The organism is Streptomyces sp. WAC05374, from assembly GCF_004353505.1.
Taxonomy (GTDB): Bacteria; Actinomycetota; Actinomycetes; order Streptomycetales; family Streptomycetaceae; genus Streptomyces.
The window spans coordinates 229,034-284,725 of sequence record NZ_SMNQ01000003.1 but is presented as its reverse complement, the minus strand read 5'-3'; the positions used below and the strand labels follow the sequence as shown (position 1 = coordinate 284,725).

Genomic DNA, 55,692 nt, shown 5'->3' with positions numbered 1-55,692 from the left:
CCTGCGTCGCGATCGCCATCGACAGGGCGAGGAAGGCGACGGTCGACCAGCGGGCGGCGAGCAGCCCGGCCCGGTGCGACCAGCCGCGCGCCGCCTTGCTCATGGCCGGGGCGATGTCCCGGGTGAAGACCGCCGCGATGGCGTTGGCGTCGGAGGAGCACATGGCCATGGTGTGGGAGAAGAACCCGACGATGACCAGGCCCAGCAGGCCGTGCGGCAGGAGCTGTTCGGTCATCAGGGCGTAGGCGTCGGAGGCGTCCGGCTTCTCGGGCTTCACCAGCAGCGGCGCGCACCACATCGGGAAGAAGAGGACGAGCGGCCAGACGAACCACAGGGCCGCCGACAGCCGCCCGGAGCGGGTGGCCTCGCGGGCGGTGGGCGTGGCCATGTAGCGCTGGGCCTGGTTCCACATGCCGCCGCTGTACTCGAAGGTCTTGATGAAGAGGTACGCGAGCAGGAAGGTCAGGGTGTACGGGCCGGCGGTCGGCGCGGTGTGCCCCTGCATCTCGGGGCGGTCCCACACGGTCCACAGCGCGCTCACGCCGCCCAGCTCCGCGAGGACGGCGACGAGCATGGCGATGCCGGCGAAGAACTGGATGACGAACTGGCCGAGTTCGGTCAGGGCGTCGGCCCACAGCCCGCCGACCGTGCAGTAGATGCCGGTGACGACGCCGGTGATGAGGATGCCCTGGTTGAGCGAGATGCCGGTGAAGACGGACAGCAGGGTGGCGATGGCGGCCCACTTGGCGCCCACGTCCACGATCTTCAGCAGCACGCCGGACCAGGCGAGCGCCTGCTGGGTGGGCAGGTTGTAACGGTTCTTCAGGTACTCCAGCGGTGAGGCCACGTGGAGGCGCGACCGCAGCCGGTTGAGCCGGGGCGCGAAGAGGTGGGCGCCGATCGCGATGCCGATGGCGATGGGGAAGGACCAGGTGACGTACGAGGTGACGCCGTAGGTGTAGGCGATGCCCGCGTACCCGGTGAACATCACCGCGCTGTAGCCCGACATGTGGTGCGAGATGCCCGACAGCCACCACGGCATCCGGCCGCCCGCCGTGAAGAAGTCGCCGACGTCGTCGACGCGTTTGTGCGACCAGACGCCGATCGCCACCATCACACCGAAGTAGCCGATGAGCACGGCCCAGTCGAGACTGTTCATGTCCCCCTCCAGGGGTCCGCCTTGTGAACGTCGAAGCACTTCGTCAGTACGTCCGGTCAGCGGTGCCCCCGTGCGGGAGCGGGGACTTCGGGGATTGAACCGTCGGCGCGCGCGGCCGGTCAAGGGTTTCAGTGGTCACAGATATGAACACAGGTCAGAAAGAGGAACTCCTTTGCCTTTTCTTGACCTACCTGGCCGTTGTCAGGCCCGCGACGGCGGCCGGACGATGATCGGGCGCTTCGTCAGGTCCGTACACATGGCGGAACGACCGCACGGGATGCGGGTCCCGTGCGGTCCGTGACACCCAGGAGGCCGCCTACCGCATCAGCTCGCCCGCGTTGACCAGCAGCGACTGGCCCGTGATCGCCCGTGCGCGGTCGGAGGCGAGGAAGACCACGGCCTGGGCCACGTCCGCGTCCGTCGCCAGTTCCGGCAGCGCCATCCGCTCGGCCAGCCGGCCCAGCACCTCGCTCTCGGGCACGCCCTCGGCGCCGGCCGTGAACCGGACGTACGCCTGCACGGGCGGCCCCCACATCCAGCCGGGCAGCACGGTGTTGACCCGGATGCGGTACGCCCCCAGCTCGCGCGCCAGCGAGTACATCGCCGACGTCAGCGCGCCCTTGGACGCCGCGTACGCCGCCTGCCGCACCTGGGACGGGGCGGCCACCGCCGACTGCGTACCGATGAGGACCACCGATCCCCCGCGCTTCTTCAGCGCCGGCAGGCAGGCCCGCGTCATCCGCAGCGTACCCAGAAGATTCACGTCCAGGACGTCACGCCAGGCCCCGAAGTCCGCGTCCTCCAGGCCGCCGAAGTGGCTGTCGTACGCCGCGACGTGCACCACCGCGTCGATCCCGCCGAACCGCGCGACGGCGAGCGCCGCCAGCGCCCCGCACCGGCCCTCGTCCGTGATGTCCGTGGCGAGCCACGCGCTGCGCCGCCCCTCCGGGTCGATCCGCCCGGCGCACGAGGTGAGGTGCGCCTCCGTGCGCGCCCCCAGCACCACATTGCCCCCGTCCCGCACGACGGCGGCGGCGACCTGGTGCCCCAGCCCGGGGCCCACGCCGGAAACGATCACGGTCCTGTCGCGCAGCGGCATCCGGTGCCTCCCCGGCTCTGGACGAGCAATCTGACGGACCGTCAGAGTAGGGCGCATGAGCGACGACGACAATGACACGCGGAGCGAGGAGTACGCGCGGCTCGCGGCCGTGGGCCCCTACGGGGTGCGCCCCGGACACGCGCTGATCACCATGGTCGAGCCGCACCCGGGCCACGAGTACGCGTACAACCGCTGGTACGAGGACGACCACTACTACGCGGGCGCCATGGCCATGCCCTGGATCTACGCCGGCCGCCGCTGGGTGGCCACCCGCGACCTGCAACTGCTGCGCCACCCCGAGAAGTCCGCCGTGGCCGCACCCGTCACGGCCGGCTGCTACCTGTCCACGTACTGGATCACCGAGGGCCGCTACGACGACCACATGAAGTGGACCGTGGCCATCAACAAGCGCCTCAACCGCGACGGCCGCGTCCACCAGGCCCGTACGCACGTCTTCACCGCGTTCCAGGACCACGCCGCGACCGTCTACCGGGACGGCGCCGCCGGCCCCCGCGACCACCACGCGCTGGACCACCCGTACGCCGGCCTGATCCTCCAGGTGATCGACACCGAGGGCCCCCGGGAACGTGCCGAGCTGCTGGAGCGCCTGCGCACCCACCACCTGCCCCGCCGCCTGGCCGGCTCACCGGCCGCGATGGTCACCCTCTTCCGGCCGACGCCCCTGCCGGGCGACCGGATGACCTACGTCAAGCAGGTCGAGGCCGTCGACACCCGCCTCACCCTGCTCTGGTTCCTCGAACAGGACCCCCGCACCTGCTGGGCCGACCACTTCGCCACCCTCGACGCCCCCGCACCCGGCCGGGTCGAACTCGTCGCCCCCTTCATCCCCACGGTGCCGGGGACGGACCGGTACGTCGATCAATTGCGATAGCGCATGACCGAGCCCCCTCGGCCGGGACGGCGGACCAGTCGAGAGGGCTCATCGGTGACGCGCCGAAAGGCTCAGAGAGCTCCCGTGCTCACTTCACGCACGAACGCGTTCCACGACTCGGGGACGAACGTGATCGACGGACCGGCGGGGACCTTGGAGTCCCGTACCGCGATCGACGCCACGACGGGTGACTTGACCTCGACGCACGCGCCGTTCCCGCCGGAATACGAGGACTTGGTCCAGGTGTCCGTGGCGCCCTGAATGATTGCCATCTTCTCCGCTCCGGTTCTCGACAGTGACAGCAGTGACTCGCACCGGCCTGACCTGCAGGCTGGCGTGATCGACGCTACTCGTCGAGATCTGTGCGCGGGGCGGGCGTTCACTCGACCGGATGGCATATTCCATGCGGGTCTTCCGCTGGAAGCCGGTCGCGGTGTACCGTACCGGCTTCTTCCCCGGCGGGCCGGGTGAATCCCCGGCAATCAGGCCGGACTTGGCAAATCGGACGTCCGGCGTGGGAGCGTACGAACTCAGCCCATCGCTTGCGTGTAGTCCTTGATGACCTCACCGATGAAGTGGCGCGTCTGCTCCACGTTCAGCGCCTGGGCCCGCAGGTGCTCGTACATCACGCTGTAGCGCTGCACGTCGTTCGCCTTCTCCAGATACAGGTCACTGGTGACGCCCTCGATGTAGACGACCGAGGAGTCGGACGCGTCCGGGAACTCCAGGATCGCGTAATGACCGGTGATCCCCGGATGCGCGCCCATCTCGAACGGCAGCACCTGCACGGTGACGTGGGGCAGGTGCGACTGGTCGAGCAGGTGCTCGAGCTGCTCGATCATGAGCTGCTTGTCCCCGACCACCCGGCGCAGCGCCGCCTCGTCGATCACCGCCCACAGGCGCAGCGGCGTCTCCGCCTCCCTGACCCGCTCCTGGCGGCGCGCCCGGACGTTGACCCGTTTCTCGATGTCGGCCGCCGACGACTCCGGCAGCGCCCCGGTGATCAGCGCCTCCGCGTACTGCCGGGTCTGCAGCAGCCCGGGCACCACCTGCGGCTCGTACACCCGCAGCGAGGCCGCGTCCGTCTCCAGTCCGATGTAGACGCTGTACGGGATGTCGCCGAATGCGTGCCACCAGCCCTGCTGGCGTGAGTCCTTCGCCATCTGCATCAGCGAATCGACGATGCGGTGGTCCTCGACCTCGTACACCCCGCACAGGTCACGCACATCGCGCTGACTGATGGAGCGGCGGCCGTTCTCGAGGCGGCTGATCTTCGACTGCGAGACGAGCAGGCGCTCCGCCACCTCCTCCGCCGTCATGCCCTTGAGCTCACGCAGCCGGCGCAACTCCTGGCCCAATCTGCGTCGCCTGACGGTGGGGTTGACGTTGGACGCCACGGGAAACTGCACCTCCGGCTGCTTGGCTGCGGTAGCTGGCGTAGCTCTGCGTATCTACTGCTCAGCAGACTGCCACCAATGGGCTGTGCGCGCTGGAAAATGGCCACACGAGCCCCTGTGCGTACGTACGTGCGGGGACACGTGAGTGCGCGGGGCGGCCGTTGACGGCTGCCCCGCGCGCTCCTGCGGCTCCCGGACCGGGCCCTGGGGGTGTGCGCCTGGTGCGTGGTACGTGGTGCGGCGTCGAGCGTCGGTGCTCAGTGCGCCACGGCGCGGGCCATCGACCCGCTGCGTGACTGCGGCTGGATCGGCAGGGCCGTGGCCGGGCGGCCACCCCCTCCCGAGCCGGGGCTGCGGCGCGGCTGCGCGCCCACGCCGTTCTGGACGTCCATCACGGCGTGCGCCACGAGACCGCCCATCGGATCGTGTCTGATCAGGTCCCGGAGCCGCGAGCGCGACGAGCGCCCCTCGTTCCCGGGGTAGAGGTGCTTGCCGAGTCCGACCGCGTGGGCCAGTGCGGCGAGCGCCGCGGTCCGCGGGTCCGGCGGTACACCGGTGCGGATCGCACTGTCCAGCCGGGCCCTGATCTCCCGGCTGATCGCCGTCTCCGTCGCCTGGTAGCGCGTCGTCGGCAGCACCCCGCACATCTGGCCCTCGACGGCATGGACCATGCCGCAGCGCTCCAGATGCGAGAGATACGTCTGGCGCAGCCCCAGCCGGGGCCCGCCGATCCAGTGGACCGCGCGCACCGGACTGCCGCGCCTGCGCAGCAGCTCGAGCGCGGAGTCCAGTGTCGGATCTCCGGTCGGCCGTGGCATCACCACGGCGATACGATCCCCGTCAGGGGCTATCCGTCCCGCCAGAGCCAGCTCCACTAGCTGTGCTCCGGCCAGGCCGAGGTCGAGCGACTGCGGCTGCGCTGTGGTACCCGTGGCCGGGTCCAGAGCGAGCAGCAGAAGCTCCTCCGGAAGTGTTCTGCGGCTCCTGCCCATCCATGCCTCCCCGCGTGGATGAATGACAGGGTGACCCCTCTCACATTCATCTGTCGAGAGCGCCTGGGTGCTTCGTACGGGAACCGGTAGGTATGTCGTTCTCGTCTTGCACCGGTGCCAAGCGCTCACACAGGACACTGGTACATGTTTCGGCAACGCGTTGATTGAAGGAGGCACGGTGGCGGGCGAGTCCCCCGACAAGTCGGAGCAGCAGAAAACGCCGGGGGAGACGGCATCGGACGATCGCGATCCGCGGCTCGCCGTTCGCGGTGACACCGAGTCGCCGGTCGACCAGCCGACGGCGGTCTTCAAGGCGGTACCCCGGGCCACCGAGCCGGACGACAACGACGCCCGCCTGCGCGACGCCGTCGCTGCCTGGGTCACGCCCCGCGCCGCCGGAACGGGCGGAAACGACCCCGCCGGGGAGGGCGAGCAGCCGGAGGCGGCCACCGGGGGCACGGAGCCGGCCGGCGGGGCGGAGGAGCCGTCGCGGGACGCGGAGACGGAGGAGGCGAGCCCGGGCGAGCCCGAGGAGGGCACCCCCGTCGCGGCCGAGGCCCCGTCCCCGGCCAAGCCGAGCGCGACCGAGGCGGAAGCCGGAGCCGAAGCCGAGGCGCCCGAGTCCGACGCGCCCGGGTCCGGAGCCGAAGCCGAGGCGCCCGAGGCCGAGGCGGAAGCCGAGCCCGACGCCGAGACCCCCGCGCCCGCGCCCGAGCCGGAGGGCGAGCCCAAGCCCAAGCCCGAGGCCAAATCCGCGCCCGGACCCGCGCCCAAGGACAAGCCGACCCCCGCCCCCGCCCCCGCCCCCGCGTCCGAGGACACGCCCCGCAAGGCCGACGGGCCGGCGGTGGACCAGCCGACCGCCGTGTTCCGGGCCGTGCAGCGCAAGCCGGTGGACCAGCCGACGACCGCCCTGAAGGCGATCACGCCCACCCCGAAGCCGGACGGGGGCGCCGCGCCGGAGTCCGCCGCCGAGCGGACGAGCAAGTTCGTTCCGCTGCGCACCGACGACGTACGCCCGGCCGCGAAGAAGCCCGAGCCGAAGGGCCCGGCGGCCGTGCCCGCCCCGGCCCCCGCGCCCACCCCGCCCAACACGCCCGCCGCCGCTCCCGCCCAGGCCGCTCCCGCCCAGAGCGGCCCGGCCGCGCGGGCGGACGAGCCCGCGCAGCCCGCCTCGCTGACCGAGCCCGAGCGCACCAGGCAGCAGCCGCTGCCGCCCCGGCCTCCGCTCGACATGCTCGCCGAGCTGACGAACACGCCGCCCCCGCCGGAGACCCCGGTGCGCACGGTGGTCCGGCGCATCAAGATCTGGACGCCGCTGGTCGTCCTCCTCGCGATCATCTTTGCGATCGTGCAGTTCGTACGGCCGCTGCCGGCGCCCACCCTGGCGATGACGGCCACGCCGTCCTTCTCCTTCAAGGGCGGTAAGCCGTCCCTGCCGTGGCCGGGCGAGGGCCAGGGCTACATGTCGGCGACGGGCCTCGGCACCGTCGACTCGTTCGGCGAGCAGAAGCCCGTGCCGATCGGGTCCGTGGCGAAGGCGATGACCGCGTACGTGATCCTCAAGGAGCACCCCCTGAAGAAGGGGGAGAAGGGCGAGATGATCGAGATCGACGCCCTGGCCGAGAAGGAGGGCGGCTACGACGCGCAGAACGAGTCGACGCTCAACACGGTGAAGGCCGGCGACAAGATCTCGGAGTTCGACGCGCTCGCCGCCATCATGATCCCGTCCGCCAACAACATCGCCCGGCTGCTCGCGCGCTGGGACGCCGGCTCCGAGGCCGCGTTCGTCAAGAAGATGAACGACACGGCCAAGGAACTGGGGATGAAGAACACCACCTACACCGACCCCTCGGGCCTGAACCACACCACGGTCAGCTCCGCCGAGGACCAGGTGAAGCTGGGCGAGAAACTGGTGGAGATCCCCGCCCTGCTGGAGATCACCAAGATGCCGCAGTGGACCGACCCGTCCGGCAAGAAGTGGCGCAACTACAACGATCTCGTCCCGTACGACGGCGCGCTCGGCATCAAGACCGGCAGCACCACCAAGGCGGGCGGCAACCTGCTGTTCGCCGCGCACAAGCAGGTCGGCGACACGGACCAGCTCATCGTCGGAGCCGTCCTGGCCCAGTACAAGACGCCGATCCTCGGCAGCGCGATCGCGGCCAGCAAGGAAGCGATGCTCGCCACGCAGGAGCTGCTGGAGAACCAGACGGTCGTCAAGAAGGGCGACGTGGTCGGCCACGTCGACGACGGTCTCGGCGGCCGGACCCCGGTGGTCGCGGCCAAGGACGTGACGGTCGTCGGCTGGTCGGGGCTGACGGTGAAGCTGGAGCTCAGCAACAACGGCCGCGCACTGCCGCACTCGGCGCCCGCCGGCACGCAGGTCGGTGTCCTCACCGTGGGCGAGGGCGCCAGCCAGGTACGGGTACCGGTGGCTCTGCGGAGCGCCCTGGTCGAACCGGGCCTCGGTGACAAGCTGACCCGTCTCGGCTGAAACCGCCCTGGGCGCCCCGGATTTCCGGGGCGCCCCCGTGTTAGCGTCCGGACACGTCCGGGCAACGTGAAGCGCCGGGACGACGTCTTCGCGGACAGCACGTGGCAAGGGTGTGGGGGACGACGCAGAGAGCAGAGAGCCACAGTGACGACCACTGAGCCGACGAGCGCCGAGCCGGCCCGCGTAGATCCGATCAGTACGGAGCCGCCCCGGGCGGACCCGGTCCGCGTCGAGCCGATCAGCAGCGAGCCGGTCCGGACGGACCCGGCCGGCGCCGAGCCGGTCCGCGCGGAAGGCGCCGCCGCTTCGCGGGCGCGAATAAGGCGACAGGTGGGGGAGCGGGACGCGCCCGACGCCCCCGGCGCGGCGGGGACCGCTCCGCGGGACCCCTCGTTCCTCCGCCACCCCGTCACCGTCGCCACCGGGCTCGCCGCGCTCACGCACGTCGTGTGGTTCTTCGTCTTCGCGAACAGCGGGGGCGACCTCGCCGCGCAGGACGCGTGGGCGGAGTTCGTGGGACGGCACCCGGACTCCGCGTACAACCTGGCGTGGTACGGCGGGATGCACCCGGTGTCGTACAGCGTCGTGTCGCCGTACCTGATGTCGCTGCTCGGCGTGCGTACGACGATGATGATCGCCGGTACGGCGTCCGCCGCGCTGACCGCGCTGATCCTGGTCAGGGTGCGGGCCGTGCGCAATCCGACGGCGTGCGCGCTCGCCGGGGTGTTCGCGTTCCTGTGCAACGCGCTGTCCGGCCGGGTGACGTTCGGGCTCGGCATGACGTTCGCGCTGGGCGCGGTGGCGGCGGTGTTCTGCTGGCCGTACCGGTGGCGGCGGAAACGGTGGGCCAAGGCGGTCGTCGCGGCGCCGCTGGCCGGGCTGGCGACGGCGGCGAGTCCGGTGGCCGGGCTGTTCCTGGGGGTCGCGGCGGCGGCGCTGTTCCTCAACAAGCGGCGCCCCGGGGCGTACGCGCTCGGTCTCGCGCCGGTCGCGGTGGTGGCCCTGTCGTCGTGGCTGTTCCCCTTCTCGGGTACGCAGCCGATGTCGTTCGCGTCGACGATGCTGCCGTTCGGCTTCGGGGTGCTCGTCTTCGTCCTCGTGCCGCGGGAGTGGCGCACGGTGCGCACCGGCGCGGCGGTGTACGCGCTCGGCACGCTGCTCACCTGGCTGATCGACTCGCAGATCGGGTCGAACGTGTCCCGGCTGCCGATGCTGTTCGCGGGCGTCGTGCTGCTGGCGGCCCTGCCGTACACCGCGCGCCGCACCCGCAGGTGGTACGCCCTGGTCGTCGCCTTCACCGTCCTCAACGGGTGGATCGGGTTCAAGAGCGCCGACGACATCGTCCGTACCGCGCCCGACGCGGCGTGGGCGCGCGAGGCGGCGCCGCTGATCAACCAGTTGCAGCAGCTCGGCGCGGAGAAGGCGCGGGTGGAGGTGGTTCCCGCGCGCAGCCACCGGGAGGCGTCGGCGCTGGCGCCGTACATCAACCTGGCGCGCGGCTGGAACCGCCAGGCGGACATGGAGCGCAACCCGGTCTTCTACGACGACACCCTCAACTCCGCCACCTACCGCGACTGGCTGCACCGCTGGGCGGTCCACTACGTGGTGCTCCCCAAGGGCGACCCGGACACCGGCGCCGAGCAGGAGGCGGAGCTCGTCAAGGACGGCCAGCCGTACCTGCGGCCGGTGTGGTCCGACGCCAACTGGCGGCTGTTCGCGGTGGAGGACCCGACCCCGCTGGCCGATCCGCCGGCGACGGTGGACCGGGCGGGCGCCGGCGAGGTGACGATCAGGGTGCGCACGGCGGGCCGGGTGCTGATCCGCGTACCGTACTCGCCCTGGCTGGCGCTCCTCGACGAGGACGGCAAGAAGGTGGAGCCGCCGCAGGAGACGCGGGAGTCGCAGGAGCGGGAGGAGGGCCCCAGGACCTATCTCAACCTGCACGGCTGCCTGCTGAAGGCGGAGGAGGACCGGGAGGGCGACGAGTGGACCGAGCTGCTCGCGCCGAAACCGGGGGTGTACCGGCTGGCCGCACCGTACAAGATCTTCCCGCGCGGCACCGCGTGCCCGGAGGAACTGCGCTGACCCTCACGGTTACCGGGAGTCGCGCTGCATAGTGGTCCGGCATGGCGAGCGTACGAACTGTGCTGGCAGCGGGCTTCGTCGTGGCCGGAGGCTGCCTGTTCGCGGCGGTGAGCCTCCTGGGCGGCGAGGCACACCCGGACCCGGGTCCGGGCCGGACCCCGGACGAGCGGCTACCGGAACGGAACCTTCCGTCCCTCATCGCCCCGACGCGCCCGTCCACGTACACCGTCTGGGCGGGCCCCGGGTGCGAGACCGACACGACATACCGGGAACAGGGCCGGGTCGAGAACGGCGACGCCGCCTGGTACACGGTGCCCTCCGGCGGCTTCCGGGGCGGCGGCTGCGACGGCCGGTTCACCGCCCTGCCCATGTCGGGCAGCCGGGACCGGGACGGTACGGGCACGGCGACGTGGACCTGGCCGGTCGGCGACGACTACGAGCGGTGCGCGCTGGCGGTCTTCGTCCCGAAGGGCCCCCGCGACATCGATGTCGCCGGAAACCCGACCGTCTACCGCGTGCTCGCCGACCCGGACGACCCCACGTCCACCTACGCCGCCTTCGGCGTCCGCCAGCCCGTCCACCGCGGCACCCTGGTCCAGGTCGGCACCTACCCGGTCAAGTCCCCCACCTTCACGGTCCACCTCACCGACCGCGGCCTCGACTGGGGCACCTCCACCCTCACCGGCGCCCACCACGCCGCGGCCCAACTCCGCCTCACCTGCCGCGCGTGACCCACACCCGACACCCCCACCGAGCCAGCCCACCCACGACGAGGGCCACGAGGATGGCGCCCCAGTCGATGACGTGCGGCAGCCCCGGAAAGAACGCGAAGAAGGCGAGCGTGCCGACCATCCCCACGACGAACGCCGCGACCCCGGCCCGCCGCCGTCGCGCCTCCTCCGGCCCTTCCGGCCCGGGTCCCTGCTGCTGCTCGGTCACGTGCGACTCGCTCCGTCATCTGGGGGCACTGGTCTCATCGTGGCACTGCCACGCGGGACCCGATGAAGAGGGGCGGAGCCTGGTCGACGGCGCCCGCGTATGTGCGCCCGGCATGGCTCGGGGCGCAAACGCCCGCTGCGGTCGAAAGCCCGCACGGGCCGGCCGCCTCCGGGGTGGCCCGGCCGGACGGTGAAGGCCCCGGACCATGATCGGTCCGGGGCCTTTTGGCTGGTGCCCCCGGCAGGATTCGAACCTGCGACACCCGCTTTAGGAGAGAGGCTGGGTGATCTGCGGGCTGAGCTGCGGCTTCGCCGGCCGAGGAAGCGGGCGGCTACTCGCCCGCGGGTCACTGGTGTTGACTGTGGCTGACCCCTGCATCTGGCACGGTTGTGGCACGAACCCCAGCCGACGACAGTCAGCCACGATGGCGGGTGCGCTGACCGACCAGGCGCGCGTATGCCCGCTGCACCCCCACCGGCCCCAGCCACGCTACTGGCTTGCTCCGTCAACCAGAGCAACCCGCGACGGCCGGCTCCGTCACGACGGAGCGTGAGCTATGAGCTTGGGAAGCCGGGGTGATCTAGGGCCCGCTTTGCGGCTGACCTGCGGCGGAGAGTCGCCGGTCCAGGTGGCCGCGGTGTGAGTGCTGGTATTCCCCATTATTTCCCGGCAGATCCGGCATGCGTCTGGTGCGGCTCGGTCGGCCCTCGGGGCAGCACAGGAGATCTCAAGTATGGTTACCCGACCTACCCTGTCATAACCTAGCGTTCCGATTGGCCCTCGCGATAGGTATCCAGCGCTGCTTTACACACGGCGGATTGTGCGTCTGTGTAAGCCAGAAGATAGACCACGCGAATGCGTGAGTTAGGGCGCAACCGGAAATATTCCACTGTCGCTGCCAGTAGGGTTTCCACTGTCTTTTGCAAATCACTATTTCCTCCTCCGGTTCCAAGCAGCGGCAAGACAACCGTTCGCAGCTCCTCGCCTGCAGCGGCGAGCCGATCTGTTTCGATAAGGACATTTCGAACGCATCGTTCCAAATCCACGACTTGGCGATAACCTGCCCCCGGTTCTCCTTCGACTGCAGCTACGTGTGCGATACGGCGAACTTGGTTGCTTTCGTTCAACTCCCCGGACCCAGTCAGAAAGACTTGCCCCGCCGAAACGTGCGTACGGCCAGCCATGCATTCGGCTAGCTCAAGAGCGATCGTGTCGTGAGTCAGCTGCCCACCAGAATCCCTACGGCCGCCGTGGTAACGGATTGTCGCAGAGATCGTGGGCTCATCGACCCGAGACATTTCCATCCGGGTGTTCTCTGGATTGACCCACACGTCGATCCCTAGAACGTTAGCCAAGTTCCCGGTGATCATCCCGATTCGATGGCGCCGCTGACCGCTTAAGGGGAGTTCATACCGGATACACTGAGTTAGAGGCCGTGGCTTGCCTTCGATAAGACTGTTGCCTGCTAGCTCGTTACGCAGAGCGTCGTTCTCTCGACTCACCCTTTGCAACTGCGCCGCCAGCTCGTCACGTTGACGCGTCCTGGAGAGCCACGTAAAGGAAGCCAGCATAAAGAATGCGGCGAACCCCGCAGCCCCTCCGAGGCCAAACCCCAATGCCTTCCCCTCGGTTAGAGAGTCGGGAAACACCGAGAACAAAAAAAGCGCCGCCGAAAGTGAGTACAGGAGAATTACCGGAAGGTGTAGGGCATGTTGGCGATCAGCCCGATCGGGAGCAGACGCCCAAATCTGTAGCAGGATCCCCGCAACAAGCAGGACAGCGGTGACAGATAGGTGCAGCGGACTCATTGGTGGCGCCCCCCTTGGCCAGCACGGCTGGCGTACTCGCGCAACGACGCTTCCGCCTGGGCTAGATCATATTGCAACCGGTTTGCCACGGAGCGGTGTTGGAGCAACCACGCCCATCACGAGGCTCGCAGGGACTGGATCAGCGCCCCATCGAACGGCCACGTCTGCGTCGTGCTTCAGCAGAGGAGGGAGGCTGCGATCAGTCTCATGGCATGCCTACGTCAAGACAGCTCAAGATCATCGGCAACAGGATGGTAGGAGAGCGTTACTTTGCGCTCCCGATACGACTACAATCCTGCCGAAGGCATAGTTTCTCCCAGGGGGGGCCGACCGTACTGTGCAGGAGTTCAGCTTTGAACGTCTGGATGACGCGGCAAGAATTATTCTCGCCGAGATCAACACGGAAACAGAGGGGCGCCCCCTCTGGTATCGAGGAATCTCGTGCGATCGATACCCGTTGTTCCCAAAGATCATGCGTGGTGCTGAGCGCCCTATGGCCGAGGTATTTGAGAGGGAAGCTCGACTGCTGGCACGCTTTAGGGAAAGAAGCCTTCCGTTTTGGGGTGCCGGGTACCCTCAAACTGACTGGGAGCACTTGTTCGCCATGCAGCATCATGGTATCTCGACCAGGCTGCTCGACTGGAGTGAAAACTTTTTCGTTTCTGCTTTCTTCGCGGCTAACTCATCTCCGTCCCAAGACCCCGGACATCTCGCATCGCATGGAGGGGAGCCCTGCAAGCCGGCCATCTGGGTACTCGATGCATATGCCTGGAACTCTGAGGTGCCGCAGCTCGCGGACACGGGAATCGGAATTCTCACCACCGTGGACGAGGAAATTTCACGGTGGCAACCGCAGACATCAAGTGGCGAACGCTTGAGGAAAAGAGCCAAGATGCCGGTTGCGATTTATGGCACTCACAATTCGGCCAGGATCGTGGCTCAGCGGGGTACTTTCACGTTGGCCGGGGAAGATTGGCGCCCCTTTGAAGCCTTCTGTTCCGATAACCCTAACCTTGAGAAGTGTCTCACCAAGTTGGTTTGCGTAGGAGACAGGGTTCGGTTCGTGGGTGACCTGTCGAAACTAGGCTATACCGAGTCGATGATTTATCCTGATCTCATTGGATTGGCGACAGAGTTGGACCGGACGGAAGGATGGCCGATCTAATGAGCGAGACCAAAGCTGTTGAAACCCTGGAAATGCAGATCGCGGATCGGCGGAGGGAGATTTCGACAGAACGCTATAGCATGTCGATCGGAGAGTTGTGCAACCTTTACACGGAAGGAGAGCTGACAGTCCACCCGGAGTTCCAGCGTTTTTTTCGTTGGGATGACTCCCAAAAGTCTCGGCTCATTGAAAGTATCCTTCTGGGGATCCCCCTGCCGCCGATCTTTGTTGCACAAACCGATCAGGGCGGGTGGGACCTTGTCGACGGCTTGCAGCGTGTCAGTACGTTGCTGCAGCTCCAGGGTCTACTGAGAGACGAAAAGGGTAGACTGCGTAAACCCTTGGTGCTGCAAGGAACGAAATATCTGCCTGCTCTTGAGGGGCGTGTCTGGGAGTCACAGGACGATGCGTTCACGCTGACGAAAGCACAGAAGTTGGATGTTCGGCGTGCACGCATCGATGTGCAAATCATCCAGCGACAGTCATCCTCCGATGCGAAGTATGATCTCTTCCAGCGGTTGAACAGTTATGGTTCTCAATTGACGCCGCAGGAACTACGTAGCTGCCTTCTGGTTGCGGTAAATCCCGCCTTCTTGGCCTGGATTGAATCCCTGGCTTCAAGCGCTCTATTTTCAGATTGCGTTGGACTCAGCGAGCGGCTAATTAGGGAACAGTACGATGTTGAGCTCGTGCTCCGTTTTCTTGTGCTGCATAACCGCGCTAAGCTGAGAATGGCTGATCTAAGGAATTTTACGCAAGTCCTTGACGACGAGTCGGTTGATTTGGCGAGAGCCTTTCCTGGCAACAAGGAAGAGCTCGAGGATGTTTTTACACGGACTTTTCGAGCCATTTTGGCGGGTGGAGGGGAAAATGTCTTTCGAAAGTTCGACACCAAGAAGAAAGTTTTTGCTGGCTCGTTCCTTAACACCTCGTTCGAGGTCTTCGGAATGGGTATCGGTTATTGTATGGCGAATGATATTCCTTTCAAGGTTGATCTACTTCGCGTAGTCGAGGAATTTTGGTCTCGTCCAGAGATGGCAGGCGGGTTCGCCACTGGGCTGAGTACCGAAACGAGAATGGCGCGTTACATCCCACTCGGGCGTGAGGTAGTAACCTCCTAAAAATGTGGGCGCGAGTCGGAATGCCTAAAGTCGTGGAGCCGACCGACCCCAGCCACGACGTACCTTTTTCTCTGGTATAACGCCACTGCTTGCCATGGGCCGCGGTCCGGGCACCGGCCGGGCTGGAGCGGGACGGAGGCAGGAGCGCAGGCCCGACCGGGGGCCGGGCCGCGCGCGGGGAGCGGAGCGAGCCGCCTTGAACCCGTAGAGAAAGTTTGAATCACGCCTACCTTCCTGATGCTCGCTAGGACTCGGGCACCCGGACCTTGCCGTCCCGTGGTGTAGAACCCTGGGTATGGGGAGTGAGCGGCGGGAGCGGATGAGGGCGCTGGGGATGCGTCTTCGGGGGCTGCGTACTGAGGCTGGTCTGACGGGTGCCGTGCTGGCACAACGGGCTGGTGTGGGGCAGCCGACCGTGTCCAAGGTGGAGACGGGGCGCATGGTTCCGAGTACTGATGTGCTCGACCGGCTCTCGCAGGCTCTCGACCTTGACGAGTCGACCGCACGCGAGGTGCGTGACCTCCTGGCCGCCGTGGAGGCTGCCGCGGACGCGGGTCCGGTATCTGGCGAGGATGCTCCCGCTGGGGCCGTCCTTGATGAAGCGGTGCGGTCTGCTCGGCTGGTGCGGTCGTTCCAGTGCGTTGTCCTGCCGGCGATGCTCCAGAGTGCGGAGTACGCCCGGCACGTCTTCGAGAGCGCGCCGAACTCGACTCCCGAGGCGGTTGGTCGGGCTGTCGCTGCTCGTGTGGAGCGGCAGAGCGTGCTGTACGAACCGGGGCGTGAGTCGGTGTTCGTGCTGACGGAGGCCGTGTTGAGGACCTGGCCGGGGACTCCGGCGCTGATGCTGGCCCAGCTTGACCGGTTGCTGGCGGTCGAGAGCCTGAGCACTGTGCGGCTCGGGGTCGTGCCGTGGCGCCGACCGGTGCCGCTTCTGCCTCGTCACGGGTTCACGTTGTGCGACCGGCGGGCGGTCGTGGTCGAGGCGTTCGCCGGTGAGCAGGTGTCGGTCGACCCCGCCGAACTGGCCGCGTACGAGGCGACGTTCAGTCGATTCGAGCGGGCTGCCGTCTTCGGCGATGAAGTGCGGGACCTGCTGTTGCGGGTGATGAAGGAGTTCCGGGACCTGGGAGACACCGTCACCCCTTAGAGGAATAATTCCTCAGTATGCCTAGTCTCTTGGTTACGTGTGGGAATACCCTGCCGCTGGGCTGTCTAGTCCCCTAGACGCGCAGAGAGGAAGTTCGTCATGCGTACCAAGTGGTGCCGCGCCTTCCCTGGCCTGGCCGAGCAAGTAACCCACGCCCGTCACTTCGTCGCAGCTTTGATCGCCGAGAGGGGGCCGGTCGACGATGCCGTCCTGATCGTCAGCGAGCTGGCGGCCAATGCCGTACGGCACACGTTGAGCGGTTCGACCGGCGGCTGGTTCTTCGTGATCGTCGGCTTCGGCGACGGCCTCGTACGTATCGAGGTGGTCGACCAGGGTGGCGAACGCGTGCCGCACCTGTGCGATGCGACCAGCCAGGAAGAGGGCGGACGCGGGCTGCTGCTGATCGCCTCCTGCGCCAAGGACTGGGGTGTGAAGAACTGGCCCGACGGACGTTCCGTATGGGCCGATCTGGCGTGGGAGGGTGCGTGATCGCGGCCCGCTCGACGGCGGACGGCGGTGGCTCTGCGGGCGGTGGCGGGTGAGTCCTCGGGGTGTGCCTCGGCGGCGGTCCCGGTTCTTCGTGGTCGGCGTGCGTACGGGACGGCGCCTGCCGCCTGTTCCGTCTAGGGCCCTAGACTCCTGGGTACTGCTAGGAGGTGTGGTCATGTCGGACGAGCTGCAGCGGATCACGGCAATCGATGATCCGTACCTGCTCCTGCGCGAGGTCACGACGAGGTTGGCCGAAGCGCAGCAGGAGGTGACCGAACTCGCCCGGCTCCGCCGCCGCGTGGTCCAGGACCTCCACGCGCAAGGGCTGTCCTACGCGCAGATCGCCGAGAAGGCCGGCCTGAGCCGCGGGCGGATCCATCAGATCCGGCACACCGGACCGGCGCCCGAGGGGGCCTTCCTCGGGAAGGGTGCCGTCACGGTCGTGACCCCGCTGCGGTGGGACGACGGGAAGAAGCGCCCGGTCGTCGCCATGGCCGACATGAACTCCGGGAAGCGGCTGGAGGAGCTGGCGAAGTCGTACGGGCTCGACGTCGGCTCCGGTCACGTCCTCGTGAACGGTGACGTCGACCTCAACCGCGACGGCTTGGTCGTCGTCTGCGGACCGGGCATGTCCCAGGCGATGCGCGACCTGTACGCCCAGGACCCGGTCCTCGGCTGGGAGCATCCGGAGGGCGAGCCGTGGGCGCTGGTGGACCGGCGCACCGGCACGACGTACAACGCCGGGGCGGACGTCGAACCGCGCCGCCCGCATGATGTCGGGTACCTCGGCAGGCTGCCCCGCCCGGACGGCAACGGCTCGGTGCTCGCCATCGCCGGAATCCACACGGCGGGCTCCCTCGGTGTCGTCCACCTGCTCGCCTCGGGCCTGAGCACGCTGTGGGGGCAGGTGGGAGAACGCCACTTCTCCACCCTGGTGAGCGTCGAGTACGACCCGGAGACCGAGGAACCGCAGTCGGCCGAACTGCTCTGCCCCATCTACCTGCACGACGAGGAGACGGCGGCGTGAACGTCGCCCTCGCCTCTCTGCCCGCCGAACCGGACCAGGAGAACGAGGACTTCGCGGCCGTCGCTCCCGGCGCGGCCGTCCTCCTCGACGGTGCCGGAGTGGCCGGGGCGGAGACCGGCTGCATCCACGGCGTCGCGTGGTTCTCCTCGACGCTGGGCGGGCTGCTGCTGGGCGGCATCACGGCGCATCCCGCCCAGCCGCTCGCCGGCTGTCTCGCCGACGCGATCCGCGGCGTCCGGTCGCTGCACGAAGACACGTGTGACCTGGCCTACCGGGCCAGTCCGACCAGTACGGTCGTCGCTGTCCGGGCCGGCGCCGACGCTCTGGAATACCTCGTACTGGGTGACTCCACCCTCCTCCTCGTGAGCGGGGAGGGGGAGGCGACCGCCGTCACCGACCGACGCTTGGACGAGGTCGGCAAGCGGCTGCGCAGACCGGTCGACGCGCTGCCCACCGGCTCACCCGAACACGCCGCCGCGCTCGCCGAGTACCGGGAGGCCCTCACCGGCCTCCGCAACCGGCCGGGCGGGTTCTGGATCGTCGGCCCCGATCCGAGGGCCGCCGAACACGCCCTTGCGGGGACAGTCCCGTTGGACTCGCTGGCGTCCGTGACGCTGCTGAGCGACGGAGCGACGCGCCTCGTCGACAAGTTCGCGCTCGCCGACTGGCGGGAGCTGCTGGCCGCCTTGGACTCCACCGGCCCGGATGGGCTGCTCCGCCGGGTGCGGGAGGTGGAGGGCAGTGACCTCGACGGTCGGCGCTGGCCTCGCGGCAAGGCGCGCGACGATGCGACGGTCCTTCACTGGGCGCTCTCTTAGGGTGCCCGCATGCCCGCTGAGGCACGTTCGTATACCCCCCTAGACAGTTGATGGAGCGTCGGGTTACGGTAGCCGTCAACCCCCCTAGACAGTTAGGGCGGCCACTCCTCTGCTGTCTAGGGGGGTATCCAAGCAGTGCGGTGCCGCAGAACGGGCGCCGCCGACCCTGTGAGGTTCAGAGAATGCGTGTCATCCCCGTGGACGCCTCGGCCGCGACGCTCCTCGTCACCAAGCTGCCCGAGGTCAAGGTGAAGGACCGGCAGACTGGTGAGGTCGCCGTGGACCCGGTGACCGGCCAGCGGCTGATGGTGTTGGAGCTGGTATTCATCGCATCCGGCGGCTCGGACATGATCAAGGTGACCGTTCCCGAGCAGGGCATCGGCGAGGGTCTGATCATGGGTGCGCCGGTCATCCTGTCCGGCCTGGTGGCCCGGCCCTGGGAGAGCGAGTTCGGCGGACGCAGCCGGCACGGCATCGCCTACCGGGCCGACGCGGTCATGGTCAACGCCCCGGCCCCGGTGCAGGGCTGACGGCCATGCCCGACATCGTCCGGGTGCTGTTACCGGCTCTGCTGGTCCTGGTCGCGCTGCTGGCGGTACGCCGCCGGTCGCCGGTCCTGTTCTGGTGGCTGGTCGGGTACCCGCTCGTCGCGCTGCGGGTGTTGGCCTCGTACCGGGCGACGATGGACGCCTGCGGCCTGACGGTTCCGGCCTCGGCCGTCCGCCCGGGCCACGGCCCGGATGGTGGGACGGGAGGCGGCTCCCGTACCGCCCCGCCGGTCGCTGCCGCGGCCGACCGGGTCCGGCCTCGTGATGCGGCTGCGCATGGCGGCCGGGCAGGCGCCCGAGGACTTCACCGCCTCGGCCGACCGGCTGCGGCATGCCTGGGGCGCCCACGCCGTACACGTCCGCCCCACCAAGCCGGGCTGGCTCGAACTGCGGTTGGTCGGCTGGGACGTGCTCGCCGAGGTGCGGCCTCCCCGGCGTCGGCTGGCGGCCGGTCCGCTCCGCCTGCCGCTGGCGCTGCCGGAGGACGGCGAGTGGCACGTACGGGACTTCCGCACCGTGCCGCACGAACTGATCCTCGGCGCCACGCAGTCCGGCAAGTCCGTCTACCTGCGCAACCTGCTGTGCGGGCTGGCCCGGCAACCGGTCGTCCTCGTCGGCATCGACTGCAAGTGGGGTGTCGAACTGGCGCCGTTCACACCCCGGCTGTCCACGCTCGCCGACACCCCGGACCGGGCGGGCGAACTGCTCGACGCCCTGCTGGAGGAAATGGAGGAGCGGTTCCGGCTGATCGGCCTTTCGAGCGGGGCCGGCCCGGACGCCGTACTCACCTCGGACGTCTGGGGGCTACCGGAAGCGGTACGGCCGGTGCCGGTCGTGCTCGTCGTCGACGAGGTCGCGGAACTCTTCCTCGCCGCGAACAAGGACGACGAGAAGCGGCGGGACGCCATGGTCACCAAGCTCATCCGCCTCGCCCAGCTCGGCCGCGCGGCCGGCATCTACCTGGAGGTGTGCGGGCAGCGCTTCGGCTCCGAACTCGGCAAGGGCGCCACCATGCTGCGCGCCCAGCTCACCGGCCGGGTCTGCCACCGCGTCAACGACGAGACGTCCGCCACGATGGCGCTCGGCGACATCGCACCGGAAGCGGTACTGGCCGCCACCTCCATCCCGGCCGAACGGCCCGGCGTCGCCGTCGTCGGCGACTCCTCCGGCGGCTGGTCCCGCGTCCGCTCGCCCCATCTCACCCTCGACGACGCGGCGGCCGTCTGCCGCGACACCTCCGCCCTGGCACCGGAGCTGCCCCGGCTCGCCCCCTTCCGGCCCGTGGTCGCCATCGAGCCCGCCGGGCCGGCCTCTCCCGCCGCTGTCCCGCACACCGGTCGCCCGGTGACCGAGTAGCCGCGCTTCCCCCTCCCTCGTCGGTGTGGCGTCGGTGAGCCAACGGTGGTCAAGGCGTACCAGCTGCTGCGGGCCCTGATGAACACAGCCGTCGACGACGAGCTGATCCGGCGCAACCCGTGCCGCGTCAAGGGCGCGGACCGCTACGACGTGCCTGAGCGGCCGGTCCTCACGGTGGCGGAGGTCTTCGCCGTCGCCGACTCCATCGCGCCGCGCTACCGGCTGCTCGTGCTCCTGGCGGCCTTCACCACCCTGCGGTTCGGGGAGCTGGCGGCCCTGCGGCGCCGGGATGTCGACCTGGAGGGGCTGACCGTCACCGTGCGCCGGGCTCAAGCCGAGCTGCAGGACGGCCGGCTCTTCGACAAGGCGCCGAAGTCCGCGGCCGGGCTGCGCTCCGTCTCCTTCCCGGCCGAGCTGCTCGACGCGGTCACGCACCACCTGGAGCACTTCGCCGCTCCCGGCCGCGACGGACACGTCTTCGTCGGGCCGCAGGGCGGGCAACTGCGCCGGAGCAACTTCCGGGACGACTGGATCAAGGCCCGGAAGGCCGCGGGCGTCACGGACGAGCTGCACTTCCACGACCTGCGGCACACGGGCAACACGCTGGCCTCGACGGCCGGGGCCAGCACACGGGAGCTGATGACGCGCATGGGCCACAGCAGCTCGCGCGCCGCGCTGATCTACCAGCACATGACCAGCGACCGGGACCGGGCCATCGCGGACCGGCTCGGGGCCATGATCCGGGACGGTGGGGGAGGGGTCCCCGGTTAGGGGATGTGGCATCCACGTGGCAGTAGTGGCACGCGTGTGGCACGGCCTCGAACACGACGAAGGGCCAGCCTGGGAGGAAACCCCTCCTGAGCTGGCCCTTCTGCCTGTGCCCCCGGCAGGATTCGAACCTGCGACACCCGCTTTAGGAGAGCGGTGCTCTATCCCCTGAGCTACGGAGGCGGGGGGTGCCGTGTAGGCACCGGCGTCAGTGTAGCGGGTGAGGGTGCGCCCGGTGGGGTCAGGCCGCTCGGTCGAGGGTGACCAGGGCGTTGAAGCGTTCGTCGTCGTCCTGGCGCATTATCACGAGGACGCGGGCGCGGCCGTGGGGGTCGTTCGGGGCGGGGTGGGCCTCTATGAGGCAGGGGGTGTCGAGTTCGACGTAGCGGTGGAAGGTGACTTCCATGGCGGCGGGGAGCACCCGGTGGGGGTGGGAGACGGCCTGGGCCGTCTGGCGGGCGGCCTCCATGAGGAGCATGCCCGGGGCGTGGTCGACCGGGTGGTCGAAGAAGAGCGGGTGGTGGACGTCGACGCGCAACTGCCAGCGGCGGGGTATGTCGGTGGGGGAGAGGACCACGTTGTGGAAGGTGTCCAGGCCGACGTCCTGGGGGGCGGCCGGTGGGGCGAGCGGGAGGGCGTCGGCCATCATGGCGCGGGCGTCGCCGCGGCCCTGGCGGAGCCGCTGGTAGACGGCCGGGGCCTGGATGGTGAAGCGGGTGTGCGCGGTGCCGAGGTGGACGCCGGCGCGGCGGACGACGATGCTCAGGGCCAGGGCGGCCGCGCGCCGGCCACGGCGTACGACGTCCTTGCAGGTGACCTTGAGGTCCACCGCCGTGGGGTGGTCCGGGTCGGCCAGCAGCGCCGGGGTGCGGGCCGAGTACCGGAAGTCCTCCCACAGCAGGTGGTGGCCGAGCGGCACCTCGAAGGCGTCGTGGCACAGCAGCGGGAAGGTCTGCCGGACGGTCTCCACCAGAAGCATGGGATCGTCGTGGCGGTCACGGACGGGGAAGAGGGAGTGGGCGCGGGACCAGTCGGCCGTGATGTCGAAGGTCCGTTCCGAGGTCTGTTCGCAGCGCGACAGGAGGACCTGGTCGGGGTCATCCTTGTGGACGCGGTTCTGCGGTACTAAGGAGAGGTCCGTATGGGAGCTTGCGGGCCTGGACATGACAGTTCCCCCTGGGTGCGCGGCCGGTAGCCCGTAATATAGAGGGCGTTCTTTTTTGTGTCGAGGAAATAGAGGGCGAACGCATGGTGCAGCTCAAGCAGGAACGGGCCGTGCAGACCCGTTTGGCGCTCATGCGGGCGGCTGCCGAGGTCTTCGACGAGTGCGGCTACGCCGGAGCCGGCATCAACAAGATCCTCAAGCGTGCGAACCTCACCGCGGGCGCCCTCTACTTCCACTTCGGCTCCAAGGAGGGGCTCGCCAAGGCCGTCATGAACGCCCAGCAGGACGCCATCGAGCCGCTGCTGGAGTCACGGGGGCTCCAGCGCCTGGTGGACATCACGCTGGTGTGGTCCCACCGGCTGCTGGCGGACCCGCTGTTGCGGGCGGGCGTGCAACTCTCCATCGATCAGGGGGGCCTCGCGGAGGGCACGCCGTTCGAGGGGTGGCGCGAGCTGATGGCCGGGTACCTGCGCGAGGCGCGGGAGATGGGCCAGTTGCGCGAGGACGCCGACCCGGAGGCGATCGCCCGGTTCGTGGTGGGGGCGTGCACCGGCGTACAGCTCTACTCGCGGCAGGTGGACGGCCGCCGCTGCCTGCCGCAGCGCGTCCAGGAGATGTGGGGCTGCCTGCTCCCCGGGATCGCCGCCCCCGGCGCCGCCCAGGACGTCGACGCGAGCGTCGAGCGCGGTGAGCGGCTCAGCCGGAAGGGCGGGGACGAGGAGTGATACGGGGGGACGGCGACACCCGCCCCGTGGTGGCCCTCACCGGCGCCACCGGGACGATCGGCCGGCTCGTCGCCCACGGGCTCGCCGCGGGAGGGGACGCGGACGGGGACGGCGCGGCCGTGGACGTACGGCTCCTCGTGCGCGATCCGGACAAGGCGCGGCGCGCGGGGCTGCCCGGGCGGGCCGTCCGCGCCGACTTCGGTCACGTGGACCGCCTCACGGCCGCGTTGGACGGGGCGGACAGCCTCTTCGTCGTCACGACCGACCCGGCGCGCCCCGACCACGACGAGAACGTCCTCGCCGCCGCCCGTACCGCCGGGGTGCGCCGCGTCGTCAAGCTCTCCGCCCTCGCCGTGCTCGACCCGGGCGCCCAGGACGTGCTCACCCGCTGGCAGCGGGACAACGAGGAGCGGTTGCGCGCCTCCGGGCTCGCGTGGACGCTGCTGCGGCCCCGGGCGTTCATGTCCAACGCCCTCGGCTGGGCCGCCTCCGTACGGGAGGAGGGCGTCGTCCGGGGCCTGTACGGCTCCGGGCGCAACGCCTGTGTCGACCCGCGTGACGTGGCCGACGCGGCGGTGCGGGCGCTCCTCGACCCGGCCGCCACCGGGCGGAGTTACGCCCTGACCGGTCCGGAGCCGCTGTCCGCGCGGGAGCAGACGGAGACGCTGGGCGCGGTGCTGGGGCGGCCGCTCACGTTCGTGGAGCTGACGGAGGAACAGGCACTGGAGCGGTGGCGTGCCCGGTGGCCCGAGCCCATGGTGCGGGCCCTGCTGGAGGGCGCCCGGCGCCAGCGGGACGGGGCCAAGGAGGCGGTGGCCGACGGCGTACGGGAGGCCACCGGGCACGCCCCGCGGGGTTTCGTGGACTGGGCGCGGGCGCACGCGGAGGTGTTCGAAGGCCCTTCTCACAGGCCCGCCAGTGGAGTTGAATGACGGGCATGATCAATGACCGGGGGATGCTGAGCGGCCGCACCATCATGATCACTGGCGCTTCCAGTGGTATCGGAGCGGCCGCGGCGCGACTGTTCGCGGAGGAGGGCGCCGCCCTCGTCCTGATGGCACGGCGGGCCGACGTGCTCGCGGACGTGGCCGCGCCGCTCACCGAGGCGGGCGCCCGCGTGGCGATCGCGGCCGGTGACGTGACCCGGCCGGCCGACGTGGAACGGGCCGTCGCCATGGCGGTCGACACCTTCGGCTCCCTGGACGGGGCCTTCAACAACGCCGGTTGGGGCACCGGCGGGACGCCGCTGCACGAGCTGGACGAGGACATGTACGACCGCGTCATGGACCTCAACGTGCGCGGCGTCTGGAACTGCCTGCGCCGGCAGATACCCGTGATGCTCAAGAGCGGCACGGGGGGTTCCATCGTCAACACCTCCAGCACCGCCGGCATCGTGGCCACCGGGGCCGTCGCGCCGTACGTCGCCGCGAAGCACGCGGTGCTCGGCCTCACCAAGGCCGCCGCCATGGAGTACGGGGAGTCCGGCATCCGGGTCAACGCCCTGGTCGTCGGCAGTACGCGCACGGAGCTGATGGACGAACTCCTGGCGGACGTACCGGAGCTGGAGGCCAGTTTCACCGCCCGTGCCATCCAGAAGCGGATGGCCTCGCCGCGGGAGGTGGCCCAGGCGGCCGCGTGGCTGTGCAGCGACCGCTCCTCCTTCCTCACCGGCGCCGCCATGCCCGTCGACGGCGGATGGAGCGCGATCTAGCGGAGGCCGCCGGGCGTACGGGGGCGGAGGGCGCGGGTCCGTCCGGTCGCTCCCGTACGCGTCAGTACGAGTGGCTCCGCGCCGTCACGCCCTCCAGCACCGCGTCCCAGAGCAGGGCGAACTCGCCCGACAGGTTCGCCGCCGGGCGCCCGCCGGTGCGGGGCGCGGTCGCCGCGCCGTGCACCAGGTGGGTCGACAGCAGCACCAGCGTCTCGGCGTGGACGGTGGGCGTCAGCAGGTCCCGCCGTTCCGCCTCGCCCAGCAGCCGCCGCACCTCGGGGACCCATGCCTCGTCCCACACGGGCGGGGTGTTGGTCAGGGACTGGGCCGCCCGCACACGGGTGTCGCGGGCCAGCAGGTCGACGAGCCCGCACGTCACCGCGACGACGGCGGCCAGCGGGTCCGGGGCGGCGTGCCGGATGCGGTCCACCTCGTGGCGGGTGACCGCGATGCCCGCCTCCTTCACCGCTCTCGCCAGGTGGACCTTCTTCGCGAAGTGGAAGGTGAGCGCGCCCATGGAGATTCCGGCGCGCCGGCAGATGTCCTGGAGTGAGCTGCCCGTGTAGCCGTCCCGGGCGAACGCGTCAGCCGCGGCCCGGACCAGGCGTTCACGGGTCAGCAGGGCCCGCTCCTGCTTGACCACGACGTCACCTTCTTTTTCCGTGCTCTTCTCGTCCCGCTACGCCTCTCGCACGCTACTGGGCCGGGGCGTGCGGGAGTGGATTCGGCGCTTCCCCCATGACGTCCTTGGCAAGTCCATGCAACATCGCCGACTGTCCGCCGGAGACCCCTTCAAAAACATAGAAAGAGTTCGTTATATTTTCGCGCATGAGTGACCGCCGGAACGCCGAAGAGCTCACGCGCCGTCTCTTCCACGCCCTCCCCCGGGCCGACCAGCGGCGCTGGGCCGGGGCGTACGTGGCGGGGCTGCTGACCACGCCCGGCAAGAAGTCCGTACGCAACATGGGGTGGTCGGTGTGCGCCTCGTACACCGCCTCGCAGTCCCTGCACCAGGTGGTCAACGAGAGCACCTGGTCGTGGACCGACGTCCGCGGGGAGCTGACCGCCTGGTGCCACGAGCGGACGGAGGTGCGGGGCTGGGCGCTGGAGCGGGTGCTGATGCCCAAGCGGGGCCACTACTCCGCGGGCGTGCACCGCCGCTTCGACGCCACCGCGGGCCGCACGGTCGGCTGTCAGCTCGGCCTCGGGCTCTTCCTGCTCACCCGCTCCGGCGCCGCCGTCCCCGTGGACTGGCGGCTGTACCTGCCCAACGAGTGGCTCGACGACGCGTCGCTGCGGCGCCGCGCGCGCATACCGGACGCGGTGCGCCCCGGATCGCCCGGCGGCCTGATGGTGGACCTGGCCGCGACGAGCGCCGGACCGGGGGCACCGGTGGTGGCCGAGGCCGAGACGGTCGCGGAGGCCACCGAGCTGATCGAGGGGTTCGGCGCCCTCGGGCTGGACTGGGTCGTCTCCCTCCCCGCGACGACCCCGGTCCACGCCGGGCTCCAGGCCGCCGCCCCGCGCCCCGCACGCTCGGTCGTGACCGCCGGCGGACTCGCCGCCCAACTGCGGGACCAGGCGCGCGGACTGGGCACCGGACCGGCCGTCGCCGGGGTCCCGCACGCGCCGCGCGTCCTGCCCGTCCAGGTGTCCGCGCCGCACACGGGACGGCCCCTGCGGCTGGTCGCGTCCTGGGCGCCGGGCAAGCGCGAGCCGGAGCGGGTCTGGCTCACCACCCTGCACGGCGAGCGCCTCGCGGAGGCGGCCGCGCTGTTCGCCCGCCGGGTCGTGCACCCGGCCGCGCTGGAGGGCCTGGACGACTGCGGGATGCGGGACTTCGAGGGGCGGTCCTACCCGGGCTGGCACCGTCATATGAGCCTCGTCTCCGCCGCGTACGCCCACCGGGCGCTGAGCGCCTGTGCCGCTCGGCCGGACGTACGGTCCGACGTACGGCCGGACACGCGCGCCGCCGAACGGTCCGGCGCACGAGCCGTCGACCATGGCGTCGACCACGGCGTCGACCATGGCGTCGGAGCCGGTGTGGCGCGGGGCGTCGGGCGGTCCGGGGCCAGGGCCGCGTGAGCCGCCGTCCGGCCCGGCCCGGGGCGGGCGGACGCCGCCACCGGACGCCCGCCCCGCGCCCGCGGACCGTGGTCCGGTGACCGATCCCTCGTGGTGGTACGCGCGCCCCGGCGGCCGGGGCGACTGGACCTGCCCGCCAGCCCCCGACGGTGTGCGGGGCTTCCACGCCTCGCTGGACGGATACGCCCCCACACCGCTGGCCGAACTGCCCCCGCTCGCCGCCGAGCTGGGCGTCGGGCGGGTGTACGTGAAGGACGAGTCGTCCCGCCTGGGGCTGCCGGCGTTCAAGGCGCTCGGCGCCTCCTGGGCGGTGCACCGGGTGCTCGCCGAGCGGCGCCGGCGGTACGGGGAGGGGGCGCCCCTCACGCTCGTCACCGCCACGGACGGCAACCACGGCAGGGCGGTGGCGCGCACGGCCCGCCTGCTCGGGCAGCGCGCCCGGGTCTTCGTGCCCCGGGGCGTGCATCCGGCCGCCGCGAGCGCCATCGCCGCGGAGGGCGCGGAGGTCACGCCGGTGGCCGGACCCTACGACGAGGCGGTGCGCCGGGCGGCCGGGGCGGCGCGGGCGCCCGGCGCGGTGCTCGTCCAGGACACCGCGTGGCCCGGGTACGAGCGGATACCGGCCTGGATCGTGGAGGGGTACTCCACCCTGTTCGCCGAGATCGACGCCCAGCTCGGCGGCCCGCCCCCTTCCCCGCCCGCCCTGGTGGCCGTGCCCGTCGGGGTCGGGTCGCTCGCGCAGGCGGCCGTCACGCACTACCGCAGCCGCCCGGCCGCCGCCGGACCCGCGCTGCTGTCCGTGGAGCCCGAGGCCGCGGCCTGTGTCCTGGCCGGCCTGGTGCGCGGCGAGCCGGTCACCGTGGCCACGGGCGAGACGGCCATGGCGGGCCTGAACTGCGGCACCCCGTCCAGCATCGCCTGGCCCCACCTCCGGCACGGCCTGGACGCCGCCGTGGCCGTCACCGACGCCGACAGCACCCGGGCGGCGCGCGACCTCGCCGCCCTCGGTGTGTCCTCCGGCCCCTGCGGCGCCGCGTCGCTGGCCGGCGTCCGGGCCGCCCTGACCGGTGCGGGCGCCCGGCGGCGCCGCACCGCGCTCGGCGTCGGCGCCTCCTCCACTCTCGTGCTGCTCAGCACCGAGGGAGCGGCGGCCAACCCGCACGGTGATTAAATAAACCGCTCGAACGGTTTGTTTACTCTCATGGGGCGGGTGATTTGGCAGCTCGAGCCCCTTCTGGGTGGTGAGAGTGGCTCATTTGCGCCCCTTTGACAAACCAAGAGGTTGGTTTCTACTGTCATGCCCAGGCGAGAGGGGTTTGGGCTGTGGCGAAGCAGGAGCGGGCCGAGAGGACCCGGGCGAATCTCGTCCGGGCTGCCGCCGCCGTGTTCGATCAGGTGGGGTACGAGCGCGCCACCCTCGCGGTGATCAGCGACCTGGCGCAGGTGACCAAGGGTGCGCTGTCGTTCCACTTCGCCGCCAAGTCGGATCTCGCCCGTGCCGTGCAGGCCGAGGCGTGCGCCGTCTCGGACGCCGCGCTGGCGGTCTGCGCCGAGCGTCAGGGGGCGTCGTTCCAGGCCGTCGTCGACATGACGTACACCCTCGTCGGACTGCTCGAGGGTGATGTCGTCACCCGGGCCGGGGTGCGGCTCACGCGCGAGCTGGAAACGCCGGAGGACTCCTCGCTGCACTGCCATGTCAACTGGCTCGGCAACCTGTTCCGGGCCCTGCGGCGGGCCGAGGCCGACGGGGCGGCCGAGGCCGGCGTGGACGCCCGGTCCGCCGTGGCGCTCGTCATGGCGGTGGTCGTGGGCGCCGAGACCATGGCCCGCACCCCGGTCGGCGCCGCCTTCGGCGAGGGGCCGTCCGCGCCGCGCGAGACGGCCCAGGAGTGGCTGGCCCGGATGTGGCACGCCGTCCGGCCGGCGCTGGAGCCGAGCGGCGACCTCCGTGTGGGCGACGTACGGGCGATGGGGGTCCGTGAGCTCCATCCTGGGTGAGGGTGCTCTGCCCGGGACCGGCGCCCAGAGTAAGTGCCCCGTACATCTACCTTGACGGCGTGCGGCCGGGGCGCATAGCGTCACCCGAGGAGCTGAGCAAGCGCTTAGGGAGAGGCGATCGTGCCGCACACCGATCCGTCCGCACGCCACCCGGCGGTCCTCACCGCGCCCGGAGCCCCGTTCGCCGTCACCCCGGACGGGCACGGGCGCGCCGTGTACGCCGGCGGGCCGCGCACCCTGCGCGAGTTCGCGGAGGTCACCTGGGCGTACGGCGAGCGGCCGTTCCTGGTCGCGGAGAGCCGGACGTACACCTACGGGGAGTTCTTCGCCGCCGCCTGCGCGCTGGCCCGCCGGTTCACCGACGTGTACGGGCTGCGGCCGGGCGACCGGGCCGTGGTGGCGATGCGGAACCACCCGGAGTGGCAGATCGCCTTCTGGGCGGCCCAGTTGGCCGGCCTCGTCGCCGTGCCCCTCAACGCGTGGTGGACCGAGGAGGAGTTCACGTACGCCCTGGACGACTGCCGGCCGCGGGTGCTGCTGGTCGACGGTGAGCGGGTGGACCGCGTACGGGCGTGGGCGCGCCGCCACGGCGTGCCGGGGCTGGTGTTCCACGGGGAGCCCGGGGCGGGGTTCGAGCGGTACGAGGACCTGCCTCCCGCGGACCCCGCCCTCGGCCCGCCGGACGTGGACGTCCGCCCCGGGGACGACGCCACCATCATCTACACGTCCGGCACCACCGGGCGGCCCAAGGGCGCGGTGGCCACCCACCTCGCGCAGGCGGGCGCCGCGATGAACCCCCGCTTCCACGCCGCCGTCGCCGCGCTGGAACGCGGCGAGGTGCCCGGCCAGGGCCCGGCGCCCGTGTCGCTGACGACGTTCCCGTTCTTCCACGTCGCCGCGTTCACCTCGTTCTACGCGGTGATGGCGGCGGGCGGCACGCTCGTGCTGATGCGCAAGTGGGACGCCGCGAAGGCCCTGGAGCTCATCCGCGAGCACCGCGTGACCCACTACGCCGGGGTGCCGACCACCGCCGTCCAGCTCCTGGACGCGGCCGGTGACGACGGGCTCGGGACGCTCGTCCACCTCAACACCGGCGGAGCCGCCGCACCGCCGGGCCTGGCGGCCCGCTGCCCGGAGGGCGTCGAGCCCCGCAACGGTTACGGGCTGACGGAGACCTGCGGGGGCGTCATGGCCAACTTCGGGGACTCCTACCGGCGCTTCCCCGGCAGCGTGGGGCGGCCCACGCCCGTCACCGAGGTGCGGATCGCCGCCCCGGACGGGCGGGCGCTGCCGGACGGCGAGGTGGGCGAGCTGTGGCTGCGCGGCCAGTCGCTGGTGCGCGGCTACTGGGAGGACCCGGAGGCGACCGCGGCCGCGTTCACACCGGACGGCTGGTTCCGCACGGGTGACCTCGCCACCGTGCGCGACGGGCGGGTCAGCGTGGTCGACCGGCTGAAGGACATGGTGATCCGGGGCGGCGAGAACGTGTACTGCGTGGAGGTCGAGGCCGCGCTGTCCGGCCACCCCGACGTGGAGGACGCGGCCGTGCTCGGGGTTCCCCACCCGGTGCTGGGCGAGGAGGTCGCAGCAGTGGTGCGGCTGCGGCGGGGCGCCACGGCCGGGGCCGAGGAGCTGCGCGCCCATGTGGCGCGGAGCCTGGCGGCCTTCAAGGTGCCCGCGCACGTCCTCGTCCAGGACGCCCCGCTGCCGCGCAACGCCACGGGCAAGGTGCTCAAGCGGGACCTGCGCCAGGACGTCGAGGCACGCGTACGCACGCGGGGCGGTGCGGCGGGTGCGGGAGGGGTCGCGCGCGGCTGACGGGGACGTGGGGCGGCGGGTGCCGGGGCGGTCACACGCGGGTGACGCGGACGCGGTAGGTGCCCGTCCCGGCGTCCTCGGACAGCACTGTGACCTGCACGCCGCTCTCGCGGTCGGTGAAGGTCTCACCGGGCCGGTACGGGGCGTCCGACAGCTCGGCGTGCACATTGGGGCGGCGCGTGCAGCCGCCGCTGTCGCGGTCGCTGTCGACGACGGTGACCGGGCCCTGCCCGGTGTCCACGTCCGACTGCACGTGGTAGATCAGCACCCCGGGCTCGCACACGGCCTCGTCGTTGCCCTCCCGGGTGCGGACCTCCACCGCGTACCCGGACTCCGGCGTCAGCGGGACGAAGGCGAGCTTCGGCCCGCCCTTGGTGGCCAGGGGCGTGAGCGTGTACTCGCGGGTGCCGGGGGTGGAGGCGCAGCGCACCTGGTCGTTGTCGAGCCAGCCGAGCTTCCACTTGTGCCAGCCCAGCAGGTCGTTGTTGGCCCCCCAGTCCTCGGACATGATGTCCCAGTGCCCGACGGCGCCGCCGCCCTCGGCGGTGTAGAGGTCGGGCAGGCCGAAGACGTGGCCGTTCTCGTGGGGCAGGACCCGGAACCCCGTCTCGTGGTACGAGCCCGAGCCGTCGTCCTGGCGGCTGTAGACGAACGAGGTGTTGGCGAGCGGCGCGCCGTCCGCGTGCGGGGCCTCGCCGTTGCCGGAGAAGGTGACGGACAGGACGGTGTCCAGGGCGGAGGGACCCGCGTTCGGCGTGACCAGGACGTTGACCAGGTCGTAGTCGCCGAAGTCGACCTTGGGGTCGGCGGCCGTCACGATGTCCTGGACGAGCTGGCGGTAGCCCGGTTCGTACGGTGAGCCGCGCTCGATCCCGTACGAGTCGAACGGCACCGGCATCCGCAGCCAGTCGCGCAGCGGTGCCTCGGGGCGGTACCGGAGCCGCCCGTAGGAGCTGACGCGGAACCAGTCGGTGGTCCGGGGGAAGAACTCGGCGAACCGGCTCATGGCCGGGCCCTCGCCGGGGGCGTCGGGGAAGTCGACCATCAGGGTCAGGGCACGGACCTCGCCCGTCGAGCGGGCGTAGCCCGGGCCCGTGGGTATGCCCTCCGAGAGCTGGACCCCCAGGGCGCTGGAGATCCGGCACGCGGCGAGCCCCGGCTCGTCGGCGGCGGAGCGGGCGGCGATGGGCCCGGCGGAGGCGCGTGAGGGGTCCGGGAGGGTCGAGCTCGCCGTGGCCAGGCCGGCCAGGGCGAGGGTGGCGGCCGCGCCGAGGGCGACCGGTCTGCGTATCCGCCGGCGGGTCTGCTCCATGCGTGCTGATCGCCTTCGGTCGGCGGCAGCCGGCCGGGTCCGGGCTGCTCTCCGTCCGATCAGCCTCCGCGCCGTGGCGGTCCGGCGCCCGCCGGGCGCGGCCGATCGTGGGTTTCTCGCCGGGAGGGGAGTGACGCAGGTCACCGGGGAAGGGGAAATTCCGGGGACGGGCTCCCCGTTTATCCCTGTGTCGCCGACAACCGGGGAAGCCGTCCCCGCTTATGGCGCCAGTGAAGGAGTGACCGTGATCAGCACCGCCGCGACCGCCGACGGCGCCGTCGACACGGCTGCCGGTGCCGCCACCGCGGCCGGGGCGGCTGCCGCCGGCCCCACGACCGGTGCCGCCGCCGAGCCCGCCATCGCCGCCGACGCGACCGGCGGCGCTGCCCACGCCGCCGCGGCCGCCGGCGCCCCGGGCGCGAACGCCACCGCCACCCCCGCCGTGCGGCGGGGGGCGCGGCCGCGGGCGGATGCCGTGCGGAACCGGGAGCGGATCGTGGCGGCGGCCCGGGAGATGTTCGTCGAGTCCGGCCCCGACGTGCCGTTCGACGAGGTCGCCCGCCGGGCCGGGGTCGGCAACGCCACGCTGTACCGGCACTTCCCGGACCGGCCCTCCCTCGTCCACGAGGTCGTCCTGTCCGTCGTGTCCCGCACCACCGAGCGGGCCCGGGAGGCGGCCGCCGAGGAGGCCGACGCCTTCCAGGCGCTGCGCCGCTTCTCCCACGCCGCCGCCGACGAGCGCATCGGCGCCCTGTGCCCGATCCTCTCCGGCGCCTTCGACCATGACCACCCCGACCTGCTCGCCGGGCGCGCCCAACTGGAAGAGGCCGTCCAGGAGCTGTTCGACCGGGCGCAGGCGGCCGGCCGGCTGCGCACCGATGTCGCGGTCGGCGACCTGATGATCGCGCTCTCCCAGCTCACCCGGCCCCTGCCGGGCTCCGCGTGCCCGCACTTCGACCGTTTCGTCCACCGCCACCTCCAGCTCTTCCTGGACGGCCTGGAGGCACCCGCCCGCTCCAAACTCCCCGGCGCCGCGGCCACCCTGGAGGACCTGCGCCGCCAGTCCTGACCCGCCCGGGCGGTCACCTGAACACCCGCCCCTTACGCCCTTTTCTCACCTTTCGAGTCCTTAGGTGGCTGCTCCCATGCCAAAAACACCCTCCGGCCCCGCTTCCACGGGCACCGTCCCCGATCCCAGCCGCTGGAAGGCGCTGGTCTTCATAGCCCTGGCCCAGCTCATGGTCGTGCTCGACGCGACGATCGTGAACATCGCGCTGCCCTCCGCCCAGCAGGACCTGGGCATCTCGAACGGCAACCGGCAGTGGGTCATCACCGCGTACGCCCTCGCCTTCGGCGGTCTGCTGCTGTTCGGCGGCCGCATCGCCGACCTGTGGGGCCGCAAGCGCACCTTCGTCGTGGGCCTGCTCGGCTTCGCCGCCGCCTCCGCGCTGGGCGGCGCGGCCACCGGTGAGGCGATGATGCTCGGCTCGCGCGCCCTCCAGGGCGCCTTCGGCGCACTGCTCGCGCCGGCCGCGCTGTCCCTGCTGGCGGTGATGTTCACCGACGGCAAGGAGCGCGCCAAGGCGTTCGGCATCTACGGTGCGATCGCCGGCGGCGGCGGTGCCGTGGGCCTGATCCTCGGCGGCGTCCTCACCGAGTACCTGAACTGGCGCTGGACGTTCTTCGTCAACATCCCCTTCGCCGTGGTCGCCGCGGCCGGCGCCTACTTCGTGATCCGCGAGCCGGCCGGCGGGCGCAACCGTGCCCCGCTGGACATCCCGGGCGTCATCCTCTCCACGCTCGGCCTGGTCTCGCTCGTGTACGGATTCACCCGCGCCGAGTCCGACGGCTGGTCCGACGCGAGCACGATCGGCCTGTTCGTCGCCTCGGCCGTGCTGCTCGCCTCGTTCGTCGCCGTCGAGGCACGGGTGAAGTCGCCGCTGCTGCCGCTGCGGGTGATGACCGAGCGCAACCGGGGCGGCGCGTACCTGGCCCTGGGGCTCGCCATCATCGCGATGTTCGGGCTGTTCCTCTTCCTCACGTACTACCTCCAGGTCGTGAAGGGGTACTCGCCCGTCAAGACCGGTTTCGCCTTCCTGCCGATGATCGCCGGCATGATCACGGGCTCCACGCAGATCGGCGCCCGGCTGATGACCCGGGTCGCGCCCCGGCTGCTGATGGGCCCCGGCTTCCTCGTGGCCGCCACCGGCATGCTGCTGCTGACGGGGCTCGAGGTGGACTCCTCGTACACCGGGCTGATCCTTCCGGCGCAGTTGCTGCTGGGCCTCGGCATGGGTACGGCGTTCATGCCGGCCATGTCGCTGTCGACGCACGGCGTCGAGGCGCGGGACGCCGGTGTGGCCTCCGCGATGGTGAACACCTCGCAGCAGGTCGGCGGCGCGATCGGTACGGCGCTGCTCAACACCATCGCCGCGTCGGCGACCACCGCGTACATCGCCGACCACGCGGCCGCCGCGACCTCGCCGCAGGCACGCGCGCTGCTGGAGCTGCAGGGCATGGTGGAGGGGTACTCCGCCGCCATCTGGTGGGCGGTCGGCATCCTGCTGGTGTCCGCCACGATCGCGTTCACCTTCATCAACACGGGCCGTCCGGGTGCCGGTTCGCAGCCGGCGGCCTCCGGCGGGGCCGACGACGAGGTGCTCGTGCCGGTCGTCGCGCACTGACGACGCGTACGCCGGAAGGGGCGTTTCTCCGCCGCGGGTGTGGCGGGGAAGCGCCCCTTCGCGCACCCCAACTTCCGCTTATGCTTTCGGCGTGTTCGACTCCCGGTACATCAAGACCTTCCACGAGGTGGTCAGGACCGGTTCCTATACGGCGGCCGCCCGTACCCTGGGCTACACGCAGCCGGCCGTCAGCCAGCAGATGAAGGCGCTCGAACGGGACGTCGGAACCCCGCTGTTCACCCGGGTGGGGCGCGGGCTCCGGCTCACCGAGGCCGGTCAGGCCCTCACCCGGCACACCGGCACCATCCTCGACAGCCTGGCCGCCGCGCAGGAGCAGATAGACGCCATAGCGCGGTTGCGTTCCGGCCGGGTGCGGGTGTGCGCCTTCCCCAGCGCGGGGGCGACGATCCTGCCCGAGGCGATGGCCCGCATGGCGGCCGGACACCCCGGCATCAGGGTCGAACTGGTGGAGAGCGAGCCGCCCGAGTCGCTGCGGATGGTCGCCCGCGGCGAGTGCGACATCACCCTGGCCTTCAGCTATCCCGGCCTGCGGGTCGACGTCCCCGAGGAACTGGACGAGTTCCGGCTGCTGGAGGACCCGCTGACGGTGCTCCTTCCCACCGGCCACCCGCTGGCCCGCCGCAGGGCCGTGCACCTGGCCGATCTGGCGCACGAGCGGTGGATCGCCGGCTGCGCGCGCTGCAACGCCAATTTCCTGCACGCCTGCGCCGAGGCGGGGTTCACCCCCGACATCGCGTGCACCACGGACGACAACCTGGTGATGCAGAGCCTGGTGGCGGCGGGCGTGGGCATCGCGATGGTCCCCGCGCTCGTCCTGTCCTTCCTCTGCCACGACAAGGTGACCGGGCGGATCGTCGAGCCGCACACGCGCCGCCAGGTGTACGCGTACGTCCTCCGCGACCACCTCAGGATTCCGGCCACCGCCCTCATGCTGGAGGAGCTGGTCACCGTCGCCGAGTCCAGAGTGGGCTGCTGACTCACCCTCACGAAAGCCGCTCGCCGGGGCCCGCCGGGGCCGGCCCTGGTCCGCGAGGGGCCGCTGACCCGTGATCATTCATAAGCGTTCCTTGGGTACCCGGCAATGAACCGTCCTTGGACGTAATGGGTCGGCCGGGCCGACGCTGCCGCCATGACGACGACCTCCATCGGCGCCGCCTCGGCGGCCGCCGGGACGACGACCGGACGCCTGCGTGGCCTCGTCGCCGAGATACGCGCGGCCGTGGACCGGGGTCTCCCGCCCGAACCGACCGCCCGTCTCGTGGGGGAGCGCCTCGCCCCGCACCTGGGCGCCCCGGACCTGCTCACGCCGGCGCAGTGCGAGGGTGACCCCGAGCACTACCGCCAGCACGTGCTGCACGCCGAACCGGACGGTGGGTTCTCCGTCGTCGCCATCGTCTGGCTGCCCGGCCAGGGCACCCCCGTCCACGACCACGTCGCCTGGTGCGTGGCCGGCGTCCACCAGGGCGAGGAGCACGAACGCCGCTACCAGCTCGTCCCGGACGGCACCTCCGCCCGGCTGCTCGCCACCCAGGACGTCGTGAACGGCCCCGGGGAGGTCGCCGCCTTCGCCCCGCCCGGTGACATCCACTCCGTACGCAACGCCGGTGACCGCACCGCCCTCTCGCTGCACGTCTACGGTGCCGACATCACCCGCCTGGGCACCAGCGTCCGGCGCCTGTACCGGCTGCCCGCGGACCGCTGATGGCGCTCGTCGGCCCACGCCTCAGACCGGTCGCGGCCGGCACCCGGGTACCGCCGGGCCCCCTGCCCGGGCTGGCGCTCGCCGCGGCCGGGGTCGGCGTCGCCCTGCTGGTGCACCTGGCCGTACCGGCGGTGCCCATGCTCACCGCCGCCGTCGTCCTGGGTGTCGCCGCCGCCCACACCCCCTGGCTGCGCGCCCGCGTCCGGGGCGGCTGCCGGCCGGGGCTGACCCTGGCGGCCAAGCGCCTGATGCGCGTCGGGGTCGTCCTGCTCGGGCTGAAGCTGAGCCTCTCGGACGTGCTGGGGCTCGGCTGGAGCACGGTCGCCATGGTGCTCGCCGTGGTGGCCGCCACCCTGGGCGGCACGTGGTGGCTGGGGCGGCGCATGGGCCTGCCGGGGGACCAGCCGGTGCTCATCGCCACGGGGTACGCGATCTGCGGCGCGTCGGCGATCGGGGCGGTCGGAGCGGTACGGGACAGCGACGAGGACGACGCCGCCACGTCGGTCGCCCTGGTGACCCTGTGCGGCACGCTCGCCATCGCCGTACTGCCCCTGCTGCACGGCCCGCTGGGGCTGAGCGACGCGCAGTTCGGGCGCTGGGTGGGCGCGGGCGTGCACGACGTGGGGCAGGTGGTCGCCGCCGCCCAGACCGCCGGGCCGGCCGCGCTGGGCGAGGCCGTGCTGGTCAAGCTGATGCGGGTGGCTCTGCTGGCGCCGCTGGTCGCGGCGCTGGTGCTGACGGCCCGGCGGCGGGGGCGCGGGGCGCCCGAGGGCGGACGGCCGCCGCTGGTGCCGCTGTTCGTGGCCGGGTTCCTCGCGATGGTGGCGCTGCGCACCACCGGGGTGCTGCCCGCGCCCGTGCTGGCCGGTGCGGGAACGGCCCAGGAACTGCTGCTGGCCGCCGCCCTGTTCGGGCTGGGCAGCGCGGTGCACCTGCCGACGCTGTCGCGGACCGGGGCGCGGGTCGCGCTGCTGGGCCTGACGGCGTGGGTGATCGTGGCGGCGGCGTCGTACGCGGGGGTCCTGCTGACGACCTGACGCGGCGGGTCCGTGTCCGTCGCCGGCGTGCCGTCCGGGGGCGTGCCGCTCCCTGGGTCGTGTCCGCAAAGTCTCGCCTGGCCCGCGGCGCCCCCGCGGACACTCCCTAGCGCAGCCAGGGCAGGTCGGCGTCCCGGCCGGACGGCTGGAGGCCCTCGGCCATGACCTTCATGATCTCGCCGAGCTGGTCGATCTGCTCCGGGCTGAGCCGGTCGAAGATCGCCTGGCGGACGGCGGTGACATGGCCGGGGGCGCTGCGCCTGAGCACCTCGTACCCCTCGTCCGTCAGGTAGGCGTTCTGGCCGCGCTTGTCGGAGGGGCAGTCCTCGCGGCGTACCCAGCCGTTCCTCTCCAGCCGTGCCACGGCGTGCGACAGCCTGGACCGGGTGATCTTGGCGTCCTTGGCCAGCTCGGTCATCCGCATCCGGCGGCGCGGGGCCTGCGAGAGCTGGACGAGCAGCCCGTAGTAGATGTGCGGCATTCCGGCGTCGCGCTGGAGCTGGCGGTCGAGGTGGTCCTCCAGGAGCGTGGTCGCGTGCAGGTACGCGCGCCACACGCGCTGCTCGTCGTCGCTGAGCCAGCGCGGCTCCCCGCTCCCGCCGTTCGTTGCCGTGTCCATGTATCCCACTGTAAGGCTTCTTGAAACTTGAACAAATGGTCGGTAAGCTCGCCATCGAGCTTGATTGAAGTTTCAAGTAAGTAGGATGGAAGAGTACGTCAGGAGTCACCGTCATGACCGCCTCCGTGGAGCCCGCGCCCGCCGGGCGGATGCCCGCCCTGTACCTCTCCCACGGCGCGCCGCCGCTCGCCGACGACCCCGTGTGGCCCGGCCAGCTCGCCGCCTGGGCCGCCGGGCTGCCCCGGCCCGCCGCGATCCTGATGGTCTCCGCCCACTGGGAGGAGGCTCCGCTGGCGCTCGGCGCCACCGAGCCCGTACCGCTGGTGTACGACTTCTGGGGCTTCCCGGAGCACTACTACCGCGTCCGGTACGCCGCCCCCGGCGCGCCCGCGCTGGCCGAATCCGTGCGCCAACTGCTGCGCGGTCCCGGAACCCCCGTGCAGGACCTGCCCGACCGGGGGCTGGACCACGGGGCGTACGTCCCGCTGGTCGAGATGTACCCGGACGCGGACGTGCCGGTCCTCCAGATGTCCCTGCCCACGCTCGACCCGGCCCGGCTCATGGACATCGGGCGTAGGCTGGCACCGCTGCGCGACGAGGGCGTGCTGATCGTGGGCAGCGGGTTCTTCACCCACAACCTGGCGGCCCTGCGGCACCAGGGCGTCCCCGGCTGGTCGGCCGAGTTCGACGACTGGGGGCGGCGGGCCCTGGAGGCCCGGGACGTGGACGCGCTGCTGGACTTCGCGCACGCCTCACCGGCCGGCGCGCTCGCCCATCCCCGTACCGAGCACTTCGCGCCCCTGTTCGTCACGCTGGGCGCCGCCGACGCCGCGGGCGACCTGGACGGCGGGCGCAGCGTCATCGACGGGTTCTGGATGGGCCTGGCGAAGCGGTCCGTGCAGTTCGGGCAGGGGCTCTAGAGGTCCTTCTCGTACCAGGCCACGTCCCAGTACCGCCCGAACTTCCGCCCCACCTCCGCGAACGTGCCGGTGTGCCGGAAGCCGAAGCGGGCGTGCAGGCGCACCGACGCCTCGTTGGGCAGCGCGATCCCGGCGTACGCCCGGTGCACGTCCTCCTTCGCCAGGGCCTCGAAGAGCCGCTCGTAGAGCAGCGTCCCGATGCCCCGCCCGCCCGCGTCCGGGGCGAGGTAGACGGTCACCTCCACCGAGGTCGCGTACGCGGCCTTCGGCCGGAAGGCGCTGGACGTGGCGTAGCCCAGGACCCCTCCGCCCCGCGCGCCGCTTCCGTCCCCTCCGCCCCGCGCGCCCCTTCCGCCGCTTCCGGGGCCGTGCGCAACCAGCAGGCGGTGGGGGCCGTCTTCAGGGTGGGAGAGCAGCCAGGGGCGGCGCTCCTCGGGGGCGAACGGGGTGGTGTCGAATGTGATCGCCGTCTCACGGACGTAGTGGTTGTAGATGTCGGTGAGCGCCCCGAGGTCACCCTCCACGCCCGGCCTGACCTGCACCTCTGCGTCGTCCTGTGGCATTCGGCCCTCCCTCCGGGGCGGGACAGGGTACTGCAAGATCGCGCAAATCGACGGGCCTCATGGGAATTCTGTCCGGATTCCAGTCGTTGTTTCCGTCGGATGCAGGGCACCCGGGAGGGTGTCGCGACCTACTCAGCAAGGGAGCTCGCATGGCAACCCGTGCCGTCGCCCGTCGTCAGTCCGCCTCCGGTGGGACCACCGACCGGGCAAGCAGCGTTCGCGCCGTGGGCGGGGAGATCGCCGACCGCGACCTGGTCGGCATGTACCTCGACGAGATCGCGCGCACGCCCCTGCTCGACGCCGCCAAGGAGGTCGAGCTGTCCCAGACCATCGAGGCGGGTGTGTACGCCCAGCAGATCCTGGACGGCGAGACCGAGCCCGAGAAGGGCGGCGCCGCCGCGGGCGCGTCCCCCGAGGAGCTGGAGCGCCTGGTCGCCGAGGGCGAGCGTGCCAAGGACGTCTTCATCCGGTCGAACCTCCGGCTGGTCGTCGCGGTGGCCCGGCGATACCCGCGCAGCGGGCTGCCCCTGCTCGACCTGATCCAGGAGGGCAACGCGGGCCTGGTACGGGCGGTGGAGAAGTTCGACTACACCAAGGGCTTCAAGTTCTCCACGTACGCGACCTGGTGGATCCGGCAGGCCATCACGCGGTCGATCGCCGACCAGTCGCGCACCATCCGCCTCCCCGTGCACCTGGTGGAGGAGCTGGGCCGCATCCGGCGCGTGCAGCGGGAGTTCAACCGCGAGCACGGCCGCGACCCGGAGCCCGCCGAGGTCGCCGCCGAGCTCGGCTCCAACGCGGACCGGGTCATCGACGTCCTGGACTGGGCGCGCGACCCGGTCTCGCTGAACATGTCGGTGGACGACGCGGGCGAGACCCAGTTCGGCGACCTCCTGGAGGACACCTCGGCCGTGTCGCCCGAGCAGTCGGTGCTGACGCTGCTGCGCAGCGAGGAACTGGACGACCTGATCGGCAAGCTGGACAACCGCACGGCGTCGATCATCCGCATGCGGTACGGCATCGAGGACGGCCGCGAGCGGACGCTGACGGAGGTCGGCAAGGAGCACGGCCTGACGCGCGAGCGCATCCGCCAGATCGAGAAGCACGCGCTGCTGGAGCTGAAGCGCATGGCCCGCGACACGGGCTTCGACGCGGCGGCCTGATCCGCGCCGGGGCCGCCCGGCCCCGGGCGGTGCACGGCGTCGGGCGGTGCACAGCCGCTTAGGTTTCCCGCCGTGCCCCGCCCCGGTTCGGGGCGCCCGGCTTCCGGGCCTCCTGCCGCGGCGGGCCATGCGCGCCCGGCCGCGCCTCACCCCTGGGCCGGCGCCGCGCGTGTCAGGCGGGCGGCCAGGGCGGACACGTACGACGCCAGTGCGTCCGGGCCATGGACGGTGAACTCGCAGTCCACCAGCGCCAGCCGCAGCGCCAGCCACTCCACCGAGTCCGCCGACCGGGCGCTCAGCCGGCAGGTGTCCGGGCCCGTGGGCGACGGCACGAGGTGCGCGGGCAGGCGGGCGGTGACGAACTCCGCCGGAGCCTCGAAGGTGACGTCCACGTCCAGTTCCGCCTGCCTCCCGGACGTGGAGTGCGACAGCAGCCGCGCCGCGCCCCCCGGCGGCAGTTCGCGCGGCGTGAAACGGGCGCCCGTGGCGAAGGGGTCGGCGACGCGGTCGACCCGGAAGGTGCGCCAGTCCTCGCGCGTGAGGTCGTACGCCACCAGGTACCAGCGGTGGCCCGTCGACACCAGGCGGTACGGCTCCACCTGCCGCTTCGTCTGCGTACCGTCCCCCGCGCGGTAGCCGAACCGCAGGCGCTCGTGGGCGGTGACCGCGGCCGCGAGGGTCGTCAGGGTCGCGGGCGTGACCGTCGCCCCGTCGCCGCGCGTGAGCGGAATGGTCGCGTTCTGGAGGGTGGCCACCCGATGCCGCAGCCGCGACGGCAGCACCTGCTCCAGCTTGGCCAGCGCCCGTACGGCCGCCTCCTCCACGCCCTCGATGGCGTGCCCCGCCCCGGCGCGCAGCCCGACGGCGATCGCGACCGCCTCCTCGTCGTCCAGCAGCAGCGGCGGCATCGCGGCGCCCGCGACCAGCCGGTACCCGCCGATCGCGCCCCGGGAGGCCTCGACCGGGTACCCCAGGTCGCGCAGCCGGTCGATGTCGCGGCGGATCGTACGGGGACTGACGCGGAGCCGTTCGGCCAGCTCGCTGCCCGGCCACTCGCGCGGCGTCTGGAGCAGCGACAGCAGATTCAACAGTCGTGCCGGAGTGTCCGTCATGCCCTCCAGGATGCTCGCCCAGTAGGACACAAGCTGGCCTATATGCCTGATGAGCTGTGCGGCATGACCTCCTCCACCCCTACTCCCACCGTGCCCACCACCGCACCAGCGGCCGACCGGCGGCGATGGCTGGCCCTCGCCATCGTCATGACGGCCGCCTTCATGGACCTCGTCGACGTCACCATCGTCAACATCGCGATCCCGAGCATCGAGCGGGACCTGTCGGCGTCGTTCGGCGCGATCCAGTGGATCACCGCCGGCTACGCGCTGGCGTTCGCGGCCGGTCTGATCACCGGCGGCCGCCTGGGCGACATCTACGGCCGCAAGCGGCTCTTCCTCGTCGGCATGGCCGGCTTCACCGTGGCCTCGGCCCTGTGCGGTTTCGCCGCGAGCCCCGAAATGCTGGTCGCCTCCCGGCTGCTGCAGGGCGCGATGGCCGCGATGATGGTGCCGCAGGTGCTGGCGATCGTCCATGTCACGTTCCCGCCGCACGAGCGCGGGAAGGTCTTCGGGATGTTCGGTGCGGTCGTGGGGCTGGGGGCCGTGTCGGGGCCGCTGCTGGGCGCGCTGCTGACCCAGTGGAACCTGTTCGGGCTGGAGTGGCGGCCGATCTTCCTGATCAACCTGCCGGTCGGCATCGCCGGGCTGATCCTGGGCCGGAAGTTCATCACCGAGTCGCGTGCCGAGAGGGCGCTGCGGCTGGACCTGGTCGGCGTCGCGCTGGTCACACTCGCGCTGCTCATGCTGATCTACCCGCTGACGCGCGGGCGTGAGCTGGGCTGGCCGCTGTGGGGCCACCTCTGCATGGCGGGAAGCCTGCTGGTGTTCGCCGCCTTCGTGGCGTACGAGAGGCACAAGGCGCGCAAGGACGGCTCCCCGCTGGTCGAGCTGTCGCTGTTCCGGGTCAAGAGCTTCGCGGCCGGCATCGCGGTCCAGCTCACCTTCGGCGTCGTCATGGGCGTCTTCTTCCTGGTCTGGACGCTGTACATGCAGATCGGGCTGGGCTGGAGCCCGCTGAAGGCCGGTCTGACCGGTGTGCCGTTCTCGCTCGCCGTGTCCGTCGCGGCCGGGGTGTCCGTGCAGAAGCTGGTGCCGCGCTTCGGGCGGAAGGTGCTCCAGGCCGGTGCGCTGACCATGGCCGCCGGGGTGCTGTTCTACATCTGGGAGGCCGGGCGGTACGGGACCGGGATCGCGCCCTGGCAGATGGCCGCGCCGCTGATCGTGATGGGCCTCGGCATGGGCCTGATCGTGGCGCCGCTGACGGACGCGGTGCTCTCGGACGTACCGCGCGAGCACGCCGGTTCGGCGTCCGGGCTGATCAACACGACGGGGCAGATGGGCACCGCGCTGGGCCTCGGCCTGGTCTCGGTCGTCTTCTTCGGGGCGATCGACGAGGAGCGCCTCGCGCCCGCCGAGGTCGGCTCCGCCTTCGCGGAGGCGTTCCAGGGAGCGCTGTGGTGGGTCGTGGCGGTGCTCGCGGTCATCTTCGCCGTGATGTTCGCGCTGCCGGGGCGCCCCAAGCAGCACCTGGAGGGTGCCGGCGCGGCCGGCGGGGCGTCGGCGGAGGCGCCGGGCGAGGCCGTGCCTGCGGGGATGCCTGCCGAGGTGTCTTCCGAGACGTCTTCCGAGACGTCTTCCGAGACGTCTTCCGAGACGTCTTCCGAGACGTCTTCCGAGACGTCCTCCGAGACGTCTTCCGAGGTGCCTTCGCAGGCGTCTTCCAAGGCGTCGGACCCGGCGCTCACGCGCTGAGGCGCCGAACGGTGCTCACGCGCTGAGGCGCGGCCTGACGGAGGGCGTGCGGCCCGGCTCCGGGATCGGTGGGCGATCCCTGGAGTCGGGCCTTCCGTTTGCCCGGATGTGTTTACTTCGCCGAAAAGCGGACGTACGCTGCTGGTGAAACCACAAAGTCGGGCATCGATCGGACGTAAATCCACATGTACGCACCGGAGCGCCACCAACTGATCCTGCGCCTCGCCCGCGAGGGCGGCCGGGTCGACGTGCTCTCCCTCGCCGAGCAGTTCCAGGTGACGGCCGAGACGATCCGGCGTGACCTCAAGGCGCTGGACCGCGCCGGGCTCGTCCGCCGGGTGCACGGCGGCGCCATCCCGGCCGGCCGGCTCGACTTCGAACCCGACCTGGCCGAGCGCGAGTCCACCGCCGCGGACGAGAAGGACCGCATCGCGCGCGCCGCCCTCGCCGAACTGCCCGAGGACGGCAGCGTCATCCTCGACGCCGGCTCCACCGTGGCCCGGGTGGCCGCCGGACTGCCCCAGGAGTGCACCCTCACGGTCGTCACCCACGCCCTGCCCGCCGCCTTCCGGCTGGCCGACCACCCCGGCATCGCCCTCCACCTGGTCGGCGGCCGCGTCCGGCACCGTACCCGCGCGGCGGTCGACGCATGGGCGCTGGAGGCGTACGGACAGGTCCGCGCCGACGTCCTCCTGCTCGGCGCGAACGGGTTCTCCGCCGCCCACGGACTCACCACCCCCGACCTCGCCGAGGCCGCCGTGAAGCGCGCCATGGTCGCCGCCGCCCGCCGGGTCGTGCTGCTCGCCGACTCGGCCAAGCACGGCGCCGATCACTTCGCCCGCTTCGGCGACCTCACCGACGTGGACCTGCTCATCACGGACACCGGGCTCGCACCCGAAGACGCGGCGGCCATCGAGGCGGCCGGAACGGACGTCGTACGCGCATGATCCTCACCGTCACCCCCAACCCGTCCCTGGACCGGACCTACGAAGTCCCCGCCCTGGAGCGCGGCGAGGTGCTGCGCGCCACCGGCGAGCGCGTGGACCCGGGCGGCAAGGGCGTCAACGTCTCCCGCGCCGTGGCCGCCGCCGGGCGCCGCACCGTCGCCGTCGTGCCGCTGGGCGGCGCGCCCGGCGCGCTCGTCGCCGAACTGCTGGCCGACGAGGGCATCGAGGTCGCGCCCGTCCCGCTGAAGGGCCACACCCGGTCCAACATCGCGGTCGCCGAACCGGACGGCACGCTCACCAAGATCAACGCCCCGGGGCCCCGGCTGACCCCCGGCGAGTCCGAGGCGATCCTCGCGGCGGTCGGCGCGTTCTCGCCCGCCGCCGACTGGGTCGCCTGCTGCGGCAGCCTGCCGCCCGGCCTCGGCCCGGAGTGGTACGCCGACCTCGTCACCCGCGCACACGGCTACGGCTCCCGCATCGCCCTGGACACCTCCGGCCCCTCGCTGCTGGCCGCGCTGCGCGCCCGCCCCGACGTGATCAAGCCCAACGCCGAGGAGCTCGCCGAAGCGGTCGGCCGCCCCCTGGCCACGGTGGGCGACGCCGCCAAGGCGGCGGAGGAGCTGCGCGAGGCGGGCGCCGGTGCCGTGCTGGCCAGCCTCGGCGCCGACGGACAACTGCTCGTCTCCGACGCCGGCGCCTTCTACGGGTACGCCGCCGTCGACGCCGTACGCAGCAACGTCGGTGCGGGCGACGCCTCCCTGGCGGGCTTCCTCGCCGCGGGCGGCGAAGGGCCGGAGGCGCTCGCGGCGGCGGTGGCGCACGGCGCGGCGGCCGTGCGGCTGCCGGGCAGCGTGATGCCGACACCGTCCGACCTGGACCCCTCGGCGGTCACGGTGACCGCCGACGTACCCCTCGACCGAGAGCTGAGCGAGCAAGGGAGCCCGCGATGAGCGACATGATCACCGCGGACCTGGTCGATCTCGACCTGGCCGCGCACACGAAGGAAGCGGCGGCCCGTTCGCTCGCCGAGCGGATGGTGCGGCTGGGCCGGGTCACCGACCTGGACGGCTTCCTCGCCGACGTCGCGGCTCGCGAGGCGCAGATGCCGACCGGCCTGGACGGCGGCATCGGCATCCCGCACTGCCGCAGCGCGCACGTCACCGAACCCACGCTCGCCTTCGGCCGCTCGGGCCCCGGCATCGACTTCGGCGCCCCGGACGGGCCGGCGGACCTGATCTTCCTGATCGCCGCACCGGCGGGCGCGGACGACGCCCACCTGACGATCCTGTCGTCCCTGGCCCGCCGCCTGATGGACCCCGACTTCACCTCGGCGCTGCGCACGACGGCCTCCGCGGCGGGGGCGGCGGCCCTCGTCCGGGGCGACGCCCCGCCCCCGGCCGCCGAGGCGGCCGCCCAGGCGGAGGCCCCGGCCGGCGCCGCGGAGGCGGACACCCCCTCCGGTGGGGAGCCGCCGGAGGCGCGGGTCACCACCGGCGGAGGCGGTGCGGGGCCGTCCATCGGGGGAGCGGGCGAAGCCACCGGCGGGGTGAACGCGCCGGCGCCGTTCCGTGTCGTGGCCGTGACGTCGTGCCCCACCGGGATCGCGCACACCTACATGGCCGCCGAGTCCCTGGAGAGCGCCGGGCGGGACGCCGGGGTCGAGGTGGCCGTCGAGACGCAGGGCTCCGCGGGGTTCACCCGGCTCGACCCGGCCGTGATCGCCGCCGCCGACGGCGTGATCCTCGCGCACGACGTCCCCGTCCGGGAGAAGGAACGCTTCGCCGGCAAGCCCACCGTCGACGTCGGCGTCAAAGCGGGCATCAACCGGGCCGCCGAACTGATCGCCGACGTCCGCGCCAAGGCCGAGCGGGGCGAGGTCACCGCCCCGGCGGCGGCGGGGACCGATCGTGCCACGCCCGTGGAGAGCGCGGGCGAGCCCGGCGAGGGGTACGGCACCAAGCTCCGCAAGTGGCTGATGTCGGGCGTCAGTTACATGGTGCCCTTCGTCGCCGCCGGCGGTCTCCTCATCGCCCTCGGCTTCGCCATCGGCGGCTACACCATCGACAAGGCCCCGTCCGTCGCCGAGCACTTCGCCTGGGGCCAGGCCGACAGTTGGGCCGCGCTGCTGTTCCAGATCGGCGGCCTGGCGTTCAGCTTCCTGATCCCGGTCCTCGCCGGATACATCGCGTACGGCATGGCCGACCGCCCCGGGCTGGTCCCCGGCTTCGTCGGCGGCGCCGTCGCGCTCACCATCGACGCCGGGTTCCTCGGAGGGCTGGCCGCCGGTCTGGTCGCGGGCGGGGTGGTGCGGGTGATCCAGCGGGTCAGGGTGCCCGGCGTGCTGCGCGGCATCATGCCCGTGGTCGTCATCCCCCTCGTCTCGTCGCTGATCGTCGGCTTCCTGATGTTCCTGGTGATCGGCAAGCCCATCGCGTCGCTCCAGAGCGCGCTGACCGACTGGCTGTCCGGCCTCTCCGGCGCCAACGCGGTCGTCCTGGGCATGATCCTCGGCCTGATGATGTGCTTCGACCTGGGCGGCCCGCTCAACAAGGTCGCCTACGCGTTCGCGATCGGCGGCCTCGCCAGCCCCAACGAGGGCTCGCTGAAGGTGATGGCCGCCGTGATGGCCGCCGGCATGGTGCCGCCGCTGGCGATGGCCCTGGCCACGGTGGTGCGCGGCAAGCTGTTCACCCGGGCCGAGCGGGAGAACGGCAAGGCCGCCTGGGTGCTCGGCGCCTCGTTCATCACCGAGGGCGCGATCCCCTTCGCCGCCGCCGACCCGCTGCGCGTCATCCCGTCGGCGATGGTGGGCGGCGCGGTCACCGGCGCCCTGTCCATGCTCTTCGAGTGCACCCTGCGCGCCCCGCACGGTGGCGTCTTCGTGGTGCCCCTGATCGGCAACCCGGCCCTCTACCTGGTCGCGATCGCCCTCGGCACCCTGGTGAGTGCCACGCTCGTCGTCCTTCTCAAGGGCCACGCCCGCAAGGCGTCCGGCCCCGCGGCGGTGGCGGACGAGCCGGGGGAGACCCACGAGAAGGTCACCGTCGCCGCCTGAGCCCCGGGAACCGGAACCCGTCAGCGCACCCGGCCCCGCACCCGCGCGCGGCGCTCCATGGCGTCGCGCGCGGTGTGCTCGTCCTCGTACACCTCGCACATGTGCCGGCCGTCCGGCGTCGCCGTGTGCTCCACCTCCCAGACGCTCATCTCACTGCCGTCCAGCAGCAGGAACGCGTGCTCGTACAGCGTGAACCCGGCGTCCTTCCCCGCCACGCTGCACTGCCGGCCGAAGACCTGCTTGATGTGGTGCGCGAACGCGCCCCTCAGCCGCGCCGCCACCGCCTCGCCCGGCCGGTCCTCGTTCTCCGCGCGGCGCAGCACCCGGCGGGCGTGGTCCGCCGAGTCGTCCGGCACGTACATCGGCGAGGCCGGGACGGGCGGCCGGGCCAGCAGCGTGCCCAGCCACTCCAGGTCCGCGTCGAGGTCCACGGCCGGGTCGTCCTCCGGCTCGGTGAAGCCGGCCGGCAGGCGGGACGCGGCGAGCCGTACGTCGGTCTCGTCCACGTACAGCTCGTGCTGCTCGTGGCCGTCCCGCCCGGTGTTGTGCACCAGCTCCCACAGCGTCAGCGAGGAGCCGTCCGCCAGCAGGTACGTATGCCGGTACGTCGTCCGGTGGAGCGCCGCGCTGTGGTGCGACGAGTGCAGCGAACTGGCGTGGGCCAGCGCCGAGTCCAGCCGCGTGACCAGCGCGTCGGGCAGGTCGAAGGAGTTGAGCGCCCGCCCCAGGAGGCGCTCGACGTGCATCTCGGTCGTCTCGTCGTCGTTCGGAACGTTCAAGAGGGGTCTCCAGGCCGTCGCCGTGTGTCACTCGATGCTTGCTTAAGGTAGTGCCTGGGTCTGACAACGCGGTCGGCTTCCACAAAACGAGGGGCGCGCAAGCCGAGTTCCCGCGCGCCCCCCTCAACTCCGGTCCCGGACGCCTCGGTCGAGGCGGTACAGATCGCGGTACGACGGGAAGTCGCCGCCCGGCCCCGACACCGAACCGGCGGCCAGCACGGCCCGCACGATCGCCCTGGTCACCACGGTGGCACCGGCCGCCAGCACCTCGTTCAGCGCCAGCGGGCCATGCGTGTCGGGCAGGGGGCGCCCGCCCGTGGCGAGGGCGAAGACCGTGTCGCCGTCGTTGAGGAGGTGCACCGGCCGCACGGCGCGCGCGATGCCGTCGTGCGCCGTCCCCGCGAGCTTCTGCGCCTGGGCCCGGGTCAGGTCCGCGTCCGTGCCGACGACGGCGAGCGTGGTGTTCAGCGGCGGCCAGTCGTTGCGCTCCAGCGCCTCGGCCAGTTGCCGCGCCGCCGCCGCGTGCGTCTCGGCCCCGGGCTGGGTCACCGGACCGTCGCCGTACGCCCCGTACAGCACCCCCGTCAGCGGATCGACCGCCGAACCGACCGCGTTGGCCACGACGAGCGCGCCGACGGTGATCCCGGACGCCAGAACCGTGGCGGCCGTGCCGACCCCACCCTTCATCCCGCCGATCACCGCCCCGGTCCCGGCTCCGACCGACCCGCACTCCACGGGGGCGCCCAGGACCGTGGCGTCCGCCGCCTCCACCGCCGCACGCCCCGTCGAGGCGTCCGGGCGCGCCTTCCAGTCGCCGCCCCGGCCCAGGTCGAACACGCACGCCGCCGGAACGACCGGCACCACCTGCGACGGGTCGGGCCCGACGCGCACGCCCCGCCCCCGCTCCTCCAGCCAGGCCATCACCCCCGCCGCCGCCTCCAGCCCGTAGGCGCTGCCGCCCGTCAGGACCACCGCCTCGATGCGCTGGACCAGGTTGCGCGGGTCCAGCGCGTCCGTCTCCCGCGTGCCGGGGCCCCCGCCCCGCACGTCCACGGCCGCGACCGCCCCGCCCTCGGGCGCCAGGACCACCGTCGTGCCGCTGAGTGCCTTGTCCCCCGGTACGCGCGCGTGGCCGACCCGCAGACCCGCCACGTCCGTCAGTGCGTCATTCATCCTCCTTGCGTACCACGCTCCATACGGGCCGTGAGGGTGACTCCGACCGCGACGGCCGCCGCCGCGACCAGCCCCGCCGCCAGGACGCCCCACCGCCCCGCGAAGGTGCACACCAGGATGGCGAGCGCCGCGCACGGCAGCACCAGTTGCTGGGCGATGCCCGACTTGAAGTACCGCGAGTGCAAGCCCCACACCACCAGCAGGAACAGTGCCGCCGGCAGGGTCACCGCGGCCGCCGCCGCCGTCGCCGACAGGTGCGCCTTGCCGACCGCCTGCTCGACCGCGACCTCGATCCCCGCGCCGATCGCCGCCGCCGACGCCTGGATCACGTAATGGCCGTATCCCCACAGGAACGCCTGCCGGTTGGACAGCAGCCGGCGGTGGACGGGGACGATGAAGTAGATCCACCACGCGGCGAAGATCAGCAGCAGCCCGCCGCCCGCGATCGGCAGCAGCTCGTCCAGCGCGTCGTTCTCCTCCACGCCCGTCTTCACGGCGACGGTCGCCGCCGCGATCGTCTCGCCGAGCACGATGATGGTGAACAGCCCGTACCGCTCGGCGATGTGCTGTGCGTGCCAGCTCGAGGAGAAGTCCCGCTCCGCGAGCGGCGGTACGGCCATCTCGGCGACCACCAGCACCAGGAACACGTACGGCAGGGCCTCCTCGGGCACGAACAGCAGCGCCGTCCAGCCCGCCTGGCACAGCGTCACGCCGGCCGCGTACCGCAGCGCCATGGTGCGCTCCGCGCCGGACGCGGCCCGTGCGGCGCGCAGCCACTGCGAGGCGAGCCCGAGCCGCATCACCAGGTAGCCGAGCCACACCAGGAGGAACTCCTGCTCCTCGAACGCCCGGGACACCCCGGCGGCCAGGACCAGGACCCCCGCGATCTGCACGAGCGTCACGACCCGGTACAGGACGTCGTCGTTGTCGTACGCCGAGGCGAACCAGGAGAAGTTCATCCAGGCCCACCAGATGGCGAAGAACACCATCGCGTACCGGGCGATGCCTTCCCCGGCGTGCCCCTCCGCGACGGCGTGCACGAGCTGGACGCCCGCCTGGGCCACCGCCACGACGAAGCACAGGTCGAAGAAGAGCTCCAGGGGCGTGGCGGCACGGTGCGCCTCGTCCCGGCTGCGAGAGACCAGGGGCCGCAGGGGCGTACGGGGAGGGGAGGTCATCCCCCCAGGACAGCAGAGGCGCCCCGGCCGGACGCCCTTCGCGGGACGCCGTCACCCCGGAAGTCCCCACAACGGGCGAATCGTCTCGCGTCCCCCTACGGTGACCGCGTGACCCAGCCCCCCGCCCCCACGGGCGACCCCGGCCCCGACGAGCCCCCGGCCCCGACCGGTGACCCGGCCCCGACCGAGCCGCCCGCCCCCACAGGTGACCCCGAGCCCACCGAGCCGCCCGCCCCCACAGGTGACCCCGAGCCCACCGAGCCGCCCGCCCCGACCGGCGACCCGGCTCCGACCGAACCCCCGGCGCCCACCGAGCCGCCCGCCCCCACGGGTGACCCCGGCCCCGACGAGCTTCCGGCCCCGACCGGCGACCCTGGTCCGACCGACCCCCCCGCCCCCCCCCCCGCCCCCCCCCCCCCCCCCCCCCCCCCCCCCCCCCCCCCACCCCCCCCCCCCCCCACCCCCCCCCCCCGCCCCCCCCCCCCCCCCCCCCCCCCCCCCCCCGCCCCCCCCGCCCCCGCCCCGCCCCCCCCCCCCCCCCCCCCCCCCCCCCCCCCCGGCCCCCCCGCCCCCGCCCGGGCCCCCGGCCCCGACCGAGCCGCCCGCCCCGACCGATGACCCCGCGCTCGCCGAACCCCCGACCGGCGCCCACCGAACCCCCGGCCGGCGCCCAATTGACGCCCCGCCCACCGAAACCGTCGGCCGCCTTCGAGCCTCCCGCCCCGCTGCCTCCCCCAGCACCCGGCACCCGGCACCCGCCCGCGGCCATCAGCCCTGCCTCCAGTGGGTCCCCACTGCCACCGCCGGGCCGTGGCGTGCGGCGTACGCTGGGGGTATGAGGACCGCCCCCACCCCCGGACCGCGCGATGCGAAGAGCCAATCGGCGCCGGAGGAAGAGAACAACCCGCAGAATCCGAGTGACACGAAGAGTCCGGACAGCGCGGACAGCCCACGGAGCGCGGCTGTCGGTCCGGCCGGTCCCAAGAAGAGGACACCGGCGCTGATCTTCGACGATCCGCTCGCACAGCAGTCGGCGGACGATACGGACCGTGGGTGGGGCGAGCGGCCTCCGGCCGGCGACAGCGCCTCGGACCTCGCGCGCTTCCTCGACGAGAAGCCGCCGCACCACCTCTGAGACGGCGGACCTATCGGGCGCCGCGCTGGGCGACGAGCGCGTCGCGGATGTCCTTGAGGACCTCCAGCTCGGTGACCTCCAGGGTCTCCTCCACGCCCTTCTTCTCCTTCTCGAGGGCCGCCCGCCGCGCCAGGTACCTGGCCATGGGCAGCACCATCAGGAAGTAGACGACGGCGGCGGTGATCAGGAAGCTGAGCGTCGCACTGAGCACCGAACCCCACAGGATCGCGACGCCCTGGACGACCTCCCCGTTGTCGTTCACCTGGCACGGGCCCTTCAGGCAGGACTGGTAGCTCTCCAGGTTCTTGGTACCAAAGGCACCGACGACCGGGCTGATCACGCCCCGCACGACCGCGTTGACGATGTTGGTGAACGCGGCGCCGATCACCACCGCGACCGCCAGGTCGATCACGTTGCCGCGCAGGAGGAAGGCCTTGAAGCCCTCCAGCAGACTCTGATTGTTGTCCTGGCTCACCACGGTGCCTTTCGTCGCATGTGCAGTTGGCGCAGCCATTACGCCCGGCACCGTGCATAACCGTCCAATCCGTACACACGGACAGGTGAACCGGCGGGGAATCCGTGCGACGTGCGGGCGCCGGGCGGGTCAGCACAGCGTCACCGCCAGCCGGGACGTCGTCCCCGCACCGGCCAGCGCCGTGGCGGTGGCGCGCGGGACGGAGAGCACCACGAGCGCGCCCCCGTCCGCGGGCTCGTCGCCCGACTGCGGCACCTTCTCCACGCGAGCGCCCCTGGCCACCACGCGGGCCTCGTCGTCACCGTCCGCCGACGGCGAGCCCGGAGACGCGATCACGTCGACGAGGTCACCGGGCCGCAGCAGCCGGACGGTCGCGCCGTCCGCGATCCGCACCGGGGCGGACACCAGCTCGGCCGCTCGCGGCTCCCGTTCCGGCGCGGCGGCGGGCCGCGGCGGTTGCGCTTCACCGGGTCCACGGGACCCGGAGGCCGAAGCGGCCAGCGCGGCCGCCGTCATGGCGAGCCCGGCCGCCATCGCGCGCCGCCTTCGCCGCACGGCCCGCCGCAGCCGGTGCCGCCCGCCGCGCACCCGCAGGGGCGCGAACTGAGGCACCCCACACGTCTCCGGCACCGCGGGCACGTGCGCGGCCGGACGCGGACCGGGAGGAACGGAGAGGTACGAAGAAGACGTCATGGCGACCACCGCCTGCCGTGAGGGACCGGGAGCGGGCATCCGCTCCGCCGGCTTTCCGCCGACGCCCCTCACGGTGACGCGTTCCGGCCGATCCCGCTCGCGCCTGTGGACAGCCTCCGCGGTGTGGACAACCCCGTCACCCGCGAGCGTGACCGCCCGCCATGATCACGGCAGTTCGATGCCCAGGTCCCAGCCGTCGTGCGCGTGGGTGCACAGGCAGGAGCGGCTGCCGTTCTCCGGCAGCGCGGCGACCGCGTCGAACAGCACCTCGCGCAGCCGGCCCACGTTCTCGCCGAACACCCGCAGCACCTCGGTGTGCGAGACGCCGTCACCGGTCTCGGCGCCCGCGTCCAGGTCGGTCACCAGTGCCATGGACGTGTAGCAGAGTCCCAGCTCCCGGGCGAGGTACGCCTCCGGGTGCCCGGTCATGCCGACGACCGACCAGCCCATCGCGGCGTGGAACCGCGATTCGGCGCGGGTCGAGAAGCGCGGGCCCTCTATGACGACCATGGTGCCGCCGTCGACCGCCTCCCAGCCGCGCCCGTGCGCGGCGGCGAGGGCCACCTTGCGCCCGTCGGGGCAGTAGGGGTCGGCGAAGGAGGTGTGCACGACGTTCGGCACCGTTCCGTCCGGCAGCGGCTCCCCGTCGAAGTACGTCTGCGTACGGGTCTTCGTCCGGTCCACGAGCTGGTCCGGCACCAGCAGCGTGCCCGGCCCGTACTCGGGGCGCAGTCCGCCCACCGCGCACGGCCCGAGGGCCTGGCGTACGCCGACCGAGCGCAGCGCCCACAGGTTGGCCCGGTAGTTGATGCGGTGCGGCGGCAGGTGGTGGCCGCGCCCGTGCCGCGGCAGGAAGGCGACCCGGCGCCCGGCCAGCTCGCCGAAGAACAGCGAGTCGCTCGGGCTGCCGTACGGCGTGGTCACCCGGACCTCCGTCACGTCCTTCAGGAACGAATAGAAGCCGGAACCGCCGATGACGCCGATCTCCGCGCGCTGGCCGCCCCCGGCTCCCGCCACGGCCCCGGCTCCCGCCACGGCCTCGGCTCCCGCCACGGCCTCGGCTCCCGCCACCGGCCCGGTCGTGACCCCGGTGTCGCCGCCGCCGTTGCCCGCCTGCGCTGCGTTCGCTGCGTTCCCCATGCGGCTCACCCTAGCCGGGCCCGGATGCGCCCAGGACCCCGCCGTGGGAGCAGCGGGGCCCGGATGCGCCCAGGACCCCGCCGTGGGAACAGCGGGGTCCTGGGGAGAACCGGATGCGCGTCAGGCGGCGGAGCTGGAGCTCTTGGCCGTGCTCGACGCGGCGGGCTTGGAGTCCGAGGAGCCGGAGGACGAGGAGCTCGACGACGACCCGGTCGAACCGGTCGAGCCGGACGACTTCGCGGCCGGGGAGCTGCTCGACGACGCGCCACGGCTGTCGTTGCGGTAGAAGCCCGAGCCCTTGAAGACAATGCCGACGGCCGAGAACACCTTCTTCAGGCGTCCCTGGCAGCTCGGGCACTCGGTCAGAGCGTCATCGGTGAACTTCTGCACCGCCTCGAGGCCCTCGCCGCACTCGGTGCACTGGTACTGGTAGGTCGGCACTTGTCTTCCTCCTGGCACTCTCACTCGATGAGTGCTAACGACAGTCCATACTGACGTATTCCGCGGGATCAGTCCACCGTCACCGGCACGCGGTGACCGACGCCACGTGCCACGGTCCGGGTCGCCGGACGGGGCAGGAGGCGGGACCGGAGCGCCAGCAGGGTGGCCAGCGCCAGGGCCGTACCGCCCAGCGGGACCAGGAAACCGGCGCTCGGGCCGTACCCGTCCGCGAGCCGTCCGGCCACCGTCACGGCGGCCGCCTGGCCCAGGGCCACGGCGCCGGTCAGCCAGGTGAAGGCCTCGGTGCGGGCGGACGCCGGCACCAGGGTCTCGACCAGCGTGTAGCCGGTGATCAGCGCGGGGGCGATGCACAGGCCCACGATCAGGCCGAGCGCGCCGAGCAGCACCACGGAGTGCGCGGACCACAGCAGCGAGGCGGCCACGGTCAGGCCGGCGTACCCGAGGATCAGGCGGCGCCGGGGGCCGGTCTTCCAGGCGATGGCGCCGACCGCGATACCGGCCAGCATGTTGCCCGCGGCGAAGAGCCCGTACAGCACGCCGTTCATGCCCGGCTGCCCGATCGACTCGGTGAACGCGGTCAGCGAGACCTGCATGCCGCCGAAGACGGAGCCGATGCCCAGGAAGGCCACGGCCAGGACCCGGACGCCCGGCACGGACAGGGCGGAGGTGTGCTCCACGCGCGCGTGGGCGGACGCCAGGCCGTGGGCGGGCTGCGTACGGCGCTGGGCGGCGAAGAGCAGGCCGCCGGCCAGGGTGAGCGCCGCCTCGGCGATCAGACCGGCGGCGGGGTGGACGCCGGTGCACAGCGCGGTGGCGAGGACGGGGCCCACGACGAAGGTGAACTCGTCCGTGACGGACTCGAAGGCCGCCGCCGTCGACATCAGCGGGGAGCCTTCCAGCTTGGCCGCCCAGCGGGAGCGCACCATGGGGCCGACCTGTGGCACGGAGGCGCCGGTCGGCA

General features: G+C 72.0%; 50 protein-coding genes, 2 tRNA genes and 3 pseudogenes (2 of these 55 only partly in view). 32 read left to right on the top strand and 23 right to left on the bottom strand.

The annotated features are described in order from the left end of the window. On the bottom strand, positions 1–1,159 hold the 5' portion of the coding sequence (locus E2B92_RS08910; protein WP_126884959.1) for a sodium:solute symporter family protein. Its footprint begins 365 nt before the window's first position; 1,159 of the gene's 1,524 nt are visible here — the first part of the coding sequence; its start codon is at positions 1,157–1,159; the stop codon falls past the left edge of the window. Positions 1,160–1,475: 316 nt separating this feature from the next. Continuing rightward, on the bottom strand, positions 1,476–2,258 hold the full coding sequence (locus tag E2B92_RS08905; protein WP_126884958.1) for an SDR family oxidoreductase: 783 nt from the start codon (positions 2,256–2,258) through the stop codon (positions 1,476–1,478). 55 nt (positions 2,259–2,313) lie between these two features. On the opposite strand from E2B92_RS08905, the gene E2B92_RS08900 reads away from it, so the two are divergent. Next, the gene (locus E2B92_RS08900; protein ID WP_126884957.1) at positions 2,314–3,150 is read left to right on the top strand and encodes a hypothetical protein; all 837 of its coding nucleotides are present in this window, start codon (positions 2,314–2,316) and stop codon (positions 3,148–3,150) included. Between the two features lie 71 nt (positions 3,151–3,221). On the opposite strand, the gene E2B92_RS08895 is transcribed toward E2B92_RS08900, so the two are convergent. The 3 genes from E2B92_RS08895 to E2B92_RS08885 form a co-directional block, all read right to left on the bottom strand. Next, positions 3,222–3,422 (bottom strand): DUF397 domain-containing protein, encoded by a 201-nt coding sequence (locus E2B92_RS08895; RefSeq protein ID WP_126884956.1) that lies wholly within the window; start codon positions 3,420–3,422, stop codon positions 3,222–3,224. A gap of 258 nt (positions 3,423–3,680) precedes the next feature. Beyond that, the gene (locus tag E2B92_RS08890) at positions 3,681–4,547 is read right to left on the bottom strand and encodes a helix-turn-helix domain-containing protein (protein ID WP_126884955.1); all 867 of its coding nucleotides are present in this window, start codon (positions 4,545–4,547) and stop codon (positions 3,681–3,683) included. Between the two features lie 257 nt (positions 4,548–4,804). Beyond that, the gene (locus E2B92_RS08885; protein ID WP_126884954.1) at positions 4,805–5,539 is read right to left on the bottom strand and encodes a GOLPH3/VPS74 family protein; all 735 of its coding nucleotides are present in this window, start codon (positions 5,537–5,539) and stop codon (positions 4,805–4,807) included. 178 nt (positions 5,540–5,717) lie between these two features. On the opposite strand from E2B92_RS08885, the gene E2B92_RS08880 reads away from it, so the two are divergent. The 3 genes from E2B92_RS08880 to E2B92_RS08870 all read left to right on the top strand — a co-directional run bounded on the left by E2B92_RS08880 (position 5,718) and on the right by E2B92_RS08870 (position 10,852). Next, positions 5,718–8,036, top strand: a complete 2,319-nt coding sequence (locus tag E2B92_RS08880; protein ID WP_133087456.1) for a D-alanyl-D-alanine carboxypeptidase — start codon at positions 5,718–5,720, stop codon at positions 8,034–8,036. 447 nt (positions 8,037–8,483) lie between these two features. Then, entirely contained in the window at positions 8,484–10,121 is a 1,638-nt protein-coding gene (locus E2B92_RS08875) for a DUF2029 domain-containing protein (protein ID WP_126887984.1), read from the top strand. A gap of 41 nt (positions 10,122–10,162) precedes the next feature. After that, complete coding sequence (locus E2B92_RS08870; protein ID WP_126887973.1) at positions 10,163–10,852, top strand: adhesin; 690 nt, start codon at positions 10,163–10,165, stop codon at positions 10,850–10,852. Here E2B92_RS08870 and E2B92_RS08865 read toward each other — a convergent pair. The 3 genes from E2B92_RS08865 to E2B92_RS08860 form a co-directional block, all read right to left on the bottom strand. Continuing rightward, positions 10,836–11,060, bottom strand: coding sequence for a hypothetical protein (locus E2B92_RS08865; protein WP_126887974.1), 225 nt, complete (start codon positions 11,058–11,060; stop codon positions 10,836–10,838). The two genes, E2B92_RS08870 and E2B92_RS08865, sit on opposite strands and share 17 nt — an antisense overlap. A gap of 229 nt (positions 11,061–11,289) precedes the next feature. Further along, positions 11,290–11,367, bottom strand: a tRNA-Arg gene (locus tag E2B92_RS32630). Positions 11,368–11,821: 454 nt separating this feature from the next. Further along, positions 11,822–12,868, bottom strand: coding sequence for a macro domain-containing protein (locus tag E2B92_RS08860; protein WP_126887975.1), 1,047 nt, complete (start codon positions 12,866–12,868; stop codon positions 11,822–11,824). A gap of 337 nt (positions 12,869–13,205) precedes the next feature. Here E2B92_RS08860 and E2B92_RS08855 point away from each other — a divergent pair, with 337 nt between their 5' ends. The 9 genes and pseudogenes from E2B92_RS08855 to E2B92_RS08815 form a co-directional block, all read left to right on the top strand. Beyond that, positions 13,206–14,033: an FRG domain-containing protein gene (locus E2B92_RS08855; protein ID WP_126887976.1), complete on the top strand. Its 828-nt coding sequence runs from the start codon at positions 13,206–13,208 to the stop codon at positions 14,031–14,033. Then, the gene (locus E2B92_RS08850; RefSeq protein WP_160159741.1) at positions 14,033–15,154 is read left to right on the top strand and encodes a DUF262 domain-containing protein; all 1,122 of its coding nucleotides are present in this window, start codon (positions 14,033–14,035) and stop codon (positions 15,152–15,154) included. The genes E2B92_RS08855 and E2B92_RS08850 overlap by 1 nt, the downstream gene beginning before the upstream one ends. 295 nt (positions 15,155–15,449) lie before the next feature. After that, entirely contained in the window at positions 15,450–16,301 is an 852-nt protein-coding gene (locus E2B92_RS08845; protein WP_126887978.1) for a helix-turn-helix domain-containing protein, read from the top strand. A gap of 99 nt (positions 16,302–16,400) precedes the next feature. Continuing rightward, positions 16,401–16,790 carry an ATP-binding protein gene (locus E2B92_RS08840; RefSeq protein WP_126887979.1) on the top strand — a complete coding sequence of 130 codons (390 nt, stop codon included), beginning with the start codon at positions 16,401–16,403 and terminating at the stop codon, positions 16,788–16,790. Between the two features lie 175 nt (positions 16,791–16,965). After that, on the top strand, positions 16,966–17,817 hold the full coding sequence (locus tag E2B92_RS08835; RefSeq protein ID WP_126887980.1) for a sigma factor-like helix-turn-helix DNA-binding protein: 852 nt from the start codon (positions 16,966–16,968) through the stop codon (positions 17,815–17,817). Beyond that, positions 17,814–18,635 carry an integrase gene (locus tag E2B92_RS08830; RefSeq protein WP_126887981.1) on the top strand — a complete coding sequence of 274 codons (822 nt, stop codon included), beginning with the start codon at positions 17,814–17,816 and terminating at the stop codon, positions 18,633–18,635. The genes E2B92_RS08835 and E2B92_RS08830 overlap by 4 nt, the downstream gene beginning before the upstream one ends. Positions 18,636–18,817: 182 nt before the next feature. Next, positions 18,818–19,165 (top strand): SCO3933 family regulatory protein, encoded by a 348-nt coding sequence (locus E2B92_RS08825; RefSeq protein ID WP_126887982.1) that lies wholly within the window; start codon positions 18,818–18,820, stop codon positions 19,163–19,165. A gap of 5 nt (positions 19,166–19,170) precedes the next feature. Then, positions 19,171–20,539, top strand: a pseudogene (locus E2B92_RS08820) (FtsK/SpoIIIE domain-containing protein). 27 nt (positions 20,540–20,566) lie between these two features. Then, a pseudogene (locus E2B92_RS08815) lies at positions 20,567–21,310 on the top strand (tyrosine-type recombinase/integrase); the annotation flags it as partial. Positions 21,311–21,417: 107 nt separating this feature from the next. Here the strand turns inward: E2B92_RS08815 and E2B92_RS08810 are convergent. Both E2B92_RS08810 and E2B92_RS08805 read right to left on the bottom strand, forming a co-directional pair. Next, positions 21,418–21,490, bottom strand: a tRNA-Arg gene (locus E2B92_RS08810). A gap of 58 nt (positions 21,491–21,548) precedes the next feature. Then, entirely contained in the window at positions 21,549–22,472 is a 924-nt protein-coding gene (locus E2B92_RS08805) for a ScbA/BarX family gamma-butyrolactone biosynthesis protein (RefSeq protein WP_133087455.1), read from the bottom strand. 83 nt (positions 22,473–22,555) lie between these two features. Between E2B92_RS08805 and E2B92_RS08800 the strand changes: the two genes are divergently transcribed. The 3 genes from E2B92_RS08800 to E2B92_RS08790 are packed head-to-tail and all read left to right on the top strand — an operon-like array spanning position 22,556 to position 24,908. Then, positions 22,556–23,197 (top strand): ScbR family autoregulator-binding transcription factor, encoded by a 642-nt coding sequence (locus E2B92_RS08800; protein ID WP_126887617.1) that lies wholly within the window; start codon positions 22,556–22,558, stop codon positions 23,195–23,197. Beyond that, positions 23,194–24,129, top strand: a complete 936-nt coding sequence (locus tag E2B92_RS08795) for an NAD(P)H-binding protein (RefSeq protein ID WP_235023740.1) — start codon at positions 23,194–23,196, stop codon at positions 24,127–24,129. The genes E2B92_RS08800 and E2B92_RS08795 overlap by 4 nt, the downstream gene beginning before the upstream one ends. A 5-nt stretch (positions 24,130–24,134) precedes the next feature. After that, on the top strand, positions 24,135–24,908 hold the full coding sequence (locus E2B92_RS08790; RefSeq protein ID WP_260604398.1) for an SDR family NAD(P)-dependent oxidoreductase: 774 nt from the start codon (positions 24,135–24,137) through the stop codon (positions 24,906–24,908). 61 nt (positions 24,909–24,969) lie between these two features. On the opposite strand, the gene E2B92_RS08785 is transcribed toward E2B92_RS08790, so the two are convergent. After that, positions 24,970–25,551 (bottom strand): TetR/AcrR family transcriptional regulator, encoded by a 582-nt coding sequence (locus E2B92_RS08785; RefSeq protein WP_126887618.1) that lies wholly within the window; start codon positions 25,549–25,551, stop codon positions 24,970–24,972. Between the two features lie 185 nt (positions 25,552–25,736). Between E2B92_RS08785 and E2B92_RS08780 the strand changes: the two are divergent. From E2B92_RS08780 to E2B92_RS08765, 4 genes and pseudogenes are all read left to right on the top strand, one after another. Continuing rightward, positions 25,737–26,903: pseudogene (locus E2B92_RS08780) on the top strand (IS701 family transposase); the annotation flags it as partial. Positions 26,904–27,069: 166 nt separating this feature from the next. After that, complete coding sequence (locus E2B92_RS08775; RefSeq protein WP_235023739.1) at positions 27,070–28,164, top strand: diaminopropionate ammonia-lyase; 1,095 nt, start codon at positions 27,070–27,072, stop codon at positions 28,162–28,164. 152 nt (positions 28,165–28,316) lie between these two features. After that, on the top strand, positions 28,317–28,991 hold the full coding sequence (locus E2B92_RS08770; protein ID WP_160159740.1) for a ScbR family autoregulator-binding transcription factor: 675 nt from the start codon (positions 28,317–28,319) through the stop codon (positions 28,989–28,991). Positions 28,992–29,111: 120 nt separating this feature from the next. After that, complete coding sequence (locus E2B92_RS08765; RefSeq protein ID WP_235023738.1) at positions 29,112–30,809, top strand: class I adenylate-forming enzyme family protein; 1,698 nt, start codon at positions 29,112–29,114, stop codon at positions 30,807–30,809. 31 nt (positions 30,810–30,840) lie between these two features. Here the strand turns inward: E2B92_RS08765 and E2B92_RS08760 are convergent, their stop codons facing one another. Beyond that, on the bottom strand, positions 30,841–32,121 hold the full coding sequence (locus E2B92_RS08760; RefSeq protein ID WP_126887623.1) for a M6 family metalloprotease domain-containing protein: 1,281 nt from the start codon (positions 32,119–32,121) through the stop codon (positions 30,841–30,843). Positions 32,122–32,563: 442 nt separating this feature from the next. Between E2B92_RS08760 and E2B92_RS08755 the strand changes: the two genes are divergently transcribed. The 5 genes from E2B92_RS08755 to E2B92_RS08735 all read left to right on the top strand — a co-directional run bounded on the left by E2B92_RS08755 (position 32,564) and on the right by E2B92_RS08735 (position 37,565). Then, the gene (locus E2B92_RS08755) at positions 32,564–33,190 is read left to right on the top strand and encodes a TetR/AcrR family transcriptional regulator (protein WP_126887631.1); all 627 of its coding nucleotides are present in this window, start codon (positions 32,564–32,566) and stop codon (positions 33,188–33,190) included. A gap of 76 nt (positions 33,191–33,266) precedes the next feature. Beyond that, positions 33,267–34,805: an MFS transporter gene (locus E2B92_RS08750; protein ID WP_126887624.1), complete on the top strand. Its 1,539-nt coding sequence runs from the start codon at positions 33,267–33,269 to the stop codon at positions 34,803–34,805. A gap of 91 nt (positions 34,806–34,896) precedes the next feature. Continuing rightward, complete coding sequence (locus E2B92_RS08745; RefSeq protein ID WP_126887625.1) at positions 34,897–35,802, top strand: LysR family transcriptional regulator; 906 nt, start codon at positions 34,897–34,899, stop codon at positions 35,800–35,802. A 153-nt stretch (positions 35,803–35,955) separates the two neighbouring features. Then, entirely contained in the window at positions 35,956–36,528 is a 573-nt protein-coding gene (locus E2B92_RS08740; protein WP_126887626.1) for a cysteine dioxygenase family protein, read from the top strand. After that, positions 36,528–37,565: a YeiH family protein gene (locus E2B92_RS08735; protein WP_126887627.1), complete on the top strand. Its 1,038-nt coding sequence runs from the start codon at positions 36,528–36,530 to the stop codon at positions 37,563–37,565. The genes E2B92_RS08740 and E2B92_RS08735 overlap by 1 nt, the downstream gene beginning before the upstream one ends. Before the next feature lie 106 nt (positions 37,566–37,671). Here the strand turns inward: E2B92_RS08735 and E2B92_RS08730 are convergent, their stop codons facing one another. Next, positions 37,672–38,184: a MarR family winged helix-turn-helix transcriptional regulator gene (locus E2B92_RS08730; protein WP_126887628.1), complete on the bottom strand. Its 513-nt coding sequence runs from the start codon at positions 38,182–38,184 to the stop codon at positions 37,672–37,674. Positions 38,185–38,297: 113 nt separating this feature from the next. Between E2B92_RS08730 and E2B92_RS08725 the strand changes: the two genes are divergently transcribed. Further along, on the top strand, positions 38,298–39,104 hold the full coding sequence (locus tag E2B92_RS08725) for a dioxygenase family protein (RefSeq protein WP_185923677.1): 807 nt from the start codon (positions 38,298–38,300) through the stop codon (positions 39,102–39,104). Here E2B92_RS08725 and E2B92_RS08720 read toward each other — a convergent pair. Next, positions 39,101–39,667, bottom strand: coding sequence for a GNAT family N-acetyltransferase (locus E2B92_RS08720; protein WP_133087454.1), 567 nt, complete (start codon positions 39,665–39,667; stop codon positions 39,101–39,103). The two genes, E2B92_RS08725 and E2B92_RS08720, sit on opposite strands and share 4 nt — an antisense overlap. 149 nt (positions 39,668–39,816) lie before the next feature. Between E2B92_RS08720 and E2B92_RS08715 the strand changes: the two genes are divergently transcribed. Continuing rightward, positions 39,817–40,830: a sigma-70 family RNA polymerase sigma factor gene (locus E2B92_RS08715; protein WP_126888800.1), complete on the top strand. Its 1,014-nt coding sequence runs from the start codon at positions 39,817–39,819 to the stop codon at positions 40,828–40,830. A 146-nt stretch (positions 40,831–40,976) separates the two neighbouring features. Here E2B92_RS08715 and E2B92_RS08710 read toward each other — a convergent pair whose 3' ends face one another. Then, positions 40,977–41,942 carry a helix-turn-helix transcriptional regulator gene (locus E2B92_RS08710; RefSeq protein WP_126888799.1) on the bottom strand — a complete coding sequence of 322 codons (966 nt, stop codon included), beginning with the start codon at positions 41,940–41,942 and terminating at the stop codon, positions 40,977–40,979. A gap of 63 nt (positions 41,943–42,005) precedes the next feature. Between E2B92_RS08710 and E2B92_RS08705 the strand changes: the two genes are divergently transcribed. The 4 genes from E2B92_RS08705 (at position 42,006) to E2B92_RS08690 (ending at position 47,696) form a co-directional block, all read left to right on the top strand. Continuing rightward, positions 42,006–43,694: an MFS transporter gene (locus E2B92_RS08705; protein ID WP_235023763.1), complete on the top strand. Its 1,689-nt coding sequence runs from the start codon at positions 42,006–42,008 to the stop codon at positions 43,692–43,694. 185 nt (positions 43,695–43,879) lie between these two features. Next, complete coding sequence (locus tag E2B92_RS08700) at positions 43,880–44,641, top strand: DeoR/GlpR family DNA-binding transcription regulator (RefSeq protein WP_126888798.1); 762 nt, start codon at positions 43,880–43,882, stop codon at positions 44,639–44,641. Next, the gene (pfkB, locus tag E2B92_RS08695; RefSeq protein ID WP_126888797.1) at positions 44,638–45,591 is read left to right on the top strand and encodes a 1-phosphofructokinase; all 954 of its coding nucleotides are present in this window, start codon (positions 44,638–44,640) and stop codon (positions 45,589–45,591) included. Before E2B92_RS08700 ends, pfkB begins: the two co-directional genes overlap by 4 nt. Next, the gene (locus E2B92_RS08690; protein WP_126888796.1) at positions 45,588–47,696 is read left to right on the top strand and encodes a PTS fructose transporter subunit IIABC; all 2,109 of its coding nucleotides are present in this window, start codon (positions 45,588–45,590) and stop codon (positions 47,694–47,696) included. The genes pfkB and E2B92_RS08690 overlap by 4 nt, the downstream gene beginning before the upstream one ends. Before the next feature lie 20 nt (positions 47,697–47,716). On the opposite strand, the gene E2B92_RS08685 is transcribed toward E2B92_RS08690, so the two are convergent. From E2B92_RS08685 to E2B92_RS08675, 3 genes are all read right to left on the bottom strand, one after another. Continuing rightward, on the bottom strand, positions 47,717–48,442 hold the full coding sequence (locus E2B92_RS08685; protein WP_126888801.1) for a DUF6227 family protein: 726 nt from the start codon (positions 48,440–48,442) through the stop codon (positions 47,717–47,719). Positions 48,443–48,598: 156 nt separating this feature from the next. After that, positions 48,599–49,648: a P1 family peptidase gene (locus tag E2B92_RS08680; RefSeq protein ID WP_133087453.1), complete on the bottom strand. Its 1,050-nt coding sequence runs from the start codon at positions 49,646–49,648 to the stop codon at positions 48,599–48,601. After that, positions 49,645–50,826 (bottom strand): low temperature requirement protein A, encoded by a 1,182-nt coding sequence (locus E2B92_RS08675; protein ID WP_126889608.1) that lies wholly within the window; start codon positions 50,824–50,826, stop codon positions 49,645–49,647. The genes E2B92_RS08680 and E2B92_RS08675 overlap by 4 nt, the downstream gene beginning before the upstream one ends. Before the next feature lie 835 nt (positions 50,827–51,661). Between E2B92_RS08675 and E2B92_RS32930 the strand changes: the two genes are divergently transcribed. Continuing rightward, on the top strand, positions 51,662–51,961 hold the full coding sequence (locus tag E2B92_RS32930; protein ID WP_126888002.1) for a hypothetical protein: 300 nt from the start codon (positions 51,662–51,664) through the stop codon (positions 51,959–51,961). A 10-nt stretch (positions 51,962–51,971) separates the two neighbouring features. Here E2B92_RS32930 and E2B92_RS08665 read toward each other — a convergent pair whose 3' ends face one another. The 5 genes from E2B92_RS08665 to E2B92_RS08645 form a co-directional block, all read right to left on the bottom strand. Further along, a complete protein-coding gene (locus E2B92_RS08665) occupies positions 51,972–52,475 on the bottom strand; it encodes a large conductance mechanosensitive channel protein MscL (protein ID WP_126888003.1) in 504 nt (167 codons plus the stop codon). A 90-nt stretch (positions 52,476–52,565) separates the two neighbouring features. Beyond that, a complete protein-coding gene (locus E2B92_RS08660; protein ID WP_160159739.1) occupies positions 52,566–53,129 on the bottom strand; it encodes an RcpC/CpaB family pilus assembly protein in 564 nt (187 codons plus the stop codon). Positions 53,130–53,294: 165 nt separating this feature from the next. Next, positions 53,295–54,269 (bottom strand): S-methyl-5'-thioadenosine phosphorylase, encoded by a 975-nt coding sequence (locus tag E2B92_RS08655; RefSeq protein ID WP_126888004.1) that lies wholly within the window; start codon positions 54,267–54,269, stop codon positions 53,295–53,297. 120 nt (positions 54,270–54,389) lie between these two features. Further along, on the bottom strand, positions 54,390–54,710 hold the full coding sequence (locus tag E2B92_RS08650) for an FmdB family zinc ribbon protein (protein ID WP_126888005.1): 321 nt from the start codon (positions 54,708–54,710) through the stop codon (positions 54,390–54,392). Between the two features lie 68 nt (positions 54,711–54,778). After that, on the bottom strand, positions 54,779–55,692 hold the 3' portion of the coding sequence (locus E2B92_RS08645; RefSeq protein ID WP_235023737.1) for an MFS transporter. It continues 382 nt past the right edge of the window; only the last 914 of its 1,296 coding nucleotides appear in the window; its start codon lies off the right edge, out of view — the gene reads right to left on this strand; it ends in the stop codon at positions 54,779–54,781.

Excerpts from the sequence above, each read along its gene's own strand:
- E2B92_RS08905 (WP_126884958.1), bottom strand. The coding sequence starts at position 2,258 with ATGCCGCTGCGCGACAGGACCGTGATCGTTTCCGGCGTGGGCCCCGGG.
- E2B92_RS08900 (WP_126884957.1), top strand. The coding sequence starts at position 2,314 with ATGAGCGACGACGACAATGACACGCGGAGCGAGGAGTACGCGCGGCTC.
- E2B92_RS08895 (WP_126884956.1), bottom strand. The coding sequence starts at position 3,422 with ATGGCAATCATTCAGGGCGCCACGGACACCTGGACCAAGTCCTCGTAT.
- E2B92_RS08885 (WP_126884954.1), bottom strand. The coding sequence starts at position 5,539 with ATGGGCAGGAGCCGCAGAACACTTCCGGAGGAGCTTCTGCTGCTCGCT.
- E2B92_RS08870 (WP_126887973.1), top strand. The coding sequence starts at position 10,163 with ATGGCGAGCGTACGAACTGTGCTGGCAGCGGGCTTCGTCGTGGCCGGA.
- E2B92_RS08860 (WP_126887975.1), bottom strand. The coding sequence starts at position 12,868 with ATGAGTCCGCTGCACCTATCTGTCACCGCTGTCCTGCTTGTTGCGGGG.
- E2B92_RS08850 (WP_160159741.1), top strand. The coding sequence starts at position 14,033 with ATGAGCGAGACCAAAGCTGTTGAAACCCTGGAAATGCAGATCGCGGAT.
- E2B92_RS08845 (WP_126887978.1), top strand. The coding sequence starts at position 15,450 with ATGGGGAGTGAGCGGCGGGAGCGGATGAGGGCGCTGGGGATGCGTCTT.
- E2B92_RS08840 (WP_126887979.1), top strand. The coding sequence starts at position 16,401 with ATGCGTACCAAGTGGTGCCGCGCCTTCCCTGGCCTGGCCGAGCAAGTA.
- E2B92_RS08835 (WP_126887980.1), top strand. The coding sequence starts at position 16,966 with ATGTCGGACGAGCTGCAGCGGATCACGGCAATCGATGATCCGTACCTG.
- E2B92_RS08825 (WP_126887982.1), top strand. The coding sequence starts at position 18,818 with ATGCGTGTCATCCCCGTGGACGCCTCGGCCGCGACGCTCCTCGTCACC.
- E2B92_RS08805 (WP_133087455.1), bottom strand. The coding sequence starts at position 22,472 with ATGTCCAGGCCCGCAAGCTCCCATACGGACCTCTCCTTAGTACCGCAG.
- E2B92_RS08800 (WP_126887617.1), top strand. The coding sequence starts at position 22,556 with ATGGTGCAGCTCAAGCAGGAACGGGCCGTGCAGACCCGTTTGGCGCTC.
- E2B92_RS08790 (WP_260604398.1), top strand. The coding sequence starts at position 24,135 with ATGATCAATGACCGGGGGATGCTGAGCGGCCGCACCATCATGATCACT.
- E2B92_RS08760 (WP_126887623.1), bottom strand. The coding sequence starts at position 32,121 with ATGGAGCAGACCCGCCGGCGGATACGCAGACCGGTCGCCCTCGGCGCG.
- E2B92_RS08750 (WP_126887624.1), top strand. The coding sequence starts at position 33,267 with ATGCCAAAAACACCCTCCGGCCCCGCTTCCACGGGCACCGTCCCCGAT.
- E2B92_RS08740 (WP_126887626.1), top strand. The coding sequence starts at position 35,956 with ATGACGACGACCTCCATCGGCGCCGCCTCGGCGGCCGCCGGGACGACG.
- E2B92_RS08735 (WP_126887627.1), top strand. The coding sequence starts at position 36,528 with ATGGCGCTCGTCGGCCCACGCCTCAGACCGGTCGCGGCCGGCACCCGG.
- E2B92_RS08730 (WP_126887628.1), bottom strand. The coding sequence starts at position 38,184 with ATGGACACGGCAACGAACGGCGGGAGCGGGGAGCCGCGCTGGCTCAGC.
- E2B92_RS08725 (WP_185923677.1), top strand. The coding sequence starts at position 38,298 with ATGACCGCCTCCGTGGAGCCCGCGCCCGCCGGGCGGATGCCCGCCCTG.
- E2B92_RS08720 (WP_133087454.1), bottom strand. The coding sequence starts at position 39,667 with ATGCCACAGGACGACGCAGAGGTGCAGGTCAGGCCGGGCGTGGAGGGT.
- E2B92_RS08715 (WP_126888800.1), top strand. The coding sequence starts at position 39,817 with ATGGCAACCCGTGCCGTCGCCCGTCGTCAGTCCGCCTCCGGTGGGACC.
- E2B92_RS08710 (WP_126888799.1), bottom strand. The coding sequence starts at position 41,942 with ATGACGGACACTCCGGCACGACTGTTGAATCTGCTGTCGCTGCTCCAG.
- E2B92_RS08705 (WP_235023763.1), top strand. The coding sequence starts at position 42,006 with ATGACCTCCTCCACCCCTACTCCCACCGTGCCCACCACCGCACCAGCG.
- E2B92_RS08700 (WP_126888798.1), top strand. The coding sequence starts at position 43,880 with ATGTACGCACCGGAGCGCCACCAACTGATCCTGCGCCTCGCCCGCGAG.
- pfkB (WP_126888797.1), top strand. The coding sequence starts at position 44,638 with ATGATCCTCACCGTCACCCCCAACCCGTCCCTGGACCGGACCTACGAA.
- E2B92_RS08690 (WP_126888796.1), top strand. The coding sequence starts at position 45,588 with ATGAGCGACATGATCACCGCGGACCTGGTCGATCTCGACCTGGCCGCG.
- E2B92_RS08685 (WP_126888801.1), bottom strand. The coding sequence starts at position 48,442 with ATGCACGTCGAGCGCCTCCTGGGGCGGGCGCTCAACTCCTTCGACCTG.
- E2B92_RS08680 (WP_133087453.1), bottom strand. The coding sequence starts at position 49,648 with ATGAATGACGCACTGACGGACGTGGCGGGTCTGCGGGTCGGCCACGCG.
- E2B92_RS08675 (WP_126889608.1), bottom strand. The coding sequence starts at position 50,826 with ATGACCTCCCCTCCCCGTACGCCCCTGCGGCCCCTGGTCTCTCGCAGC.
- E2B92_RS32930 (WP_126888002.1), top strand. The coding sequence starts at position 51,662 with ATGAGGACCGCCCCCACCCCCGGACCGCGCGATGCGAAGAGCCAATCG.
- E2B92_RS08665 (WP_126888003.1), bottom strand. The coding sequence starts at position 52,475 with ATGGCTGCGCCAACTGCACATGCGACGAAAGGCACCGTGGTGAGCCAG.
- E2B92_RS08660 (WP_160159739.1), bottom strand. The coding sequence starts at position 53,129 with ATGACGTCTTCTTCGTACCTCTCCGTTCCTCCCGGTCCGCGTCCGGCC.
- E2B92_RS08655 (WP_126888004.1), bottom strand. The coding sequence starts at position 54,269 with ATGGGGAACGCAGCGAACGCAGCGCAGGCGGGCAACGGCGGCGGCGAC.